The sequence below is a fragment of the Xanthomonas sp. WHRI 1810A genome (assembly GCF_040202885.1).
GTDB lineage: Bacteria > Pseudomonadota > Gammaproteobacteria > Pseudomonadales > Pseudomonadaceae > Aquipseudomonas.
The window spans coordinates 225,132-282,802 of the sequence record NZ_JBEGED010000005.1 but is presented as its reverse complement, the minus strand read 5'-3'; the positions used below and the strand labels follow the sequence as shown (position 1 = coordinate 282,802).

The 57,671-nt window shown below is 62.0% G+C and carries 51 protein-coding genes, 3 tRNA genes, 1 pseudogene and 1 riboswitch (1 of these 56 only partly in view); of the genes and pseudogenes, 36 read left to right on the top strand and 19 right to left on the bottom strand.

Annotation, left to right across the window (positions count from 1 at the left end):
- Positions 1-591 carry the start of a TolC family outer membrane protein gene (locus ABQX22_RS10615; protein WP_349799194.1) on the bottom strand. It extends 765 nt beyond the left edge of the window, so only the first 591 of its 1,356 coding nucleotides appear in the window; the start codon lies at positions 589-591; its stop codon lies off the left edge, out of view.
- A gap of 424 nt (positions 592-1,015) precedes the next feature.
- On the opposite strand from ABQX22_RS10615, the gene ABQX22_RS10610 reads away from it, so the two are divergent.
- Complete coding sequence (locus tag ABQX22_RS10610) at positions 1,016-6,109, top strand: retention module-containing protein (protein ID WP_349799193.1); 5,094 nt, start codon at positions 1,016-1,018, stop codon at positions 6,107-6,109.
- A gap of 221 nt (positions 6,110-6,330) precedes the next feature.
- On the opposite strand, the gene ABQX22_RS10605 is transcribed toward ABQX22_RS10610, so the two are convergent.
- Both ABQX22_RS10605 and ABQX22_RS10600 read right to left on the bottom strand, forming a co-directional pair.
- Entirely contained in the window at positions 6,331-6,693 is a 363-nt protein-coding gene (locus ABQX22_RS10605; RefSeq protein ID WP_349799192.1) for a YbaN family protein, read from the bottom strand.
- A 64-nt stretch (positions 6,694-6,757) separates the two neighbouring features.
- Positions 6,758-7,345: a YecA family protein gene (locus ABQX22_RS10600; protein ID WP_349799191.1), complete on the bottom strand. Its 588-nt coding sequence runs from the start codon at positions 7,343-7,345 to the stop codon at positions 6,758-6,760.
- A 212-nt stretch (positions 7,346-7,557) separates the two neighbouring features.
- Between ABQX22_RS10600 and recQ the strand changes: the two genes are divergently transcribed.
- The 5 genes from recQ (at position 7,558) to ABQX22_RS10575 (ending at position 14,058) form a co-directional block, all read left to right on the top strand.
- The gene (gene recQ / locus ABQX22_RS10595) at positions 7,558-9,687 is read left to right on the top strand and encodes a DNA helicase RecQ (RefSeq protein ID WP_349799190.1); all 2,130 of its coding nucleotides are present in this window, start codon (positions 7,558-7,560) and stop codon (positions 9,685-9,687) included.
- Between the two features lie 257 nt (positions 9,688-9,944).
- Positions 9,945-10,379: a MarR family transcriptional regulator gene (locus ABQX22_RS10590; RefSeq protein WP_349799189.1), complete on the top strand. Its 435-nt coding sequence runs from the start codon at positions 9,945-9,947 to the stop codon at positions 10,377-10,379.
- Between the two features lie 222 nt (positions 10,380-10,601).
- Positions 10,602-12,857 carry a FimV/HubP family polar landmark protein gene (locus ABQX22_RS10585; protein WP_349799188.1) on the top strand — a complete coding sequence of 752 codons (2,256 nt, stop codon included), beginning with the start codon at positions 10,602-10,604 and terminating at the stop codon, positions 12,855-12,857.
- Positions 12,857-13,153 carry a SelT/SelW/SelH family protein gene (locus ABQX22_RS10580; protein WP_441005264.1) on the top strand — a complete coding sequence of 99 codons (297 nt, stop codon included), beginning with the start codon at positions 12,857-12,859 and terminating at the stop codon, positions 13,151-13,153. Before ABQX22_RS10585 ends, ABQX22_RS10580 begins: the two co-directional genes overlap by 1 nt.
- A 92-nt stretch (positions 13,154-13,245) precedes the next feature.
- Positions 13,246-14,058, top strand: a complete 813-nt coding sequence (locus ABQX22_RS10575) for a UDP-2,3-diacylglucosamine diphosphatase (RefSeq protein WP_349799186.1) — start codon at positions 13,246-13,248, stop codon at positions 14,056-14,058.
- Between the two features lie 28 nt (positions 14,059-14,086).
- Here ABQX22_RS10575 and ABQX22_RS10570 read toward each other — a convergent pair whose 3' ends face one another.
- Together ABQX22_RS10570 and ABQX22_RS10565 are read right to left on the bottom strand one after the other, a co-directional pair.
- Positions 14,087-14,398, bottom strand: a complete 312-nt coding sequence (locus tag ABQX22_RS10570; protein ID WP_349799184.1) for a DUF962 domain-containing protein — start codon at positions 14,396-14,398, stop codon at positions 14,087-14,089.
- 271 nt (positions 14,399-14,669) lie between these two features.
- The gene (locus ABQX22_RS10565) at positions 14,670-16,124 is read right to left on the bottom strand and encodes a TrkH family potassium uptake protein (RefSeq protein ID WP_349799182.1); all 1,455 of its coding nucleotides are present in this window, start codon (positions 16,122-16,124) and stop codon (positions 14,670-14,672) included.
- A gap of 166 nt (positions 16,125-16,290) precedes the next feature.
- Between ABQX22_RS10565 and ABQX22_RS10560 the strand changes: the two genes are divergently transcribed.
- A complete protein-coding gene (locus ABQX22_RS10560; protein ID WP_349799180.1) occupies positions 16,291-16,851 on the top strand; it encodes a nitroreductase family protein in 561 nt (186 codons plus the stop codon).
- A gap of 112 nt (positions 16,852-16,963) precedes the next feature.
- Here ABQX22_RS10560 and ABQX22_RS10555 read toward each other — a convergent pair whose 3' ends face one another.
- The 6 genes from ABQX22_RS10555 to ABQX22_RS10530 form a co-directional block, all read right to left on the bottom strand.
- Complete coding sequence (locus ABQX22_RS10555) at positions 16,964-18,289, bottom strand: sensor histidine kinase (protein WP_349799178.1); 1,326 nt, start codon at positions 18,287-18,289, stop codon at positions 16,964-16,966.
- An 81-nt stretch (positions 18,290-18,370) separates the two neighbouring features.
- Positions 18,371-18,811: a Spy/CpxP family protein refolding chaperone gene (locus ABQX22_RS10550; protein WP_349799176.1), complete on the bottom strand. Its 441-nt coding sequence runs from the start codon at positions 18,809-18,811 to the stop codon at positions 18,371-18,373.
- Between the two features lie 228 nt (positions 18,812-19,039).
- On the bottom strand, positions 19,040-19,717 hold the full coding sequence (locus tag ABQX22_RS10545) for a response regulator transcription factor (RefSeq protein ID WP_349799175.1): 678 nt from the start codon (positions 19,715-19,717) through the stop codon (positions 19,040-19,042).
- 7 nt (positions 19,718-19,724) lie between these two features.
- A complete protein-coding gene (locus tag ABQX22_RS10540) occupies positions 19,725-20,144 on the bottom strand; it encodes a hypothetical protein (protein WP_349799173.1) in 420 nt (139 codons plus the stop codon).
- A 140-nt stretch (positions 20,145-20,284) separates the two neighbouring features.
- Complete coding sequence (locus ABQX22_RS10535; RefSeq protein WP_349799171.1) at positions 20,285-20,584, bottom strand: YciI family protein; 300 nt, start codon at positions 20,582-20,584, stop codon at positions 20,285-20,287.
- Position 20,585: 1 nt separating this feature from the next.
- Entirely contained in the window at positions 20,586-21,206 is a 621-nt protein-coding gene (locus ABQX22_RS10530; protein WP_349799169.1) for a septation protein A, read from the bottom strand.
- 65 nt (positions 21,207-21,271) lie between these two features.
- Between ABQX22_RS10530 and ABQX22_RS10525 the strand changes: the two genes are divergently transcribed.
- The 8 genes from ABQX22_RS10525 to arfB all read left to right on the top strand — a co-directional run bounded on the left by ABQX22_RS10525 (position 21,272) and on the right by arfB (position 28,471).
- Positions 21,272-22,132, top strand: coding sequence for a PHP domain-containing protein (locus ABQX22_RS10525; protein WP_349799168.1), 861 nt, complete (start codon positions 21,272-21,274; stop codon positions 22,130-22,132).
- A gap of 13 nt (positions 22,133-22,145) precedes the next feature.
- On the top strand, positions 22,146-22,778 hold the full coding sequence (locus ABQX22_RS10520) for an L-threonylcarbamoyladenylate synthase (protein WP_349799166.1): 633 nt from the start codon (positions 22,146-22,148) through the stop codon (positions 22,776-22,778).
- A gap of 83 nt (positions 22,779-22,861) precedes the next feature.
- A complete protein-coding gene (locus ABQX22_RS10515; protein ID WP_441005268.1) occupies positions 22,862-23,593 on the top strand; it encodes a segregation and condensation protein A in 732 nt (243 codons plus the stop codon).
- A 16-nt stretch (positions 23,594-23,609) separates the two neighbouring features.
- Positions 23,610-24,398: an SMC-Scp complex subunit ScpB gene (gene scpB, locus ABQX22_RS10510; protein WP_349799164.1), complete on the top strand. Its 789-nt coding sequence runs from the start codon at positions 23,610-23,612 to the stop codon at positions 24,396-24,398.
- A gap of 134 nt (positions 24,399-24,532) precedes the next feature.
- Positions 24,533-24,721 carry a DUF1289 domain-containing protein gene (locus tag ABQX22_RS10505; RefSeq protein ID WP_349799162.1) on the top strand — a complete coding sequence of 63 codons (189 nt, stop codon included), beginning with the start codon at positions 24,533-24,535 and terminating at the stop codon, positions 24,719-24,721.
- Between the two features lie 195 nt (positions 24,722-24,916).
- Positions 24,917-26,293 (top strand): 23S rRNA pseudouridine(2605) synthase RluB, encoded by a 1,377-nt coding sequence (rluB, locus tag ABQX22_RS10500; RefSeq protein ID WP_349799160.1) that lies wholly within the window; start codon positions 24,917-24,919, stop codon positions 26,291-26,293.
- A gap of 224 nt (positions 26,294-26,517) precedes the next feature.
- Entirely contained in the window at positions 26,518-27,912 is a 1,395-nt protein-coding gene (locus tag ABQX22_RS10495; protein WP_349799158.1) for an amino acid permease, read from the top strand.
- 145 nt (positions 27,913-28,057) lie between these two features.
- Positions 28,058-28,471, top strand: coding sequence for an alternative ribosome rescue aminoacyl-tRNA hydrolase ArfB (gene arfB, locus ABQX22_RS10490; RefSeq protein WP_349799156.1), 414 nt, complete (start codon positions 28,058-28,060; stop codon positions 28,469-28,471).
- 149 nt (positions 28,472-28,620) lie between these two features.
- On the opposite strand, the gene ABQX22_RS10485 is transcribed toward arfB, so the two are convergent.
- The 7 genes and pseudogenes from ABQX22_RS10485 to ABQX22_RS10455 all read right to left on the bottom strand — a co-directional run bounded on the left by ABQX22_RS10485 (position 28,621) and on the right by ABQX22_RS10455 (position 33,638).
- Complete coding sequence (locus ABQX22_RS10485; RefSeq protein WP_349799154.1) at positions 28,621-29,838, bottom strand: MFS transporter; 1,218 nt, start codon at positions 29,836-29,838, stop codon at positions 28,621-28,623.
- A 185-nt stretch (positions 29,839-30,023) separates the two neighbouring features.
- The gene (locus tag ABQX22_RS10480) at positions 30,024-30,203 is read right to left on the bottom strand and encodes a hypothetical protein (RefSeq protein WP_349799152.1); all 180 of its coding nucleotides are present in this window, start codon (positions 30,201-30,203) and stop codon (positions 30,024-30,026) included.
- Between the two features lie 99 nt (positions 30,204-30,302).
- Positions 30,303-30,440, bottom strand: a complete 138-nt coding sequence (locus ABQX22_RS10475; protein WP_349799150.1) for a hypothetical protein — start codon at positions 30,438-30,440, stop codon at positions 30,303-30,305.
- Positions 30,441-30,695: 255 nt separating this feature from the next.
- On the bottom strand, positions 30,696-31,886 hold the full coding sequence (locus ABQX22_RS10470; protein ID WP_349799148.1) for an amino acid aminotransferase: 1,191 nt from the start codon (positions 31,884-31,886) through the stop codon (positions 30,696-30,698).
- A complete protein-coding gene (locus ABQX22_RS10465; RefSeq protein ID WP_349799146.1) occupies positions 31,886-32,242 on the bottom strand; it encodes a 4a-hydroxytetrahydrobiopterin dehydratase in 357 nt (118 codons plus the stop codon). The genes ABQX22_RS10470 and ABQX22_RS10465 overlap by 1 nt, the downstream gene beginning before the upstream one ends.
- A 16-nt stretch (positions 32,243-32,258) precedes the next feature.
- Positions 32,259-33,071: pseudogene (phhA, locus tag ABQX22_RS10460) on the bottom strand (phenylalanine 4-monooxygenase); the annotation flags it as partial.
- A gap of 294 nt (positions 33,072-33,365) precedes the next feature.
- The gene (locus ABQX22_RS10455; RefSeq protein ID WP_349799143.1) at positions 33,366-33,638 is read right to left on the bottom strand and encodes a DUF2790 domain-containing protein; all 273 of its coding nucleotides are present in this window, start codon (positions 33,636-33,638) and stop codon (positions 33,366-33,368) included.
- Positions 33,639-34,100: 462 nt separating this feature from the next.
- Between ABQX22_RS10455 and acs the strand changes: the two genes are divergently transcribed.
- The 14 genes from acs to astE all read left to right on the top strand — a co-directional run bounded on the left by acs (position 34,101) and on the right by astE (position 50,568).
- Positions 34,101-36,056: an acetate--CoA ligase gene (gene acs, locus ABQX22_RS10450; RefSeq protein WP_349799141.1), complete on the top strand. Its 1,956-nt coding sequence runs from the start codon at positions 34,101-34,103 to the stop codon at positions 36,054-36,056.
- A 1,030-nt stretch (positions 36,057-37,086) separates the two neighbouring features.
- The gene (locus ABQX22_RS10445; RefSeq protein ID WP_349799139.1) at positions 37,087-37,863 is read left to right on the top strand and encodes an ABC transporter substrate-binding protein; all 777 of its coding nucleotides are present in this window, start codon (positions 37,087-37,089) and stop codon (positions 37,861-37,863) included.
- Between the two features lie 88 nt (positions 37,864-37,951).
- Positions 37,952-38,641: an ABC transporter permease gene (locus ABQX22_RS10440; protein WP_349799137.1), complete on the top strand. Its 690-nt coding sequence runs from the start codon at positions 37,952-37,954 to the stop codon at positions 38,639-38,641.
- Entirely contained in the window at positions 38,638-39,336 is a 699-nt protein-coding gene (locus tag ABQX22_RS10435) for an ABC transporter permease (protein WP_349799136.1), read from the top strand. Before ABQX22_RS10440 ends, ABQX22_RS10435 begins: the two co-directional genes overlap by 4 nt.
- Before the next feature lies 1 nt (position 39,337).
- Positions 39,338-40,450 (top strand): succinylglutamate desuccinylase/aspartoacylase family protein, encoded by a 1,113-nt coding sequence (locus ABQX22_RS10430; RefSeq protein ID WP_349799134.1) that lies wholly within the window; start codon positions 39,338-39,340, stop codon positions 40,448-40,450.
- Positions 40,451-40,501: 51 nt separating this feature from the next.
- Positions 40,502-41,266, top strand: coding sequence for an ABC transporter ATP-binding protein (locus ABQX22_RS10425; protein ID WP_349799132.1), 765 nt, complete (start codon positions 40,502-40,504; stop codon positions 41,264-41,266).
- 137 nt (positions 41,267-41,403) lie between these two features.
- Positions 41,404-42,387 (top strand): transcriptional regulator ArgR, encoded by a 984-nt coding sequence (gene argR / locus ABQX22_RS10420; RefSeq protein WP_349799130.1) that lies wholly within the window; start codon positions 41,404-41,406, stop codon positions 42,385-42,387.
- A gap of 294 nt (positions 42,388-42,681) precedes the next feature.
- Entirely contained in the window at positions 42,682-43,902 is a 1,221-nt protein-coding gene (locus tag ABQX22_RS10415) for an aspartate aminotransferase family protein (protein WP_349799129.1), read from the top strand.
- Between the two features lie 166 nt (positions 43,903-44,068).
- Positions 44,069-45,100: an arginine/ornithine succinyltransferase subunit alpha gene (gene aruF / locus ABQX22_RS10410; protein ID WP_349799127.1), complete on the top strand. Its 1,032-nt coding sequence runs from the start codon at positions 44,069-44,071 to the stop codon at positions 45,098-45,100.
- 102 nt (positions 45,101-45,202) lie between these two features.
- Positions 45,203-46,228, top strand: coding sequence for an arginine N-succinyltransferase (gene astA / locus ABQX22_RS10405; protein ID WP_349799125.1), 1,026 nt, complete (start codon positions 45,203-45,205; stop codon positions 46,226-46,228).
- On the top strand, positions 46,228-47,700 hold the full coding sequence (gene astD, locus ABQX22_RS10400) for a succinylglutamate-semialdehyde dehydrogenase (RefSeq protein WP_349799123.1): 1,473 nt from the start codon (positions 46,228-46,230) through the stop codon (positions 47,698-47,700). Before astA ends, astD begins: the two co-directional genes overlap by 1 nt.
- Positions 47,701-47,853: 153 nt before the next feature.
- Positions 47,854-49,200 (top strand): N-succinylarginine dihydrolase, encoded by a 1,347-nt coding sequence (astB, locus tag ABQX22_RS10395; protein WP_349799122.1) that lies wholly within the window; start codon positions 47,854-47,856, stop codon positions 49,198-49,200.
- 57 nt (positions 49,201-49,257) lie between these two features.
- Entirely contained in the window at positions 49,258-49,545 is a 288-nt protein-coding gene (locus ABQX22_RS10390) for a hypothetical protein (protein WP_349799120.1), read from the top strand.
- Positions 49,546-49,560: 15 nt separating this feature from the next.
- Positions 49,561-50,568, top strand: coding sequence for a succinylglutamate desuccinylase (astE, locus tag ABQX22_RS10385; RefSeq protein WP_349799118.1), 1,008 nt, complete (start codon positions 49,561-49,563; stop codon positions 50,566-50,568).
- 129 nt (positions 50,569-50,697) lie between these two features.
- Here the strand turns inward: astE and ABQX22_RS10380 are convergent, their stop codons facing one another.
- Positions 50,698-51,210: a 6,7-dimethyl-8-ribityllumazine synthase gene (locus ABQX22_RS10380; protein WP_349799116.1), complete on the bottom strand. Its 513-nt coding sequence runs from the start codon at positions 51,208-51,210 to the stop codon at positions 50,698-50,700.
- 127 nt (positions 51,211-51,337) lie between these two features.
- Positions 51,338-51,497, bottom strand: a riboswitch (FMN riboswitch).
- A 187-nt stretch (positions 51,498-51,684) separates the two neighbouring features.
- Between ABQX22_RS10380 and ltaE the strand changes: the two genes are divergently transcribed.
- The 7 genes from ltaE to ABQX22_RS10345 all read left to right on the top strand — a co-directional run bounded on the left by ltaE (position 51,685) and on the right by ABQX22_RS10345 (position 57,669).
- Positions 51,685-52,689 (top strand): low-specificity L-threonine aldolase, encoded by a 1,005-nt coding sequence (gene ltaE / locus ABQX22_RS10375; RefSeq protein WP_349799114.1) that lies wholly within the window; start codon positions 51,685-51,687, stop codon positions 52,687-52,689.
- Positions 52,690-52,832: 143 nt separating this feature from the next.
- Positions 52,833-55,451: an alanine--tRNA ligase gene (gene alaS, locus ABQX22_RS10370; protein WP_349799112.1), complete on the top strand. Its 2,619-nt coding sequence runs from the start codon at positions 52,833-52,835 to the stop codon at positions 55,449-55,451.
- Between the two features lie 94 nt (positions 55,452-55,545).
- Entirely contained in the window at positions 55,546-56,778 is a 1,233-nt protein-coding gene (locus ABQX22_RS10365) for an aspartate kinase (protein WP_268800244.1), read from the top strand.
- A gap of 176 nt (positions 56,779-56,954) precedes the next feature.
- Positions 56,955-57,143, top strand: a complete 189-nt coding sequence (gene csrA, locus ABQX22_RS10360) for a carbon storage regulator CsrA (protein ID WP_002554426.1) — start codon at positions 56,955-56,957, stop codon at positions 57,141-57,143.
- A gap of 62 nt (positions 57,144-57,205) precedes the next feature.
- Positions 57,206-57,296, top strand: a tRNA-Ser gene (locus ABQX22_RS10355).
- A 106-nt stretch (positions 57,297-57,402) separates the two neighbouring features.
- Positions 57,403-57,479, top strand: a tRNA-Arg gene (locus ABQX22_RS10350).
- A gap of 116 nt (positions 57,480-57,595) precedes the next feature.
- Positions 57,596-57,669, top strand: a tRNA-Arg gene (locus ABQX22_RS10345).
- Positions 57,670-57,671: the final 2 nt, after the last annotated feature.

Genomic DNA, 57,671 nt, shown 5'->3' with positions numbered 1-57,671 from the left:
GTTGTTTTCCGCCAGGGCGCGTCGGGCCCGGGATTGGTCGCGGTCAGCGTTACTGCCCATGCCCTGATTACTGCGCAGCCCGATCTGATCGCTGATCCGCAGGTGCGCTTGCAGGTTGTTCTTGGCCAGGGCCACCAACTCGCGGCGCTTGAGCACTTCCAGGTAAACCTCGATGGCGCGCAGGGCCAGGTCTTCGGCCGTCCCGCGCAGGTAATAGGCCCTTGAATTGACCACCGCCTGGGTACGACCCACTTCGTTCTGGGTGTTGAACCCGTCGAACAGCATTTGCCGCAGGCGCAGTTCGGACTGGGTGTAGGTCAGGGTTTCTTCGTTGTGGGTGCCGGTAAAACGAGTGGTGGGGCTGTCGGTGCGCTGCCGGCCGTAGGCAGCGTTCAGATCCACCACCGGGCGATAGCCACCTTTGGCGACGTTTACGTCCTCGTCGGCGGACAGCCGGTTATTCACGTTCGAGCGAATTTCCGGGTGGTAATCGATGGTGTTCTGGATCGCCTGAGTCAGCGACATGGCTTGCGCTTGAGCGCAGCCCACCGCCAACACGACTGCTATGTAGAGCGGGGTCAAATCGCGCATGAGTACTTCTCCCTGGAGTGATGTCTTGCTGCTATCGCCAAAAAACCGACGGGCTTTGCGAAGAAAACCGTATCAGGTTTGTAACATCACAGCTAAGAACAAATTTTGGAAAACCTCAGACGTTTTTCTCATAAGACTTATTCCAAAATAAACTTATGTAATTTTGCTAAATTCGAGCGATTGTTGCGCCAAGCATTGCTCTGTATTCAGCGGAATACGCGGGGTTCAGGTTTTTAGGTCGAAGTGTGTGTGAGAAAAGACAGCGGGTTTATCACACCGTTTTTTAATACGGAAACTTGAAAAGATTCAGCGACATAAATTTGTCGTTTGATGCTGGCTCTACGCCATTTTGTAAGTTTCTTTAAACACTTTTTGCGATTTTAGTCACAGTGGCGAAGCAGCAAATGGCTGCGAAGGAGCGGTTATGGCCAGGTTGATCGGTACGGTTCGGCAAGTGGTGGGTGATGTCTTCGCGGTTGCGAGCAACGGCACGAAGCGGTTGTTGATCGAGGGCGACAAGGTGTACGCCGGCGAGCAACTGCTGACCGGTTCCACGGGCGCCGTTGCGGTGCACCTGGCCTCGGGCCGTGAGCTGACCCTGGGGCGTGACAGCCGGATGCCGCTGACCCCGGAAATCCTGGCCAATCACGCAACCCCGATCGATACGCCCGATCCGACCGTGCCGGGTCAACTCACCGCTGCGCAGCAAGCCATCGCCGCCGGTGCCGACCCCACGCAGGTCACCGAGCCGCCAGCTGCCGGCAACGCCAACCCCGGTGGATCGCCCAGCGCCCTGGGCGGCGGACACAGCGCGGTGCTGCTCACGGAAACCGGTGGCTCGGTCACGCCGGTGGTAGGCTTTCCCACCGAGGGCCTGGCCAGCGTGCCGGAGTTCCCCATCGGTCGAATCTACGGGGATGATCGCGGTTCCGACTTCTCGCTGCCGCCGCTGGCCGAACCGCCTGTCAACGTGCAGCCGCCGACGGAACCGCCTGCGGTCGAAACACCGCCCGGGCAGCCGCCTGCGGTTGAACCGCCACCCGCCGAGCCGCCTGTCGAGACGCCGCCCCCTGTGGAGCCGCCGCCCGTCGAGCCCCCGCCGGTCGAACCGCCCCCCGCCAACAATGGCGTCACGCTGGGGGCCAGCGAACTCACCCTGAACGAAGCCAACCTGGCCGGTGGCAGCCGTCCTGACGACAGCGCGCTGACCCAGACCGGCGTGTTCAAGGTCAGTGCGCCGGACGGTTTGCGAAGCCTGAGCATCGGCGGCATCGACGTGATCGTCGACGGTGTGGCGCAGGATTCGCCGCAGTCGGTCCAGCTGCCGTCGGGCAACACCCTGACCTTCAACGGCTACGACCCGCTGACCGGGGAAGTCAGTTACAGCTACACCCTCAACGGTCCGCAGACCCACAACCAGGGCGATGGCACCCTCAACACCGAGCAGATCCCGGTGCACGCGGTGGACAGCGACGGCGATGTGGCCGACGGCACCCTCGGCATCGTCCTGCTCGACGACGTGCCCGATGCCGGGGCGGACATCGGCTGGGTGGCGGCAGGCGGCGACACCAGCGGCAACCTGCTGCTCAACGACGCGTCGGGTGCCGACGGCGCAGGGCCCGGGGGCCTGATTGTCGGCGTCAGGGCGGGCGGCGATACCTCCACGCCGGTGACCACCGGTCTGAACACGGTCATCGTCGGCCTGTATGGCGAGCTGATCGTGGATGCCCAGGGCAACGCCGTGTACACCGCCAGTCCTGGCGTGGTCCCGGATGGGACCCAGGACGTGTTCACGTACACCATCCGTGATGCCGACGGCGACACCAGCACCACCACGGTGACCGTCAATGTGGTGCCCGCGCAGCCCGATGGCGGCGTGGTCATCGAACCCGGCGATTGCACGGTCAACGAAGCCAACCTGCCGGGCGGTTCGCACCCCAACGACGGCGCGCTGACCCAGACCGGCACGGTGAAAATCAGCGCACCGGACGGGCTGCAGACCCTGACGGTGGGCGGCATCAGTCTTGTGGTGGCGGGCGAACTCGTCGCCAACCCGCAAACCACCACCTTGCCTTCCGGCAGCACCTTCACCGTCATCGGTTACGACCCGTCCACGGGCGTGGTCAGTTACAGCTACACCCTCAACACCCCGGAAACCCACGACCAGGGCAACGGCACCTCGATCATCGACCCGATTGCGGTGCATGCCTTGGACAGCGACGGCGACGTGGCCGACGGCAGCATCGACGTGCGGATCGTCGACGACTCACCCAAGGCCGAAGCCGACCTGGCCGGCGTGGCGTTTGGCGGCGCAGTCAGCGGCAATATCCTGCTCAACGACACGGCCGGGGCTGATGGCGCAGGGCCGGGCGGCCTGGTGGTGGGCGTAAAGGCGGGCGGTGACACGGCGCATCCGGTGACTACCGGGGTGAACACCGTGATCAGCGGCTTGTATGGCACGCTGACCGTTGATGCCCAAGGCAACGCGACCTACCAGAGCAATCCGGATCTGGTCGGCGGCCACGGCGGCAATGATGTGTTCACGTACACGATTCGGGACGCCGACGGCGACACCAGCACCACCACCCTCACGGTCAACGTCGAGCCGCCGTGCCCGCCGATTGCCTGCAACGATCACGACGTGACGGTTCAGGAAAGCGCGCTGGACCTGCACAAGGACGGCCAGGACCTGGCGCCCGGTAAAGTGACCGGCAGCCAGCCGGATTCAACCGCCGAAACCGGCAGCGGCACGCTGGCCGATTCCGTCAGCGGTGGCAACGGCGCACTGACGTTCAGCCTGGACAACGCGCACAACGGCACGGCCAACGGCGCGTTCGGCGTGCTGCACCTGAACGCCGACGGCAGCTACACCTACACGCTGACCAGCGCACCGCAGACCACGCCGGCGGCCAACAACGGGCCGAACATCACCCACGACACCTTCAGCTACACGGTCACCGACGCGCTGGGGCATTCGTCCACCGCGCAGATTGTGGTCAGCATCGTCGATGATCAGCCGGTCGCGACGTGCATCGACCAGACCGTGACCCGCGAGCCGGTCGACACCAACCTGATGCTGATCGTCGATAACTCGGCGAGCATGAACGAGGCGTCGGGCGTGAACGGGTTGTCCCGGCTGGACCTGGAGAAGCAGTCGATCATTGAGCTGCTGAGCAAGTACGACGCCCTGGGCGATGTGCGGGTGCAGGTGATCACGTTCAACAGCCAGGCGGAGGTGGTCAGCCAGGAATGGGTGGACGTCGCCACCGCCAAAAGCATGATCGCAGCCATTCAGGCGGGCAACGGCACCAACTACGACGCCGCGCTGGCCGCTGCGCAGCAAGCGTTCGGCGAGAAGGGCGCGCTGAGCGGGGCGCAGAACCTGGCGTACTTCTTTTCCGACGGCAACCCGACGGTGTCCCCGGAGCACGCCAATCCCGGCAGCCAGCCCAACCCCGGCCGGGGGGACGGGATCGATAGCAGCGAGGAGCAGGCCTGGACGCAGTTCCTCGATGCCCATCAGATCAATGCCCACGCCATTGGCGTCGGCACCGATGTCAGCAGCACGTATCTGAATCCGGTGGCCCATAACGGCGCTAACGGCAGCGACAGCCATGCAGTGATCGTCACCGATCCGGGCCAGCTGGACGTGGTGCTCAGCGGGACAGTGCAAAGCGGCGTGCACGGCAGCCTGTTGGAGGGCGGGACGTTTGGCGCCGATCAGGGGTTTATCAAATCCATCAGCGTCGACGGCACCACCTACAGCTACAACCCGCGGGCCTACAGCCATTCGGGCGGCATCATTGCCAGCGGCGGCGACGATCACGGCAGCTTCGATCCGCGCAGCAACACGCTGACCGTCAGCACCGATCACGGCGGCACGCTGGTGATGAACATGGACAGCGGCGCCTACACCTACACTCCGGCAGCGGGCGTGCAGCAGGCGCAGACCGAACACATTCATTTCGTGCTCAGCGACCGGGAAGGCGACCTGGCGTCGGCCGAGCTGACGATTCATGTCGTGGCGCCGCCGGTGTACGAAGCGCCGACGGCGGTGGCGGACCACATCATCACCAACGTCACGGCCGGCAGTGTCGAGGTTCCTGCTGCGGCGTTGCTGGTCAACGATATCGCCAGCAATGGCGGCGCTCTGGGCGCTTCGCCAACGGTGTTCAGCACGGGCTGGAGCGCCAGGAACGCGGACTTCACGGCAGCGTCACAAAAGACTGTTCAGTTCAGCGGGACCAAAGACAAAGACGTCAACCAGCTGAAGAATCTGGAGCGCAGTGAGTTCTTCAACACCAGCGCCACCGCGGCGTTGCTGGTGATCAGCGGGTATTTGGGCGCAGTCAATGCGTCGCCGTCCAACGCCCAGGATCTGTACAGCGTGCACCTCAAGGCCGGGGAAACCGTCACCGCTGACCATAACCTGACCCACAACGTGATGGGCATGGCCTGGCAGTTTGAAAACGGGGCGTTCCAGGGCCTGGCGGACGGCGGCAGTTTCACCGCCACCGAGGACGGTGTGTACCGCCTGGTGGTGGTCAATCAGGCCTCGGCCCCGGTCAACGAGCACTACACGTTGAACCTGTCCATCGACACCAGCGCAGTCGATACCACGCCGCAGGTTCACAGCACGTACACCACCACCGATGCCCACGGCGGCAGCAGCACGGCGGCGGTGACCCTAAGCCATCAGGACGGCCCGTTGCTGCTGGGGACCACGGGGGATGACATGTTGGTGGGCGCGGCGGACAGCCATCTGCACGGCGGCGACGGCAATGACGTGCTGGTGGCGGGTGCGGGCAACAACGAGCTGTTCGGCGATAACGGCGACGACGTACTGTTCAGCGGCGCCGGCAATGATCTGCTCGACGGCGGGGCCGGGCACAACACGGCCGATTACTCGCTGGCGACGGCGGGCGTCACCGTCAACACTGGCCTGGTCGGGCCGCAGGGCACCCTAGGCGCGGGCACCGACACGCTGGTCAATATCGATAACCTCACGGGCTCGAACTTCAACGACCACCTGACCGGCGACGCCGAGCATAACGTCCTCAACGGCGGGCTGGGCCATGACGTGCTCAACGGCATGGAAGGCGATGATTTGCTGATCGGCGGCCCGGGCAACAATACCCTGACCGGCGGCGCAGGCAACGACACCTTTCAGTGGCTGGCGGGCAACACCGGGCACGACACCGTCACCGACTTCACCTTTGGCGCCGACAAACTGGACCTGTCGCAGTTGCTGCAGGGGGCCCATGAGGACGCGAACTCGCTGGAAAACTTCCTGCACTTCAGCATCAGCGGCAGTGACTCGAACGTGGTCTCGACCCTTTCGGTCAGCGCGGTTGCAGGCGGAGCGACCACTCAAACCATCGACCTGGCCGGCGTCAACCTGGCCCAACACTACGGCGTCACCCCCGGGGCTGGCGGCGTGGTGGCGGGCGGGCCGGACACCGCCTCGATCATCACCGGGATGTTGGGTGACCATTCGATGAAAGTCGACACGGTTTGAAGGGCGGCTGGCGGTGTGCCGAAAACACCGCACCATTTTCATTGTGGCTGTTGAAGGAGCGTACTTGCCCGCGATTCATGATCGTTCCCACGCTCCGCGTGGGAATGCCGTGCCTGACGCTCCGCGTCACAGGGACGCGGAGCGTCCGGATCGCCGTTACCACGCAGAGCGTGGGAACGATCATTTGCCGCGTGGGCAGAAGCGGATCATTGATCGATCCCTCAGAATTTGGGCCGCGTCTTCTGTCGCGCGATGTACACCGTCACCAGCACCGCGCTGATCAGCATGAACACCCGCGCCCAGACCAGCGGCACCAGCCAGCAGGAAAATCCGATGCTGATCCACATCAAGCCAATGGCGTAGACCTTGCCCTTGAGCGGGATGCCGTTGCCTTCCAGGTAGTCGCGAATCCACGGGCCGAGCCGCTTGTTGTTGATCAGCCACTGGTAAAAACGCGGGGAACTGCGGGCGAAACACCCGGCGGCCAGGAGCAGGAAAGGCGTGGTCGGCAGCACCGGCAGGAAAATCCCGATGACCCCCAGCACCACGCTCAGCCAGCCAACGGCGATCAAAAAAAAGCGCACGAGCCGGTGACGGCTCGTGCGCTGTTTCGGTTGCCCTGAACTGGCCTGCGCCATAGGCGCCGACTCAGTGATGGCGGGGCTTGAGGATCGCCGGCTTTTCGTCCGGGGCCTGCAGCAGCAGGTACAGCGCGGTCAGCGCTTCCGGGATCTGCACGATCATGTCGTCCATCAGGTTGGCATCAGCGGCGATATCGGCGAACTCCGGTTGCTCATCGAACAGACCCGAACCGACCATGATCGGCAGCAGCATTTCGCTGACTTCCTCTTCATCGTTGGCGAACCAGGCCGACTCGCGCAGGAAGACGCCTTCCATGAAGCCGATGCACCAGCCGCGCAGTTCGGAATCGTCCGGGTCATCGCCCAGATCCAGATCGCACGGCAGCTCGAATTCCTCATCTGAGGCCAGTTGACGGGCGATGTGCGCCTGCAACTGAACGAGTGTGGCTTCGATCTCCATGTGTTGGGATTCGTCGGCGTAGACCGGTGGCTCGGCAAACAGAGCGTCGATCCATTCACGCTCCGGCACGGTTTCGGCGCAGATCGAGAGAGCGGTCATGTAGCCGTGAGCGGCCACGTAGTCCAACGCTTCGTCATGCAGCTCATCGGCGTCGAGGAACACTTGCAGGCGGGTTAGTTGCTCAGCGAAGGACATGGGACGGACTACCTTGGAAATAAACGATGCTGAATTCTAGGCCCTGAGCGCCGCGCGCGCCAGCGGCCAGGCCGATGCAATCGGTATTGCGCTTTATTTCGACCGCTCATGTCGCTGCTGTCCTATCGGTCCGAGCGCTCCGGTATACTGCGGCGCTTTGAAATTCCGACAGCGGGCGACGTGCCGCTGTAGCAGCACAATCCGGGGTAACTATGCTCGACCAGGCTCAGCGCGTACTTAAAGACATCTTCGGCTACGACAGCTTTCGCGGTCGCCAGGGTGCCATTATCGAGCGCGTGGCCAATGGCGGTGATGCACTGGTGCTGATGCCCACCGGGGGCGGCAAGTCCCTGTGTTTCCAGGTCCCGGGCCTGTTGCGCGACGGGTTGGCGGTGGTGGTGTCGCCGTTGATCGCCTTGATGGACGATCAGGTCGCCACCCTCGAAGAATTGGGTGTTTCCGCCGCCGCGCTGAACTCCACCCTGAGCGCCGAGGCGCAGCGCGATCTGGCCAACCGGATCAATCTGGGCGAGATCAAGATGCTCTACCTGGCCCCGGAACGCCTGGTTCAGCCGCGCATGCTGTCCTTTCTGCAAAACCTCAAGATCGCCCTGTTTGCCATCGACGAAGCGCACTGCGTGTCGCAATGGGGCCACGACTTCCGTCCGGAATACCTGAAGCTGGGGCAATTGGCCGAGCTGTTTCCCGACGTTCCGCGCATTGCGCTCACGGCCACCGCCGACAAGCGCACCCGCGAAGAGATCGTCCAGCGCCTGCACCTGCAGAACGCCGAGCGCTTCCTGTCCAGTTTCGACCGCCCCAATATTTTCTACCGCATCGTGCCCAAGGAGCAGCCGCGCAAACAGTTGCTGGCGTTCCTGTCGGAGCGGCGCAGCGATGCAGGCATCGTCTACTGCCTGTCGCGCAAGAAGGTCGATGAGATCGCCGTGTTCCTGAGCGACAACGGCTACCCGGCCTTGCCGTATCACGCCGGCCTGCCCATTGAAACCCGGTCCAGCAACCAACGGCGCTTCCTCAACGAGGAAGGGTTGATCATGGTCGCCACCATCGCCTTCGGCATGGGCATCGACAAACCCAACGTGCGCTTCGTCGCCCACATGGACCTGCCCAAGTCCCTGGAAGCGTACTACCAGGAAACCGGCCGGGCAGGGCGCGACGGTTTGCCGGCCGATGCCTGGATGGCGTACGGGCTGCAAGACGTGGTGATGCTCAAGCAGATGCTGCAGAACTCCGAAGGCGACGAGCGGCACAAGCGGGTCGAGCAGCACAAGCTCGATGCCATGCTCGCCCTGTGCGAAGAAACCCGTTGCCGCCGTCAGACCCTGCTGGCCTATTTCGACGAAGACATGCCCAACCCGTGCGGGCACTGTGACAACTGTGTCGACGGCGTGCAGACCTGGGACGCCACTGAACCCGCACGGCAGGCGCTGTCGGCCATCTACCGTACCGGCCAGCGCTATGGCGTCGGGCATCTGGTGGATGTGCTGCTGGGCAAGTCCAACGACAAGGTCCAGAGCTTTGGCCATCAACATCTGGCCGTGTTCGGCGTCGGAAAAAGCCGTAACGAAAGCGAATGGCGTTCCCTGTTCCGACAGTTGGTCGCCCGGGGTCTGGCCGACATCGACCTGGAAGGCTACGGCGGGCTGCGCCTGAGCGACACCTGCCGGCCGTTGTTGCGCGGGGAGGTCACGCTGGAGTTGCGTCGCGACCTGAAACCACAAACCACCGCCAAGGCCTCCGGCAGCAGCCCGGCCAGCCAGCTGGTGCGCGGCGAAGAGCGCGAGCAGTGGGAAGCGTTGCGTGCCTTGCGCCGCAAACTGGCCGAAGAGCACGGCGTGCCGCCGTATGTCATTTTCCCGGACTCCACGTTGCTGGAAATGCTGCGCAGCAAGCCGGACACCATGGCGGACATGGGCCGGGTCAGCGGGGTCGGCGCGCGCAAGCTGGAGCGTTACGGCGAAGCGTTCCTGGAAGTCCTGGGCGGTTCAGCGCCGGCGCCCAAGGTGATCGCCGATGTGCGGCATGAACTGATCAGCCTGGCCCGGGCCGGCATGACCCCGCAGCAGATCGCCGGGCAATTGCAGTGCACGGAGAAAAACGTCTACACGATGCTGGCCGAAGCGGTGGGCAAGCAGCAGTTATCCCTGGAACAGGCGCTGGACCTGCCCGAAGACCTGCTGGGCGAAATCCAGGACGCGTTTCTCGACGGCGAAGGGGAATTGCCCCCGGTGGCGGCCATCGCCGATCTGTTCGTCGGTCGCGTCCCCGAAGGTGTGTTGTATTGCGTACGTGCGGCGTTGCAGTCGGAGTTTGAGGTTTAACCTTGTTGGAGCGAGGCTTGCCCGCGAAGCTTTTTATCCGGGTTTGAAACATTCACTCGCTTGGCTGGCCCCTTCGCGGGCAAGCCTCGCTCCAACCAAACTGCAATCCTGCGCGTCCCCGACCCCCCGTCAAAAGCGCCGCACTCCGGACCCGGCGGCCCTCTGCGACGAATCACCACATCCGAATACTTGCCTGATTTCAAGCTCCATGGTTAGCTGCCTATCAATCAGTAATGCCTTTAACCATCGAGTCATCTATGCCCCTAACAGAAGAACATCGCTTCGGCATGCAACTGGCCCAAACCACCCGTGGCTGGCGCGCTGAGCTGGACCGACGTCTGGCGGATCTGGGGCTGTCTCAGGCACGGTGGCTGGTGTTGCTGCATCTGGCTCGTTTCACCGAGGCGCCGACCCAGCGCGAGCTGGCCCAGAGTGTCGGGGTCGAAGGCCCCACCCTGGCGCGTTTGCTCGACAGCCTGGAAAAACAGGGGTTGGTGCGTCGTCAGGCGGTACTGGAAGATCGCCGGGCGAAAAAGATCGTGCTCAGTGACACTGCCCGCCCTGTGATAGAGAAAATAGAAGCCATCGCCAACGCGCTGCGCCACGAATTGTTCGTCGGCATCGGTGAAGAGGAATTACGCGTCTGCATGCAGGTGCACTCAAAGATTCTGGCCAACCTCGAAAAATCCTGAGAACCGGCGCGCAGGGCCCTAAATACGTTGTGTGCGCTTAAGCATCCTGTTCTATTTGCACCCATACTTGTTTCGATCTGGACATGGCGTCCATTACGTCAATGATTAGCAGGGAAGCCTGCCTTGGTTTCCATAAGGGTTCGCATGCTGAAGAGTGTTCAGGCTGGTAGTAGGCAGGACGTGTCCTCGGGACGTCGTGTCAAAGCAGTTCTTCGATCAGGCTTGCTGACAGCGGCGATTGCCTCCGCGTCCCTGTTGCACAGCAGCCTCGCGGCAGCGCTTGGGCTGGGCGACATCACCCTGCATTCGGCCCTGGGCCAGCCCCTGAACGCCGACATCGACCTGGTCGAGACGGCCGGTCTGAACCCTGAAGACATCATCGTCGGGCTGGCGTCGACGGAAGCCTTCGGCAAAGCCGGCATCGAGCGCGTTTTCTTTCTCAGCGATTTGCGTTTCACCCCGGTCATTCGTGGCAATCGCGGGGTGGTGCACATCGAGTCGAGAAAGGCGGTAACCGAGCCATACCTGAACTTTCTGGTGAGACTGGTGCGGCCCAATGGCGACCAGTTGCATGAGTACACGGTTCTGCTCGACCCGCCGAATTCCCCGGCCGGACTGGCCGCAACCCGCAGCCGAACCACTTCACTGGCGGACGCCACGGCCAAGACCCCGGACTCGCGGATGCCGGTCGCGCCACCGGTGGCGGTGCAAGGCAAGCGGTACACGGTAGCCGCCGGCGACAGCCTGGGGGCCATTGCCAAACGCGTGCAAGGCCCGGGCAGCAAAATGTCCACCGCTCAGTTGGCCAGCGGTAGTCAGGCGCTCAATCCCCAGGCGTTCCCGGCCGGTGAGCGCAGCGGCCTCAAGCCAGGCCAGAGTCTGCTGCTCCCCGACGCGGCTACGGCGCCTGCTGCAGGCGCGGCGGTGGCTGCCCCCGTGTCGCCTGTTCCCCCGAGCCCGCCTGCGCCAGGAAGCACCACGCCGACCGCTGAACAGCTGACGGCCACCGCGCTGGAAAATCAGCAGCTGAGCAAAAGCCTGGATGATCTGAAAAGTCAGGTCCAGTTGGCGGAAGAGGAGGTGAGCGGCAAAAACAAGCAAATCACCGAGCTTCAGACCCAACTGGCTGAGCTGAAAACCGCCGCCAGCAAACCCGCACCCGTCGTCACCCCGCCCGCCGCACCTGCCGTGGTTGCCGCGCCGGCACCGGTCGCACCCGCCGAAGACGATCTGCCCTGGCCGTTGTTGCTGGGCGCGCTGCTGATTCTTCTGTTGCTGCTGGGCCTGGCGTACTCGGTGCGTCGCAACCGTATCAAAAACCAGCTGGAACTCACGCCGGAGCCGGTAGAGCCGATCCTCAAACCGGTGCAATCGCCCGTGACCCCGGTGTTCGAGGTGCCTGATGTCGCGCCGAGCCCGGCCCCTGCCGCCACGAGCACATCCTCGGCATCTTCCGGGCAACGGCTGGCGGGCGCGTCCAGCGACGCTCTGGACGGCGCAAGCATTTACATCGCCTACGGTCGTTTCACCGAAGCGCTCGCTATCTTGCGCGAAGCCCTGCAGAAACAGCCGCAACGCACGGATTTGCGCCTCCGAATCCTTGAGTTGTTGGGCGAGTTGGGCGATGGGGCCGGCTTCGACGAAGAAGAAAAGGTCCTGTTGAACCAAGGCATCGAGCCCAGCAGGCTTCAGGATATCCGTTCGCGCTACCCCAAATTGAAAGTGGCGCCGCAACCTGCTCCGGCCGGGCCCGTGCCGGCGCCGGCCAACGCGGCGTCGCCAGTCGCCCCCGTGGTGGTGGCGGCCGCTGGCACGACCATTCTGGCCGCTGCGGCCGCGTCCACCCGCTCCGACGCTCAGCTCGACGAGAGCACGGCGGCGTCGCTCAACCCCAAATCGGACGACGATTTCCAGTTGAACCTGGACGACTTGTCGATGGATTCCGATTGGGATCTGGTGGATCCGTTCGACACCACCCCGGCGCCGCGCAAAACTGTGGTCAGCGTGCCGGAGCCGGAGACGGTCGACCCGGCTTTTGCCTCGAACCTGACCCAGCTGCCCGAAGTGTTCGAAATGCCCGAAGAGCAATTCCTCAGCGATTTTGCCGAGCCGGAACCTGACCCCGAGCCTGTCCCCCATCAGGACAGCGCGCTCGATCTCGATCTGGACATGGATTTCGACATGGACCTGGATTCGGACCTCGACCTGTCGTCGGTGTCAGACCCGATGCCTGAGACGATGGTGCAGACCAACAACGACTCGCTGAACGATGCGTTTCTGGACGGCTTCATGGATGACGAATCAAACTTCGACCTGCTGGACCTGGACGAAGAGCCGCTGAGCAAGATCAATCAAGCCCAGGTGCTGATCGACGAAGGCCATCTGGATGAAGCGCGGCAGTTGCTCCAGGAGGTCATCGAAGGCAGCGACGACGGCCCTCAACAGACCGCGCGGGACTTGTTGGCCGGGATCGGCTGATGGCCGCCAAACCCGAAATCGTCATCACCTACTGCACCCAATGTCAGTGGCTGCTGCGCGCCGCCTGGCTGGCGCAGGAGTTGCTCAGCACGTTCTCTGACGATCTGGGCAAAGTGTCGCTGGTGCCCGGGACCGGCGGGGTGTTTCACATCACCTGCGATGGGGTGCAGATCTGGGAGCGCAAGGCTGACGGGGGCTTCCCGGAAGCCAAAGTGCTCAAGCAACGGGTGCGCGACCAGATCGACCCCCAGCGCGACCTGGGGCACAACGACCGACTTGCAACGCCCGACGCCTGAGTCGTTCTCCGCTGTCATCACATCGCAACGCACCTGTCATGTTCAGTTAACCGTCCCGGTTCAGTCTCATTGAAACCAGACGGAGTGTGTCCATGAGCATTGCTGAGAACGTCCGCCCCAGTCGTAAGCAACGTGTCAGAACCTTATGGATATCGGACGTCCACCTCGGCACACGCGATTGCCAGGCCGAGCACCTGTCGAGTTTTCTCAAGCAATATCACGCCGACAAGGTGTACCTGGTGGGCGACATCATCGACGGCTGGAAACTGCGCGGCGGCATGTACTGGCCCCAGGCGCACACCAACGTCATCCGCCGTCTGCTGACCATGAGCAAGCGCGGCACCGAAGTCATTTACGTTACCGGCAACCACGATGAGTTCCTGCGCCGCTACTCGAAACTGATCCTGGGCAATATCCATCTGGTGGACGAAGCCGTTCACACCACGGCCGACGGCCGACGGCTACTGGTGATCCACGGTGATCAGTTCGACGTCATCACCCGCTATCACCGTTGGCTGGCATTTCTCGGCGACTCTGCCTACGAATTCACCCTGACCCTCAACCGCTGGCTCAATCATTGGCGCGCCCGCTGCGGGTACGGCTACTGGTCGCTGTCGGCGTACCTCAAGCACAAGGTCAAGACCGCCGTCAGCTTCATTAGCGATTTCGAAGAAGCCATTGCGCATGAGTGCGCCAAGCGCGGGCTGGACGGGGTGGTCTGCGGGCACATCCACCACGCCGAGATCCGAAAGGTCGGCGAAGTGGAATACCTTAATTGCGGCGATTGGGTCGAGTCGTGCACAGCGCTGATCGAGCACTGGGATGGCCATATCGAACTGTTCAGACTGGCAGACGCGCACATCAGCGCCAAAGCCCATGTGGATGCAGAGCAGGCGACGGCCTGAACGCCGGAGCCGTCAGTGAATTGCGCGGCTAAAACGGCACTTTGCCGCGCAGCATGTCGCGGTACATCACAAAATCCCCGAGCAGGCTGTAGAACGGATGCTTGAAGGTGGCCGGCCGATTCTTCTCGAAAAAAAAGTGCCCCACCCATGCAAAGCTGTACCCCGCCAGCGGCACTGCCCACATCCACACGAAGTTCGCACTGATCAACGCCAGGAGCATGACCAGAATCACCAGGCTGGTGCCGATGAAATGCAAGCGGCGACAGGTGCTGTCGCGGTGTTCCTGCAGGTAATACGGATAGAAATCGGCGAAACGCGTGAAGGGTTTGACGGTGTCCACGAGCGGGCCTCGGTTTTTGTGATGTGTCCTCAGTCTAGCCGAGCCAGGCACACACCGATTCGCTTCTGCCGAAGGCGTGGGAGCTGGCTTGTCCTGCGATCTGGCGCGAAGCGGCAGCACATCCGGCTCATGCGGTATAGATATGGATCGTACCCACGCTCTGCGTGGGAACGCATTTGGACGCTCCGCGTCCCGATGACGCAGAGCGTCACAGGATGCATGCCCACGCAGAGCGTGGGAACGATCGTCGCGTGTTGGCGCCTTCCGGGGATCAATGCCGCCAAAACGCCGGGATGCACAGCACCAGCACGGTGATGATTTCCAGGCGGCCGAGGAGCATGCCGACCGACAGGATCCATTTCGCGGCGTCGGGCAGGGTGGAGAAGTTGCCGGCCGGGCCGATGGTTTCGCCCAGGCCGGGGCCCACGCCGGAGACGGTGCTGGCGGCGCCGGTGAGGGCGGTCATCCAGTCAAGGCCCAGCAGCGACAGCAACAGGGCGATCAGGCAGATGGTGATGGTGAAGAAGAACGAAAAGGTCAGGATCGAGCGCACGATGTCGTCGTCCAGCCGGTGGCCGTTGTAGTTCTGCCGGATCACGGCCCGGGGGTGGATCAACTGGTGAAGGTTGGCCCGGAGCAGAATGTAAGCCACCTGGAACCGGAAGACCTTCACGCCGCCTGCCGTTGAGCCGGAGCAGCCGCCGATGAACCCTAGGTAAAAGAAGATCATCAGCGAGAAGTTGCCCCACAGGCTGTAATCCCCGAGGGCGAAACCGGTGGTGGTCACCACCGAGGTCACGTTCAACGCAACGTGGCGCAGCGCGTCGTACCACGGCAAGTCGGTGGTCCACCAATACCAGATGCCCATCACCAGCCAGGTCAGCAACAGCAGGCTGATAAATCCCTGCACCTGCTGGTCGTCGAGCAGCGCCCGGCGATTCCCGCGCAAGGTCGCGACGAATAAGGTGAACGGCAGGCTGCCCAGGATCATCACCACGATTGCCACCCAGTGCACGGCCGGTTGCGTCCACTTGGCCAGGGACAGGTCGGAGGTGGAAAACCCGCCGGTAGAAATGGCCGACATGGCGTGGTTGATCGCATCGAAAAGGCTCATTCCCGCCAGCCAGAACGCAATGCTGCCCAGCGCCGTGATACCGACGTAAGTCAGCACGATGAACTTGGCCACCATGTGCGAGCGGGGCATGACTTTTTCCGAGCGGTCCGAGGATTCGGTCTGGAACAGGCGCATGCCGCCGATCCGCAGCAGCGGCAGAATGGCCACGGCCATGCCGATGAAGCCGATGCCGCCCAGCCAGTGCAGCAACGACCGCCAGATCAGGATGCCGGGGGACATGGTGTCCAGCCCGCTCAGCACCGTGGACCCGGTGGCGGTAATGCCGGACATGCTTTCGAAGAACGAGTCGGTGTAGCTGATGTGCTGCGTCAGCAGAAAGGGCAGCGCAGCGAAGATGCAGACGACGACCCAGCTGCTGACGGTCAGCAGGTACATGTCCCGGGGCCGCAGATGCACATGCTCCGGGCGTCCGGGAATGACCAGCGCCAAGCCCGCGACGAAGGTGATGGTGCTCGCCCACAGGAACGACGGCATGTCGCTGGTGCGCTCGAAGATCAGCAGGGTCGCCATGGGCACAACCATTGCCACGGCCAGCGTGATCAGAAAGATACCGATAATGAAACCGATGATTCGGAGGGTCGGCAACGCCATGCGGTCGCTCTGATGAGGAAATGAAGGGGCGCCATTCTACCCGTGGGCATCAGCATGTAAACCGACGCCTTTTCCGGATGTCTTGTAAGTAATTGCCACACTTATTCGTTATTGAAGTTCAACACGTCCTAGAATGCCCAATCATTTTTTATAAGGAAGCGATGTGATGGATGCGCTCGACCTACTGCTCAACCGCGTGTCGGTTCCACGATTGATCGAACCGGCACCGGATGCCGCGCAGCGAGAGATTCTGTTCAGCGCCGCCTTGCGTGCGCCCGATCATGGTCAGCTGCGGCCGTTTCGTTTTCTCACCGTAGAAGGTGACGCCCGCGTGCGCATGGGGTTGCTCCTGGCCGAGGCGTTGCAGCAGGGCAGTGGCGACGTCGAGGAGAGGGCGCTGGATAAAGCCCGGAACGGCCCGTTGCGCGCGCCGCTGGTGGTGGTGGTGATCGCCCGGTTGCAGGATCACCATAAAGTGCCCAAGAGCGAGCAGTTCATCACCGCCGGTTGCGCGGCCCATGGCGTGTTGTTGGCCGCATACGCGCTGGGCATCGGTGCGGTGTGGCGCACCGGTGAGCTGTCCTTTTCGCCGGTCGTCGCCAAGGGCCTTGGGCTGGCGGAGGACGAGCAGGTGATCGCGTTTCTGTACCTGGGCACGCCACAAAACCCGCCGCGGGTGGCGGGGAAGGTCGAGGTGGTAGATTTTGTGAGTGAGTGGCAGGGTTAAACCCCATTGCTGCTTTTGTAGGAGCGCGCTTGCCCGCGATGGCGTTGGGTCAGTCACACAGAACGTGACTGAAAGACCTTCATCGCGGGCAAGCGCGCTCCTACCGTTACGATTACGGCGGTGTGATGGGCAACTCAAGGCTCGCGACAAACCCGCCGTCCGGGTGGTTTTCCAGGATCAGATTGCCGCCGTGTTTTTCCGCCGCGCGCTTGGCAATCGCAAGCCCAAGGCCGTAACCCGGCGCGGTCTGCCCGGGCGCGCGATAGAAGGGTTCACCCAGTTGCGTCAGGTGCTCCGGCGCCACGCCCGGCCCGTGGTCGCGAACGAAAATGCGCATGTGCTCGCCGATCCGGGTCACACCCAGTTCAATCGGCATGCCGCTCGGGTTAAACCGCGAAGCGTTACGCAGCAGATTGTCCAGCGCTCGCTCCAGCACATCCGGCCAGCCCAACAGGCTGACGGTATGATCGACGTCCACCCTCACGGTCTGATCGGCGCTGCCTTGCTCGGCATCCGCCTTCAAATGCTCTAGCAAGCCCTTCAATTCAACGGGCACGGCGCTGCCCACATCGGCGTCCAGCCGCGCCAGAGCGAGGATTTCGCCGATCAGCACTTCCAGGCGGTCACATTCGCGGGTCAGGCGGGGCCACAGCTTTTCCCGTTGTTCCGGTTCCGCGCGCTCGGCCAGCGCCAGGGCGATGCGCAGGCGGGCCAGGGGTGAACGCAGTTCGTGAGAGACGTCCCGCAGCAGTTGCCGCTGGCTGCTGATCAGGCTCTGCAGACGGGCGCCCATGCGGTTGAAGTCGTTGGCCAGCACGCCGAATTCATCCCGGCGCCCGGCCAGTTGCGCCAGGCTGTTCTGTTGATAGGTGGTCTGGCCCAGATCGTGGACAGCGCCGCGCAACCGGCTCAAGGGCCGCGTGATCGACAAGGTCACAAACAGGCTGAACAGCGTCAGCACCACCAGCGCAATGCCCAGCGCACTGAGCGGCCACAACAGGCTTTCGCGGTGCCAGGCATCGAGTTCCGGGTGCGGGATGCGGTAAATCAGCAGGTAGGTTTCACTGGTCTTGGGGCTGGTGTATTCGGTGGTCAGGCGCCGCCACGGCAGTTGTTTCGGGTCATCGTGCTGACGCGCTTCGAAAGCGGCCGCACGGGGAGGGAAGGTCCCGGACACCACCGCTTCACCGCTGTCGTTGAGCACTTGCACATCGATGTGGTATTTGCGCTTGAGGTCCAGCAGATAATCCTGCGCCGCCTCCGCGCCCTGGTTGTCATAGAGCTGGGTCCACTTTTCCGGCAGTTTGTGCAAGCCGGGGTGACGGCTGAGAATCCACGCGTCCTGATTGAGCATATGCCCCAGCAGAATCGACAGGCCAGCGACCAGGGCAATGGCGAGCCAGAAGCTCGCCAGGATTCGCCAGAACAATGAGCGCACGGGTTTCCCTCAAATCAGAAAAACCCGGCACGCCGGAGCGTGTCGGGTTGGATGGGTAACGTACCCGCAATCAGCTGGCCGTTACTGGGTTTTTTGCGCTTTCTGCGCTTTCCAGGCTTCGAATTCGGCGCGATCGGCGCGACGTTGTTCCTGGTCTTTCTTCATTTGATCGAACTGCTTTTGCTGATCAGGCGTGAGCATGGCGCGGATGTCGCTGTCGGTCTTGGCGCGCTTGGCCGCGAACTCGTCGTGCATCGCCTTCTGGTCGGCTGGCGACAGCTTGGCCAGGTACTTGTCGGTGATCTCGTGGCGGCTGCGCATCTGGTCGCCCATCAATTTGCCGACTTGCTGGCGCTGCTCCGGGGTCAGGTTCAGTTTGTCGAACGGACCTTTGTGGTGCATGCCGGGGCCGCCGAAACCTGGGCCTTCATGCCCCATCGGGCCGCCATCAGCGGGAGGCATTGCCATCGCAACGGTAGGCAGAGCAGCAGCGAACATCAAAGCCATCAGAGTCTTACGCATGGTGTATCTCCTTGTCTCGAATCCGGCTCTGTGCCGGTTGATGCCAGTTTAGGGAGATCAAGGTCAAGCGAGGTCAGGCGTGCGTAAAGCTTGGGTAAAGAGGTGTGTAGCGTGATTTGACATTGTAGGAGCGCGCTTGCCCGCGATAAGGGCCTGGCCGCCGACATTGATGTATCTGGCAGTCTGCAATCGCGGGCAAGCGCGCTCCTACAGGTCGGGTGCGCCGGTTCAGACGGCGTAGTAATAACCCCGGCTGCGCAGCGCGACGATTCTTGGGCGGCCGTCGGCGTGTGGGCCGATTTTCTTGCGCAGGTTACTGACGTGCATATCCAGGCTGCGGTCGTACAAGGTCAGTTTGCGGCCCAAGGCCAGTTGCGCCAGTTCCTGCTTCTCCAGCGGCTCGCCCGGTTGACCGAGCAACGCTTCCAGAAGGCGGGCCTCGGAGACGGTCAGGACAAACTCCTGATCGTCGATGGTGACCACGCCACGGGCCGGGCTGAAGGTCAAATCCCCCAGCTCCAGCTGCGTCGACACCGCCGTAGGATGGCTGCGCCGCAGGACCGCACGCAGCCGTGCCGTCAATTCCCGGGGGTCGCAGGGCTTGGTGAGGTAATCGTCGGCGCCCAGTTCCAGGCCGAGGATCCGGTCCAGCGGCTCGCCCCGTGCCGACAGCATCAGCACCGGCAGATCGGGGTGTTCGGTGCGCAGTTGTTTGAGCAGTTCCAGACCACTGCCGTCGGGCAGCATCACGTCCAGCACCACGACGGCGGGCGAGGCCTCGGCCAACGCCTTTCGGGCGCTCTGCCCGTCATGGCAGGCACGCACCTGAAAGCCTTCCTGGGTCAGCCAACTGCTCAGGAGCTCGCACAGCTCCTGGTCATCATCAATCAGTAACAACTCGCTCATGACTTACTCAATTTAGCCATTGCCGACGACGTCTGCGCCAACCGCTGGCAAAGATACCGCACAGCAAGGCAATCAGTGCAACGCCGCCACCGGCGACAAACCATTGTTGTTGCTCCGTCAGCACGCGTTGCGGCATGACGGACTGCGCTTCTTTGAGCTGCATTTTAAGCCTTTGGTTCTCTTGACGCAGACGGCTGAGCGCAATTGTTTCCTGCGCGGCGCCAGCCGATTGCAGCTGGCGGGCCAATTCTTCGCGCTGACGCTCGCTCTGCGCCAGTTTCTGGCGCACATCGCTGAGCTGGCTGGCGGTGCTGGGCAATGACAGCGCATAGCCTTCCGTATCGTTGGATTCCACACCCTGGGCACTGAGGGTGATCGCGGAAATGGCCAACAGGGCTGAAAGCAGACACCAAGGACCTGGACGCATCTGAACTCCTGACATTTAGCAAGCATGTGTCAGGTTGTCGGCACGGGGAGGGGAAAACTGAGCGGGGCGGGGCGCCTGACGGGATCATCCGGTCATGGGCACCGGATGATCGTCAACACAGGCAAGGGACGCGAAGCGGTTTACGGCAGGACTTGCTTGAACGGCTTGACCACCACGTGGGCGTAGACACCGGCCTTGACGTAAGGATCAGCGTCGGCCCAGGTCTGCGCAGCGCCGAGGGAGTCGAACTCGGCCACGATCAGGCTGCCGGTAAAACCCGCAGCGCCCGGATCGTTGCTGTCGACGGCGGGCATGGGCCCCGCCAGCACGACCCGGCCTTCGCTTTTCAGCGCGGTCAGGCGCTCGAGGTGCGCAGGGCGCGCTTGCAGGCGTTTATCCAGGGAGTCGGCGACGTCTGTGGCAACGATGGCGTAGAGCATGTCAGTCCTCGGTTTTCTTGGTGGCAGGTGTGGTCGAAGGCGCGGCTTCCGGGTCCACGTCATGCATGTGGCGGGCGAGGAACACGCCCTGGCCCAACAGGAACAGCAGCGTCATGCCCAGGCTGCCGAAGACTTTGAAGTCGACCCAGAATTCCTGATAAGTGAACGCAACGTACAGGTTGGCGGCGCCGCAGAAGATAAAGAACACGATCCAGGCGATGTTCAGTTTGGTCCAGATGGCCTGAGGCAATGTCAGCGCGTGGCCCATGATGCGCTGGATCAGCAGGCGATTGCCGATGAAGTGGCTGCCCGCGAAGACCAGTGCAAACAGCCAGTTGACCACCGGCGCTTTCCACTTGAGGAAGGTTTCGCTGTGAAAGGCCAGTGTGAGGCTGCCGAACACCAGACAGGCAACCAATGTCAGCCACTGGCTTTTTTCCAGCCGGCCCTGCTTCACGAACAGAATGCCGTAGACCACGATGGAGCTGGCGATCAGCATGGCGGTGGCGCTGAAAATGCCGCCGACCATGACGCTGTGGCCCATGACGTCAACAGCGTGGGGGTCGATCTTGTAGACGATGAAAAACAGGATTAACGGGATGAAGTCGATGAATTGTTTCACAGTAAGAGCCAGAAGCTGGATGTGGCGGCATAATAACAAACATCAATGACTGCGAAAGCGCCCCTATGAATGTCGATCTGCACTGCCACAGCACCGCCTCCGACGGTGGCCTCGCGCCCGCCGTACTGGTTGCACGTGCCCACGAGAATGGCGTGCGGGTCCTGGCGCTGACCGATCACGACACCCTCGAAGGGCTTGAAGAGGCCCGCGCTGCGGCGCTTGCACTGGATATGCAGCTGATCAACGGGGTGGAGTTGTCCTGCACCTGGGGCGGCGCCACCATCCATGTTCTGGGCTATGGTTTCGACGTCAAGGCGCAGGTTCTAGTCGACGCCATCGAGCAATTGCACCATGGGCGGTGGTTGCGCGCCGAGGAAATCAGTCGCAAATTGGCGATGAAAGGTATGCCCGGAGCGCTCGAAGGGGCTCGCGCCATCCAACAGGCCCTGGGCGACAGCGGCAATGCGCCGGCCCGACCGCACTTTGCCGACTTCATGGTGGCGCAGGGTTACGTCAAGGATCGCGCCGAGGCGTTCCGCAAATGGCTGGGCGCCGGCAAGCTGGGCGACGTCAAGCAGCACTGGCCAACCCTGGAAGACACCGTTGCGACCCTGCGCGCCGCCAACGCCTGGGTCAGCCTCGCGCACCCCTGGCACTACGACTTCACCCGCAGCAAACGACGTAAACTGGTCGCCGATTTCCTTCAGGCCGGCGGCCATGCCATTGAAGTTGTCAACGGCCTGCAACCTGCCGATCAGGTGGGCAGTCTGGCGATATTGGCCCGTGAATTTGGTCTGCTGGTCAGTGCCGGCAGTGACTTTCATGCCCCCGGGGGCTGGTCCGAGATCGGCGTTTACCGCCCGTTACCCGAGGATCTGCCGCCACTTTGGTGTCGATTCAAAAATGAACAGCCTACTGCCGTCTGAACAGGAAGATACCGTGAGTCAATTTTTCCAGGTGCACCCGGAGAATCCCCAGGCGCGTCTGATCAAGCAAGCTGTGGAAATCATCAGGGCGGGCGGGTTGGTGGTGTACCCCACCGACTCCTCCTACGCCCTGGGCTGCCAGATGGGTGACAAAAATGCCGTCGAACGCATTCGCCGTCTGCGCCAACTGGACGACAAGCACAACTTCACGCTGATGTGCTGCGACCTCTCGCAACTGAGCATGTTCGCCAAGGTCGACACCACCGCGTTTCGGGTGCTCAAGGCCCACACGCCGGGGCCGTACACCTTTATTCTCAGCGCGACCCGCGACGTGCCGCGTCTGGTGCTGCACCCCAAGCGCCGGACCATCGGCCTGCGGGTGCCGCGTCACCCGATTGCCCAAGCGCTGCTGCAAGAGCTGGGCGAGCCGCTGATGAGCGTGAGCCTGATTCTGCCCGGCGAAACCGTGCCGATGAGCGATCCGTTCGACATGCGCGAGGTGCTGGAGCATCAGGTCGACCTGATCATCGACGCCGGCATCGGCGGGATCACGGCGTCCACCGTGGTCAATCTCAGCGACGGCGAACCGACGGTGATCCGTGTGGGTTGTGGCGATCCGACGCCGTTCAGGGCCGACGCCGAGTGACCGAGGTCCAGACGCTCGACAGCCAGGCAGGCGCGCAACAGGAGTTGCCGTTTGCCCTGGTCTACGGGCAGGCCGTCACTCAGATGCCGCTGGACCTGTACATCCCGCCGGACGCGCTGGAAGTGTTCCTCGAAGCCTTCGAAGGCCCGCTGGATTTGCTGCTGTACCTGATCCGCAAACAGAACATCAACATCCTCGACATTCCCGTGGCGGAAATCACCCGGCAGTACATGGGTTACGTAGAGCTGATGAAAACCGTGCGCCTGGAGCTGGCGGCGGAGTACCTGGTCATGGCGGCGATGCTGGCCGAGATCAAGTCGCGGATGCTGCTGCCGCGCTCTGAGGCCGCCGAACAGGAAGAAGACGACCCGCGCGCCGAACTGATCCGCCGGCTGCAGGAATACGAGCGCTTCAAGGCCGCCGCCGAAGGCATCGACCAGCTCTCGCGCATCGGTCGCGACGTGGTGGTGCCTCGGCTTGACGCGCCTGAGGCCCGTGCGCGCAAGCTGGTGCCGGACGTCAGCCTGGAAGAGCTGCTGATGTCCATGGCCGAAGTGCTGCACCGGGGCGATATGTTCGAGAGCCATCAGGTCAGCCGTGAGGCGTTGTCCACCCGCGAACGCATGAGTGATGTACTGGAGCGACTGAAGGGCGGTGGCTTCGTCCCGTTCGCCGAGCTGTTCACCGCCGAAGAAGGGCGTCTGGGCGTGGTCGTGACCTTCATGGCGGTCCTGGAGCTGGTCAAGGAATCCCTCGTCGAACTGGTGCAGAACGAACCGTTTGCCGTCATTCATGTGCGTGCGCGAGCCGAATAAGAGCTGGATCTGATCGATGAACCTCAACGAACCCCGCGAGCTGGCAACCCTGCTCGAAGCTTTTTTGCTGGCCTCCGGTAAACCGCAATCCCTTGAGCGGCTGTACGAGCTGTTCGAAGAGGGCGAGCGCCCGGAGCCGCCGGTGTTCAAGAAAGCGCTGGAGGTGCTGCGCAAGTCCTGCGACAACCGGGCGTTCGAACTCAAGGAAGTCGCCTCCGGCTATCGCCTGCAGATCCGCGAGAAATTTTCGCCGTGGGTCGGTCGCTTATGGGAGGAGCGGCCCCAGCGTTATTCCCGCGCCTTGCTGGAAACCATGGCGCTGATTGCCTACCGCCAGCCGATTACCCGGGGCGAGATCGAGGACGTGCGGGGCGTGGCGGTCAACACCAACATTGTCAAGACGCTCCTTGAGCGCGAGTGGGTGCGGATCGTGGGCTACCGCGACGTGCCGGGCAAACCGGCGATGTTCGCCACCACCAAGGCTTTTCTCGATCACTTCAACCTGAAAAACCTCGACGAACTGCCACCGCTGGCCGACTTGCGACAGCTGGAGCCGGACCCGATCCTGGACTTCGACGACGCGCCGGTGCCCGCGCATCTGCAGGCCTTGGCCGACGCCAGCCTGCCGCCCATCGACGGCGAACCTGAACCGGTGCGTGACGAAACCAGTTTCCGCAGCCTGTTGGTGGAGCTGGACTCCATGGAGAAAGGCCTGAAAATTGATTTCGACGATTTATTGGTCGATCCGCTCGACGCGGAGTCAGATTGGGAAGATGAGCCGCGAGATGATGAAGAATCGCGGTAGGTAAATTGGTTCCACCCCTGTAGGAGCGCGCTTGCCCGCGAATACGATCTGTCCGCAACGGATGTGTTGTTTGACACGACGCCATCGCGGGCAAGCGCGCTCCTACAAGGGTCGTCCACCATTCAGGTCAGCCCATGAGCACTAAATCCCCCTGCATCAGCCTCTGTAAATTCACCGACGACATCTGCATCGGCTGTGGCCGTAGCAAGCGTGAAATCAAGTCGTGGAAGAAGATGGAAAAGGACGAGAAGCGTTCGGTACTGGCCGAGTCCGCCATGCGTCTGATCAAGCTCAAGGCCGCCGGTCGTAAGAAAAAGAAGTGAGTCAGGGCTTTTCGACTAGTCTCTGGTGCGCAACGCTCGCCATGGGCGTATGATTCGCGACCTTTTGGCGATCCATACCCGCCACGAGGCTTTTTTAGTATTCCGCCAGCGCGCCTTCTTAGTAGAAGCAGGCGCCAGGCAACCGGGCCGTGCTTTGTCGAGCATGGCCTGATCGACACACCGGGAGGTGCCCAGATGAGTGACAAAGACAAGCAGGACAGCCAGGAAATCGGCCCAGCAGGCGAAAAGCTGCAAAAAGTACTGGCGCGCATCGGCGTCGGTTCTCGCCGAGACGTAGAAGCCTGGATCACCCAGGGCCGGGTCAAGGTCAACGGCAAGGACGCAAACCTCGGTCTGCGCGTCGACTTGCACGACGCCATCACCGTTGACGGTCGCGTTATCAAGCGTGAAGAAGCCGCTGAAACCGTCCGCCGCGTCATCATGTACAACAAACCAGACGGCGAAATCTGCACCCGTGACGACCCCGAAGGTCGCCCGACCGTATTCGATCGTCTGCCAAAGCCTAAAGAAGGTCGCTGGATCAACGTCGGTCGTCTGGACATCAACACCACCGGTTTGCTGATGTTCACCACCGATGGCGAGCTGGCCAACCGTTTGATGCACCCCTCGTTCGAAATGGACCGTGAATACGCCGTCCGGGTGCGTGGCGAAGTCGATGACGACATGCTGCTGCGCCTGAAGAATGGCGTGATCCTCGAAGACGGTCCTGCTCGCTTCACCGACATCCAGCAAGCGCCGGGCGGTGAAGGCTTCAACCACTGGTACCACTGCGTGGTCATGGAAGGGCGTAACCGTGAGGTTCGTCGTCTGTGGGAATCCCAAGGCTTGGTGGTCAGCCGCCTCAAACGCGTGCGTTATGGCCCGGTATTCCTGAACTCCGACCTGCCCATGGGCCGCTGGCGCGAAATGAGCCAGTACGAAGTCGACACCCTCAGCGCCGAAGTCGGCCTGACACCCGTCGCCATGCCGCAGATGAACGCCAAGACCAAGGACAAGATGGAGCGCTTGCAGCGCCAGTCATCGCGTCCGTTGGGCAAAGGCGAGCGCGTGCGTAACGTGCGTCCGGCCAAAGATGCCGCCGGTGCCGAGCGCCCCGTGCGCGAGCCGCGTCCTGCGATTGGCAGCGATCGCCCGGTGCGCGAGCCGCGTCCTGCGATTGGCAGTGATCGTCCAGCCCGCGACTCTCGTGGCGAAACGGGTGACCGTCCAGCCCGTGATCCGCGTTATGCGGTCGGTGAAAAGCGTCCGGCCCGTGAGCCGCGTGTGCCTGAAGGCGAGCGTGTGCGTCCGGCCGGCAAGCCGCAGGACGGGGGTCGCGGTCAGCGCACACCACGTCCACCGGTGGGCGGTCGCTCCGAAGGTCGCGGCGACAGCAGCCGTGGCACGCCGGTGGCCGAACGTCCAGGCGACATGAACAAACGTCCGGCCAAGCCAAAGCCTTCGCGCCCCGGCATCAAACTGGTGGACGACAAGACCCCATCGGGCAAGCGCCGCGGGCCTCCAGCAGGCTCCGGTCAGCGTCCGGGCTTCGGTCGTCGCAAGCCTGAGTGATGGTGGCTTGAAATAAAAAAACGCCAGTCGAGAGACTGGCGTTTTTTTTTGTCTTTTTATTGCAAGAGTGCGCTTGCCCGCGAAGGCAGTTTGTCTACAACGACGGTGTTGTTTGACATGACGCCATCGCGGGCAAGCGCGCTCCTACAACGGAATTCGATCCCGCGTTGCCAGGCACCGGTGTACAATGCGCGCCGTTTTTTGTGTCCTTAGTGAGCAAGCATATGGCCCCGTCGGGTGAGTTGAAACGTGGTCTCAAAAACCGTCATATCCAGCTGATCGCCCTGGGCGGTGCCATCGGCACGGGGTTGTTCCTGGGGTCGGCGGGCGTGCTCAAGTCGGCGGGTCCGTCGATGATTCTCGGCTATGCCCTGTGTGGCTTCATCGCCTTCCTGATCATGCGCCAGCTGGGTGAAATGATCGTCGAAGAGCCGGTGGCCGGGTCATTCAGCCATTTCGCGCACCAATACTGGGGCGGTTTCGCCGGCTTCCTGTCCGGCTGGAATTGCTGGGTCCTGTACATTCTGGTGGGCATGTCCGAGCTGACGGCGGTCGGCAAGTACGTGCACTACTGGTGGCCGGACGTCCCGACCTGGGCCTCGGCGGCGGTGTTCTTCGTGATGATCAACGCCATCAACCTGGCCAACGTGAAAGTCTTTGGCGAAGCGGAGTTCTGGTTCGCCATCATCAAGGTGGTCGCCATCGTCGGCATGATTGCCCTGGGCAGTTACCTGCTGGTCAGTGGCAACGGCGGCCCGCAGGCGTCGGTGAGCAATCTGTGGGACCACGGCGGGTTCTTCCCCCACGGCATCAGCGGCTTGGTGATGGCGCTGGCGTTCATCATGTTCTCCTTCGGTGGCCTGGAAATGCTCGGTTTTACCGCCGCCGAAGCCGATCAGCCGAAAGTCATCATTCCCAAGGCCATCAATCAGGTGATCTACCGCATCCTGATTTTCTACATCGGCTCGCTGGTGGTGCTGTTGTCGCTGACCCCGTGGGACGCGCTGTTGAACACACTTAATGCGTCCGGCGATGCCTACAGCGGCAGCCCGTTTGTGCAGGTGTTCTCGATGCTCGGCAGCAACACGGCCGCGCACATTCTCAACTTCGTGGTGCTGACCGCCGCGCTGTCGGTGTACAACAGCGGCACCTATTGCAACGCGCGCATGCTGTTCGGGATGGCTGAGCAGGGTGACGCGCCGCGGTCCCTGGCGCGGGTGGACCGTCGCGGTGTGCCGGTGCGGGCGATTCTGGTGTCGGCCGCAGTGACAGTGATCGCGGTGCTGCTCAACTACCTGATTCCGCAGAGTGCGCTGGAGCTGCTGATGTCGCTGGTGGTGGCCACGCTGGTGATCAACTGGGCGATGATCAGCTACTCGCACCTGAAGTTTCGCCAGCACATGAACCGCACCGGCCAGGTGCCGCTGTTCAAGGCGCTGTGGGCCCCGTACGGGAATTACGTCTGCCTGGCGTTCGTGGCGTTGATTCTGGTGATCATGCTGCTGATCCCGGGCATCCGCGTGTCGGTGTTCGCGATCCCGGTGTGGTTGCTGGCGATGTGGGGGTTTTATGGGGTCAAGAACAAACGGAGTTTGGCCGGTGAGGCGATGGTCAAGTGAGCCACCGACACGGTTGTAGGAGCGCGCTTGCCCGCGATGAGGTGGGTACATTCGACCTGTTTCTGTCGACTGAAAAGGCTTTTCGCGGGCAAGCGCGCTCCTACAATGGGATGCTGGTCGCGTCAGAAATCGCACAGGGTTCCCCATGCTGATCATCTCCAACAACGTGCACTTGCCCGACGCCGAGGTCGAGCTGACCGCTATCCGTGCACAGGGCGCGGGCGGGCAGAACGTCAACAAAGTGTCCAGCGCCATGCACCTGCGTTTCGACATCAACGCCTCATCTTTGCCGCCGTTCTACAAGGAACGTCTGCTGGCGTTGCGCGACAGCCGGATCACCGGCGATGGCGTGATCATCATCAAGGCCCAGTCGTACCGCACGCAGGAACAGAACCGCGCCGATGCGCTGGAGCGCTTGAGTGAGCTGATCGTCAATGCGGGGAAGGTCGAGAAGAAGCGGCGGCCGACCAAGCCGACCCTGGGCTCCAAGACCCGCCGCCTTGAGTCGAAGAACAAACGCGGGTCGATCAAGGCCGGGCGGGGCAAGGTGGATTTCTAAACCCATGGAGTGCTGCTTCTGCCGAAGGCATGAGAGCCTGGCTTGCCAGCGATCTGCCGGGGACCGGCAGTGAATCCTGGGCACGCGGTATAACTGACCTTCTGTGCGACGTTGTTCAGGACGACCAGGCCGTAACGGGCGCCGATGAATCAGGCGTCCACCACCACCTTCTCCCGCGTCACCTTGGCCTGCTTGTACAGATAAACGCTCAACCCCAACCCGCCCAGCGACGCCAGCGCCGCGAACAGGAAGATCGACGCAAAGCCAAAGCCCGCCGCCACGGCGCCCGCCACCGGTCCGGTGATCCCCAGCGACAGGTCGATGAACAGCGAGTAAGCCCCCACCGCCGCACCGCGACTGGACGCCGGCACCAGATTCACCGCCTCGACCCCCAGCGCCGGGAACACCAGCGAGAAGCCAAACCCGGTCAGCGCCGCGCCGGCCAGTGCCAGATTGGGATTAGGCGCCAGCCACAGCAACAACAAGCCCGCCGTCTCAACCGACAGACACGCAATCGCCACCTGGAAGCCGCCGATGCGGTTGATCATCCGGCCGAACAACAGACGCGCGCCAATAAAGCAGCCGCCGAACAGGCTCAGGCACAACACGGCGTTGGGCCATGCATGGCTGGCGTAATACAGCGTAATGAACGTGGCGATGGTGCCAAAACCAATGGAGCCCAGCGCCAGCCCCGTGCCATGGGGCAACACCAGCCCCAACACATGCATGAACGGCAGGCGCTCGCCGTGCACGATAGGCGCCGGGGTTTTCTTCCAGGCCAGCGCGATGCCGAGACCCGCCAGCAAGATGATGCTCACCCCCATGCTCCACAGGCCCAGGCCGTGGACCAGAAACACCCCCAGTGGCGCGCCGATCGCCAGCGCGCCGTAGCTGGCAATGCCGTTCCAGGAGATGACTTTGGCGGTGTTCTGCGAACCGACCCGGCCGATGCCCCAGCCAATCGAACCCGAACCCACCAGGCTTTCCGCGCTGCCCAGCACCAGGCGACCGATGAACAGGCTGATCAGGCTCATCATCGGCCAGCTTTCCAGCAGGTCCGCCAGGAGCATGAATACGCCGCTGAGGCCGCAGCCCGCCAGGCCGATCAGTACCGCCTTTTTGCTGCCGTGGGTATCGATATAGCGGCTGGAATAGGGGCGGCTGAGCAACGTGGCGAGGTACTGAATGCTGATCACCAGACCGGCGGCGATGGCGCCGAAACCGAGGTCGGTGTGCACGTAGCCGGGCAACACGGCCAGTGGAATGCCGATGTTCAGGTAGCCGATGAACGTGAACAGAACAATGGAAACGACCTGCAGCGTGACGGCCATAGGGCGTTGGGTTGCGGCGCGCGAAGCGTCTGGCATGACATCAATCCGGTTACGACAGGGAGGGTGAGGCGAGGGGTGATTCAGGATTCAGCGTAGACGCTCAACCTGAGCGACACCGCCATCATAACGAGGGTTGCCACGGGATGGCAGGTCAAGCATGAACAGAAGCCAAATGAATTGCAGATTATGTCGTCAGGTGCGCGGCGAACGTGTCCACCCGCTTACTTATCCACAGGTGCAACCAGTTGCGTGGTCACCAGCGCAGCCAGTGCATTTTCCTGAGTGCCGAAGCGCGCCAGCAGGGCGTTCTGTTTTTCGGGGCTCAGGCGGGTCCAGATGTCGATCATCTTTTCGGCGGTGCCGATCAGGGCCTGGGCTTGTGTTTCGGTGAAGTCGGACATGGTTTTCTCAACTCGAGCATTTCAGCCCTTATGGAAATACACCTTGAAGACGTTCTTCCGTAGGGGCTGAAAATCAGCCTGTTGCGTCGGCCTGAGCCGTTAGCGCGGGCGTTGTGCTTGCTTGACGGGATCACGCTTGGAGCTTGCCTTCATCTCGATCGGCTGACCGAGTTCCTGGCGGGCTGCCGCGCTTTGCTGCGGTGTGCTTGGGAAGGGGAAGTTGGGGATTTCATGCATCGTCGTCGCTCCTCACAAGTATTGCTGGCAGTGGAACAGCACGTTGGAAAACGCAGGCTGAGGATACAGCACAACAAATGACAAACAGACTTTTAATGTGACCCGTTTGTCATGTGCGGAAACTTTATGGCCGGTGATCGACCTAGAACGGTGTAGGAGCGCGCTTGCCCGCGATGACGTCGGCACCTCACCCTCCATGGCGCCTGATCCAGCGCCAATCGCGGGCAAGCGCGCTCCTACAGGTTATTCATGCCTTTAACACACCGCTGCAATCGCCGCTGCCAGCGCATCAAGCCGTGTCGCATCGATCCCGGCCACGTTGGCCCGTCCGGCATTGACCATGTACACGCTGTGCTCATGGCGCAGACGTGCGACCTGCTCGTCGTTCAGCCCGGTGTAGGAAAACATCCCACGCTGCACGCCGATGTGGGCGAAGCGTTCGCCCAGGCCCAGCGGGGTCAAGGCTTCCACCAGCCCCTGACGCAATTGCGCGATGCGGCTGCGCATTTCCTCGACTTCCTCCGCCCACAGGGCTTTGAGCTCCGGATCGCCCAGAATCTCGGCCACGACAGCAGCGCCATGGTCAGGCGGGTTGGACCAAAGGTTACGAGCGGTCGCCGATAACTGACTGCGCACATCGGCCAGCTTTTCAGTGCTGGCTGCGCAGACCAGCAATGCGCCGGTCCGCTCCCGGTACAGACCGAAGTTTTTCGAGCAGGAACTGGTAATCAGCAACTCAGGCAGCTCGGCGGCAAACAGCCTGACGGACCACGCGTCTTGCTCCAGGCCATCGCCGAAGCCCTGATAGGCGAAGTCGATCAGCGGCAGCAGGTTGCGCGCCTTGACGATCTCCAGCACCGCGCGCCAGTCGTCCTGGGACAGATCGAAGCCAGTGGGGTTGTGGCAGCAGGCGTGAAGCAGCACCACGTCGCCTTTGGGAATCCGGTTCAGGGTGTCGAGCATGGCCTCGACATTCAGCCGGTTGTCGCTGCCCACGTACGGGTAGTGACTGACCTTCAGGCCCGCAGCGGCGTAGATGGTTTCGTGAATCGGCCAGGTCGGGTCGCTGAGCCAGATGCCCTTGCCCGGCAGGCAATTGCGGATGAAGTCGGCGCTCAAGCGCAACGCGCCGGTGCCGCCCGGGGTCTGGGTGGCGCCGACCCGTCGATCACGAATCAGCGGGGATTCGGCGCCCAGAACCAGATCACAGATCAACGTGCCGAAACGCGGTTCGCCGTGGCCGCCGATGTAGGTCTTGGTCGGCTGCGAATCCACCAGCCGCTGTTCGGCCAGCTTCACCGCACGGGGAATGGTGGTCCGGCCCTGCGCATCCTTGTAGACACCGACGCCGAGGTCGAACTTGTTCGGGTTCGGGTCTTTGGCGTAGGCCTGAATCAGCCCCAGGATCGGATCATCGGGTACACGTTGAATCTCGGAGAAATGCATTACTTGCGGCCCTCGGCGCCGTTGGCCACCTCGTCGGTGCGGGCGGCCATGATGAAATCGTTGCGGTGCAGCCCTTTGATCGAGTGGCTCCACCAGGTGACGGTCACTTTGCCCCATTCGGTGAGCAGGGCGGGGTGGTGACCTTCAGCCTCGGCAATTTCGCCGACCGCGTTAGTAAACGCCAGCGCAAATTTGAAATTCTTGAATGCGAAGACTTTTTCCAGCTGCATTACGCCGTCGCGCACTTCGGTGTTCCAGTCGGGGATCTGCTGGAGCAGTGCCGGCAGTTCGGCGTCGCTGACGTGGGGCGCGTCGGCACGGCAGGCTTCGCAGTGGGCTTGGTTCAACGAGGTCATGATGGGGGTTTCCTGATCAGGCGGCATTGGGTTTGGAGGGCTGCTGTCTTGGGGCAAAGCGGGGGGCGTGCAAGCCCAGGTCCGTGGCCTGATTGACCAGGCCCATGATGTCTTCGTGGGCCAGTTCGAACAGCCGCGCAAGCGCCGGCAACACAAAATACACCGGCTGCAGGATATCGATGCGGTAGGGCGTGCGCATGGCTTCCACGGGATCGAACGCCTGATGCGCCGGCGCGGTGGACAGGCTGTACAGCGTTTCCCTGGGCGAGGACAGAATACCCCCGCCATAGATTTTCAGGCCGTTGGCGGTTTGCACCAGGCCGAACTCGATGGTCATCCAGTACAACCGCGCCAGGTACACGCGTTGTTCCTTGCTGGCGGCCAGGCCGAGCTTGCCGTAGGTGTGGGTGAATTCGGCAAACCCCGGATTGGTCAGCAGGGGGCAGTGTCCGAAGACTTCATGGAAGATATCCGGCTCTTGCAGGTAGTCCAGGTCCTCGCGACGGCGAATGAAGGTCGCCACCGGAAACTGCTTGTTCGCCAGCAATTCAAAAAACCGCTGGAAGGGGATCAGTGCCGGGACGCGGGTCACTTGCCAGCCGGTGGTGGCGTTCAGCACCCGGTTGATGTCCCCCAGCTGCGGAATGCGGTCATGGGGCAGGCCCAGTTGATCGATGCCCGCCAGGTACTCGTCGCACGCGCGGCCCTCGATCACGTCCAGTTGCCGCGCGACCAGGGTCTTCCACACCTCATGTTCGGCGTCGGGGTAGTCAATGAACCCGTGGGCATCCGGCTCGCGCGCTATGTATGCGCTGTGCTTCATGCTGCTCTCCCGTGTTTTTTGTTTTACAGAGCGTCGTTCTCAAGGAGCAGCGCTGAACGCGGCCCACAGTACTTATAGCGCGAATCAGCGATGGGAGGCGGGTTGTCTGGCGTATATACAGTCCGTGATTAACGGTGAATGACTGTTCTCAATGAGCGTGATCGGGAAGTTCAATCAGCCAAAGTAGTTATTCAAGGAACTTGGCGGATACTTGATGTGTCGAGCCGTTCATATCAGGGCGATATAAACAGACACGCCCCGCGGGACTGTCCCGCAGGGCGTTGAGTACGCTTTGATTAATCAACCGTTGCTGCAGCCGTTGCCCATCACTTGGTATTCCATGATATGGCGCTGACCCTTGGAGTCTTCGTACGTCATGTGCTGGGGAACGACCTGGCAGACATTTGGTACTGCGTCGAGTGAAATGACTTTGGCGATGTCCGGGTGGCTGGAGTAGGTGTACTGCTCGACGGCCACGCGTTGCTGCTGGGCGGCAACTTTGGCCTCTGATTCTTCCGCCATTGCCAATGTGCTGAAACCACAAAGAGCCAGTACAACCAGTGCAGCTTTCATTACAAGTTACCTCAAAGATATTTAATGTGTATCTGCGTCCCAGTATTTCTGGTCGGCAGGGTGCACAAAACCCGGGTGGGGGCTCTGCGTGGTACGGAGTTCGTACTTGATCAAGTTGCTGTATCAACACCCCGTTAGAGGGGCTCTTAGTTGATAACTGTTTGCCTTGTTGGCGAGAGCGATTCTATGCCCCTGGGCTGGATTCATATAGAAACGGTTTTGATAAACACTGTTGAGCGAATGGGTAACAATCGCCGAGTGCGTTGTGCTAGTGGTGGGCTGGCGATCGGGAATCTAGTGCGGTGATCGCAGTCCCATCAACAGGCGACCCCGAGCCAGAGCCGTTCAGCGCCTGGGCCGGGTATGCTGGCAAACGGTAAGACCATCGTCGAATGGCCTTTGTAGCCCTCGCCGGATACAACTGGGCCATAAAACAACAACATATCCACCGAGGTAAGAAAGATGAGTGCGGCTTCCCTTTACCCCGTCCGCCCCGAAGTTGCAGCGACCACGCTGACAGACGAGGCGACCTACAAGGCCATGTACCAGCAGTCGGTGGTCAACCCCGATGGATTCTGGCGTGAGCAGGCCCAGCGCCTGGACTGGATCAAGCCATTCACCACCGTCAAACAGACCTCGTTCGATGACCACCGCGTCGACATCAAGTGGTTTGCCGACGGGACACTGAACGTCTCCTACAACTGCCTCGACCGCCACCTGGCCGAGCGCGGGGATCAACTGGCAATCATCTGGGAAGGCGACGACCCTTCCGAAAGCCGCAACATCACCTACCGCGAACTGCACGAAGAAGTCTGCCAGTTCGCCAACGCCCTGCGCGGCCAGGATGTGCATCGCGGCGACGTCGTCACCCTTTACATGCCCATGATCCCGGAAGCGGTGGTCGCGATGCTGGCCTGCGCCCGCATCGGTGCGATTCACTCGGTGGTGTTTGGCGGCTTCTCGCCAGAAGCCCTGGCCGGCCGCATCATCGATTGTAAATCCAAAGTGGTGATCACCGCTGACGAAGGCCTGCGCGGCGGCAAGAAAACCGCCATGAAAGCCAACGTCGACCGCGCCCTGACCAACCCTGAAACCGCCAGCGTGCAGAAGGTCATCGTCTGCAAACGCACCGGCGGCGACATCGAGTGGAACCGCCATCGCGACATCTGGTACCACTCGCTGCTGGAAGTGGCCTCGACCACCTGCGCGCCGAAGGAAATGGGCGCTGAAGAGTCGCTGTTCATCCTTTATACCTCCGGCTCTACCGGCAAACCCAAAGGCGTGCTGCACACCACCGCCGGCTACCTGCTGTACGCGGCGCTGACCCACGAACGCGTGTTCGACTACAAACCGGGTGAAATCTACTGGTGCACTGCGGACGTCGGCTGGGTCACCGGCCACAGCTACATCGTCTACGGCCCGCTGGCCAATGGCGCGACCACGCTGCTGTTCGAAGGCGTGCCGAACTACCCGGACATCACGCGCCTGTCGAAGATCATCGACAAGCACAAGGTCAACATCCTCTACACGGCACCTACCGCCATCCGCGCGATGATGGCCGAAGGCACCAAATCCGTGGAAGGCGCCGACGGTTCGAGCCTGCGCCTGCTGGGTTCGGTGGGTGAGCCGATCAACCCGGAAGCCTGGAACTGGTACTACAACACCATCGGCAACAAGAACTGCCCGATCGTTGATACCTGGTGGCAGACCGAAACCGGCGGCATCCTGATCAGCCCGTTGCCCGGCGCCACGGCCTTGAAACCGGGCTCGGCGACGCGTCCGTTCTTCGGCGTGATCCCGGCGCTGGTGGACAATCTGGGCAACCTGATCGAAGGCGCGGCCGAAGGCAATCTGGTGATTCTGGATTCCTGGCCGGGCCAGTCGCGCACCTTGTATGGTGACCACGACCGGTTCGTCGACACCTACTTCAAGACCTTCCGCGGCATGTACTTCACCGGCGACGGCGCCCGTCGTGACGAAGACGGCTACTACTGGATCACCGGCCGTGTGGACGACGTGCTCAACGTGTCCGGCCACCGTATGGGCACGGCGGAGATCGAAAGCGCCATGGTCGCCCACCCGAAAGTCGCCGAAGCGGCAGTGGTCGGTGTGCCGCATGACCTGAAGGGGCAGGGCATCTACGTCTACGTCACCCTGAACGGCGGCGAAGTGCCGGACGAGGCGCTGCGCATCGAGCTGCGCAACTGGGTACGCAAGGAAATCGGCCCGATTGCCTCGCCGGACGTGATTCAGTGGGCCCCGGGCCTGCCCAAGACCCGCTCCGGCAAAATCATGCGCCGTATCCTGCGCAAGATCGCCACCGGCGAGTACGACGCCTTGGGCGACATTTCCACCCTGGCCGACCCCGGCGTCGTGGCCCACCTGATCGAAACGCACAAGACCATGAACGTCGCTTAAGCCGCAACGCAAAAACAACGCCCCGCCCGGTGAAAGCCGGGCGGGGCGTTTTTTTTTGGCTGGCGATTACCTTTGTTGGAGCGAGGCTTGCCCGCGAAGGCTGGACACAGGGTGGCCAGACCGACGCAAATCCCTGTAGGCGCATTTGGTTGATCGCTCCCACGCTCTGCGTGGGAACGAATCCCCGGACGCTCTGCGTCCCGATGACGCGGAGCGTCATGCACGGCATTCCCACGCGGAGCGTGGGAACGATCATCCCTATACGTCAATCGCGAGCAAGCTCCCTCCCACCAGGTATTGATCGTTCCCACGCTCTGCGTGGGAATGAATCCCCGGACGCTCCGCGTCCCTTTGACGCGGAGCGTCATGCGCAGCATTCCCACGCGGAGCGTGGGAACGATCAACTGTCTGGGGATGCCACTGTTTTTCGGCGGGATGAATTCCCGTGGGAGCGAACCTGTTCGCGAAGAGGTCAGTACAGGCACTGCATCCGTCGCCTGACCCATCGCCTTCGCGGGCAAGCCTCGCTCCAACAGGAAGGCATCTGATCGTCCCCACGCTCTGCGTGGGGATGAATCCCCGGACGCTCCGCGTCCCTTTGACGCGGAGCGTCATGCGAAGCATTCCCACGCGGAGCGTGGGGAACGATCAGCCATATGCTTCAATCGCGAGCAAGCTCCCTCCCACACGGGGATAGGTCGCCGACGGTTGGGCGTTCCCGGATTTGCCTCTTGCCCGGACTTTGCCAATAATGCGCGCGCTTTGCTGTGTAAAGGTGCGCCTCACCGCGGGCTCATGAATCAAATGAGCTGTCAATCAGGCTGATCGGCTTTCCCGGTGCTTGTGTAACTAGTTGTCGCCTGGGAGAAATATCGACTTCAGGCCTGCCGCTAAAATGCCGATCGCGCGCGTACGGCATGTCGAACCCGGTTCGAGTGCACCTGGCGTCGCCACCACAGATCTTCCTTCTGCACATTGAGCGTCTCGCTCACTCTGCCACTTGTCGTGCTGTACCGATGGAGTCTCACCCATGAAAAAGCTCATGCTTCTTGGCGCACTGGCGCTGACCGTGTTGGCCCAGCCAGTCTTCGCTGATGAAAAGCCTCTGAAGATCGGCATCGAAGCGGCGTACCCTCCGTTCGCTTCGAAAGCGCCGGACGGCACGATCGTCGGTTTCGACTACGACATCGGCAACGCGCTGTGCGATGAGATGAAAGTCAAATGCACCTGGGTCGAGCAAGAGTTCGACGGCCTGATCCCTGCACTCAAGGTGCGCAAGATCGACGCCATTCTGTCTTCGATGTCCATCACCGACGACCGCAAGAAATCCGTCGATTTCAGCAACAAGTACTACAACACCCCGGCACGCCTGGTGATGAAGCAGGGCACCGTGGTCAGCGACAGCCTGACCGAACTCAAGGGCAAGAACATCGGCGTGCAGCGTGGTTCGATCCACGAGCGTTTCGCCAGGGAAGTCCTCGCGCCGCTGGGCGCAGAAATCAAGCCGTACGGCTCGCAGAACGAAATCTACCTGGACATCGCCGCCGGTCGCCTGGATGGCACCGTGGCTGACGCAACCTTGCTGCAGGACGGCTTCCTCAACACCGATTCGGGCAAAGGCTACGCGTTCGCAGGTCCCGCCTTTACTGACGTGAACTACTTCGGTGATGGCGTCGGTATCGCTGTGCGCAAGGGCGATAAAGCCAACCTGGACCGTATCAACGCGGCCATCGTGGCGATTCGTGCCAATGGCAAGTACAAGGCCATTCAGGACAAGTACTTCAACTTCGACATCTACGGTCAGTAAGCCTGCTCAGGCAGGTCATGGCGCAGGCAGCAGGGCGACAGCCGGCTGACTGCGCCATTTTCATTTCCACGCGAAAGGGCCAAACATCATGTTGAAAGGCTACGGGGCCGTCATCCTCGACGGTGCATGGCTGACCTTGCAGCTCGCCCTGTCCTCCATGGCACTGGCCATCGTCCTCGGTCTGATCGGCGTGGCACTGCGCCTGTCGCCGGTGCGCTGGCTGGCGTGGCTGGGCGACCTGTATTCCACGGTCATTCGCGGCATTCCCGATCTGGTCCTGATCCTGCTGATCTTCTACGGCGGCCAGGACCTGCTCAATCGCGTCGCGCCGATGCTGGGCTACGACGACTACATTGATCTGAACCCCCTGGCCGCCGGTATCGGCACCCTGGGGTTCATCTTCGGCGCCTACTTGTCGGAAACCTTTCGCGGCGCCTTCATGGCCATTTCCAAGGGTCAGGCCGAAGCGGGCATGGCCTATGGCATGAGCGGGACTCGCGTGTTCTTCCGCATCCTCGTGCCGCAAATGATTCGCCTGGCCATCCCCGGGTTTACCAACAACTGGCTGGTGCTGACCAAGGCCACCGCGCTGATTTCAGTGGTCGGTCTGCAAGACATGATGTTCAAGGCCAAGCAGGCAGCGGACGCCACCCGCGAGCCGTTCACCTTCTTCCTCGCGGTCGCGGCGATGTACCTGATCATCACCAGCGTGTCGCTGCTGGCCCTGCGTTTCCTTGAAAAACGCTACTCCGTTGGCGTAAGGGCGGCAGACCTATGATCTTCGACTACAACATGGTCTGGGAAAACCTGCCGCTGTACTTCGGCGGCCTGCTGATCACCCTGAAACTGCTGGCGATCTCGCTGTTCTTCGGTTTGCTGGCGGCGCTGCCGCTGGGGCTGATGCGGGTCTCGAAAGTGCACTGGATCAACTTCAGCGCCTGGCTGTACACCTACGTGATTCGCGGCACGCCAATGCTGGTGCAGCTGTTTTTGATTTACTACGGGCTGGCGCAGTTTCAGGCTGTGCGCGACAGCTTCCTGTGGCCGTGGCTGTCCAGCGCCACGTTCTGCGCCTGCCTGGCCTTTGCCATCAACACCAGCGCCTACACCGCCGAAATCATCGCTGGCAGCCTGAAGGCCACGCCCGCCGGTGAAATCGAGGCGGCCAGGGCCATGGGCATGTCGCGCTCGAAGATGTACCGGCGGATTTTGTTGCCCTCGGCCTTGCGTCGCGCGCTGCCGCAGTACAGTAATGAAGTGATCATGATGCTGCAGACGACGAGTCTGGCGTCCATCGTGACCCTGATCGACATCACTGGGGCGGCCCGTACGGTCAATGCCCAGTTCTATCTGCCTTTCGAGGCGTATATCACCGCAGGGGTTTTCTACCTGTGCCTGACCTTCATTTTGGTGCGACTGTTCAAGCTGGCCGAACGCCGCTGGCTGAGCTATCTCGCGCCGAGGAAGCACTGATATGCAACGCATCGATCATGTTTTGCCGTGGAACACCCTCGGTACCGAACGCCAGCTGAGCGTTTTCCGCTTTGGCACGGGCGAGCGCAAGGCCTACATCCAGGCCAGCCTGCACGCCGATGAACTGCCCGGCATGCGCACCGCCTGGGAGCTGAAGAAACGCCTGATCCAGCTCGAAGAGGAAGGCCTGCTCAACGGCGTCATCGAATTGGTGCCGGTGGCCAATCCCATCGGTCTGGGCCAGTTGCTGCAAGGCGCCCATCAAGGGCGTTTTGAATTCGGCAGCGGCAAGAACTTCAACCGCGATTTCTCGGAGCTGAGCGAGCCGGTGGCCGAACGGCTCGAAGGCCAGCTGGGCGATGACCCCCACGCCAACATCCAGCTGATCCGGCAGACCATGGCCTCGGTGCTTGAGCAATTGCCGCCGGCCGCCAGCCAGCTGCAGGGCTTGCAGCGCTTGCTGTTGAGCCATGCCTGCACCGCCGACATCGTCCTCGACCTGCATTGCGACGCCGACGCCGCGCTGCACATGTATGCCTTGCCACAGCATTGGCCGCAGTGGCGTTCATTGGCGGCGCATCTGGATGTGCGGGTCGGTCTGCTGGCTGAGGATTCCGGCGGCAGCTCCTTCGACGAAGCCTGCTCGCTGCCGTGGCTGCGCCTGTCGCGTCGCTTCCCCGAGGCGCAGATTCCCCTGGCGTGCCTGGCGACCACCCTCGAACTGGGCGGGCAGGCCGACACCGGACAGCTCGAAGCCCAGGCCCACGCCGAAGGCATCCTGGCGTTCCTCGCCGAACAAGGGCTGATCAGCGGCGACTGGCCAAAACCCGAGAGCGAGGCCTGCGACGGCGTGCCGTTCGAAGGCACCGAGTTGCTCTACGCGCCGCACCCGGGTGTGGTGACCTTTCTGCGCCAGGCCGGCGATGTGGTTGAAGTCGGTGAGCCGCTGTTCGAGGTGATCGATCCCCTGTCCGACCGGGCCACTACGGTGTGTGCCGGGACGGCGGGCGTGTTGTTCGCCATCGAGCGCCTGCGTTACGCCCAGCCGGGTTTCTGGCTGGCCAAAGTGGCAGGGCGTACCGCGCTGCGTCAGGGTCGCTTGCTCAGTGACTGATTTGTTGTGAGACCCGAAGCTGTGAAAACCGAAAGCCTGAGAACCGAAAGCATGAACAAACTGGAAATCCAGGACCTGCATAAACGCTACGGCAGCCACGAGGTGCTCAAGGGCGTTTCGCTGACGGCCAAGGCAGGCGATGTGATCAGCATCATCGGCTCCAGCGGGTCAGGCAAAAGCACGTTCCTGCGCTGCATCAACCTGCTGGAGCAGCCCCATGCCGGCCGCATCCTGCTGAACAACGAAGAGCTCAAGCTGGTTGCCACCAAAGACGGCAGCCTGAAGGCGGCCGACCCCAAACAGCTGCAGCGCATGCGTTCGCGGTTGTCGATGGTGTTTCAGCATTTCAACCTGTGGTCGCACATGACCGCGCTGGAAAACATCATCGAGGCGCCGATGCACGTGCTCGGTCTGTCGAAGAAGGACGCCCTGGAAAAAGCAGAGCACTACCTGGCCAAGGTCGGCGTTTCCCACCGTAAAGCGGCGTATCCGGGGCACATGTCCGGTGGCGAGCAGCAGCGGGTGGCGATTGCCCGTGCGCTGGCGATGGAGCCGGAAGTCATGCTGTTCGACGAACCGACCTCGGCGCTGGACCCGGAGCTGGTGGGCGATGTGCTCAAAGTCATGCAGGCCCTGGCGCTGGAAGGCCGGACCATGGTCGTCGTGACCCATGAAATGGGCTTTGCCCGGGAAGTGTCGAATCAGCTGATCTTCCTGCACAAGGGCGTGGTCGAAGAGCGGGGCGACCCGCGCCAGGTGCTGGTCAATCCTCAGTCCGAGCGCTTGCAGGGCTTCCTGTCGGGCAGCCTCAAGTAGTGAGTGACGGTGCCTTTTGCGCGGGAACAGGTCATGCTGCGCATCGATTCTGCTGACGACATGACCTGGCTGGACCTGATTAGCTCAAGCGCGTCGGCGTTTGACCCACCTTTGCGACATGCTCCGGACTTCACGCCATGACTGCCCATCGAATAGGTTTTCTCATCTGGCCCAGCACCAAAGCCCTGACGTTGGCGCTGGCCGAGGAAGCCTTGCGTGTTGCCCAACGGGTCCATCCGGAAGTGGTGTACGAGCTGTCGTTTCTGCAGGCCGAGCCTCCGGTGGAAGGCGCCGCCTGGCAATTGCCGGGCGAACCCTGGACCGGGCGGCTTGAGGGCTGTCAGAAGATTTTCCTGCTGGCCGACGAGCCGCCGGCACCGATGTCTTCGGCGCTGAGCAGCGCGCTCAAGCAAGTGGTGCGGGCCGGTTGCGTCATCGGTGGTTTGTCCGCCGGCGTCTACCCGCTGGCGCAGCTGGGTTTGCTCGACGGTTATCGCGCGGCGGTGCACTGGCGCTGGCAGGACGATTTCGCCGAGCGTTTCCCCAAGGTCATCGCCACCAGCCATTTGTTCGATTGGGACCGCGATCGTCTGACGGCCTGTGGCGGGATGTCGGTGCTGGACCTGTTGCTGGCGGTGCTGGCCCGTGATCACGGCGCCGAACTGGCGGGCGCGGTCTCGGAAGAACTGGTGGTGGAGCGGATTCGCGAAGGCGGCGAGCGCCAGCGGATTCCGTTGCAGAACCGCTTGGGGTCCAGCCACCCGAAGCTGACCCAGGCGGTGCTGTTGATGGAAGCGAACATCGAAGAACCGCTGACCACCGATGAAATCGCCCAGCACGTGTGCGTCTCCCGTCGTCAGCTGGAGCGCATCTTCAAGCAATACCTCAATCGCGTGCCGAGCCAGTACTACCTTGAGCTGCGCCTGAACAAGGCCCGGCAAATGCTGATGCAGACCAGTAAATCGATTATCCAGATCGGCCTGTCGTGCGGTTTCTCGTCGGGGCCACACTTCTCCAGCGCCTACCGCAATTTCTTCGGCGCCACCCCGCGTGAAGACCGCAACCAGCGGCGCAGCAGCAGCCCGTTCGAATTGTCCCCGGTGTCGGCCGAGCGGGGGTGAATCCGGTTTGCGGCCTTCATCTGTAGGAGCGCGCTTGCCCGCGAAGGCGTTAGGTCACCCAATGCATCTTTATCGCCTGATCAATCTTTCGCGGGCAAGCGCGCTCCTACAGGCCTGCAACGTTTAAACTGCGCCATTGCGACCCTATTTGTCGCATTGCTGAAAGCCACGGAAAAAGCCGGGTAGGCGCTGTAAGAAGTTGTCGCCTGGCGACAAGGCCCGGTCGAAAACTGACCCTACAATCCTTTCCATCGCTCGCCCGTTCAGGCGGGTGTTACTCTTCAGGAGACTCCGATGTCCGTTGAGCAAGCTCCGGTGCAACGCGCCGATTTCGACCAGGTGATGGTCCCCAACTACGCCCCGGCCGCTTTCATTCCTGTGCGCGGTGCCGGTTCCCGGGTCTGGGATCAGTCGGGTCGTGAACTGGTCGATTTCTCCGGTGGCATCGCCGTCAACGTGCTGGGTCACTGCCACCCGGCACTGGTCAACGCCCTGACCGAACAAGGCAACACCCTGTGGCACGTGTCCAACGTCTTCACCAACGAGCCGGCCCTGCAACTGGCGCGCAAGCTGGTGGATTCGACGTTCGCCGAACGCGTGTTTTTCTGTAACTCCGGCGCCGAAGCCAACGAAGCCGCGTTCAAGCTGGCCCGCCGTGTGTCCCACGACCTGTACGGCACCGAGAAGTATGAAATCGTCGCGGCCATCAACAGTTTCCACGGCCGCACCCTGTTCACCGTCAGTGTCGGTGGCCAGCCGAAATATTCCGATGGTTTCGGCCCGAAAATCACCGGCATTTCCCACGTTCCGTACAACGACCTCGAGGCCCTGAAGGCCGCCGTCACCGACAAGACCTGCGCGGTGGTGCTCGAGCCGATTCAAGGCGAAGGCGGTGTGTTGCCCGCTGACCTGTCTTACCTGCAAGGCGCCCGCGAGCTGTGCGATCAGCACAACGCGCTGCTGGTGTTCGACGAAGTGCAGAGTGGCATGGGCCGCAGCGGCCATCTGTTCGCCTACATGCACTACGGCGTAATCCCCGACATTCTTTCCAGCGCCAAGAGCATCGGCGGCGGCTTCCCGATGGCGGCGATGCTGACCACGGAAAAACTGGCCAAGCACCTGTCTGTCGGCGTCCACGGCACCACGTATGGCGGCAATCCGCTGGCGTGCGCGGTGGGTAACGCGGTGATGGACGTGGTCAACACCCCTGAAGTGCTGGCCGGTGTGAACAGCAAGCACCAGCAGTTCCGTACCCGTCTGGAAAAAATCGGCCAGCAGTACGGCGTATTCACTCAAGTGCGTGGCCTGGGTCTGCTCATCGGTTGTGTGCTGACCGAGGCCTGGAAAGGCCGCGCCAAAGACATCTTCAATGCTGCCGAACACGAAGGCGTGATGGTGCTTCAGGCCGGTCCCGACGTCATTCGTTTCGCGCCGAGCCTGGTGGTGGAAGACGCCGACATCGAAGAAGGCCTGAACCGCTTCGAGCGTGCGGTGGCGAAGTTGACTGCTGCCTGATCGGCGACACCGAACTGTAGGAGCGCGCTTGCCCGCGATGGCGTTGTGTCAGGCGTTCAATGTGTCACAGGCAGATCGCAATCGCGGGCAAGCGCGCTCCTACAGATGCTGTCTTAAATTTTTTTGCCGGTCATCCAGACCGGGTTTTTTCTCTAGGAGTGACACCATGCTGGTGATGCGCCCCGCGCAAATGGCTGATCTGCCCGAGGTTCAACGCCTCGCTGCCGACAGCCCGATTGGTGTCACGTCCTTGCCCGATGACGCTGGCCGATTGAGCGACAAGATTGCCGCGTCGGAAGCCTCGTTTGCCGCCGAAGTCAGTTTCAATGGTGAAGAAACCTACTTCTTCGTTCTGGAAGACCTCGACACGGGCCTGCTGGTGGGGTGCTCGGGCATCGTCGCCTCCGCGGGCTATTCCGAGCCCTTCTACAGCTTTCGCAACGAAACCTTCGTTCACGCCTCCCGCGAGCTGAAGATCCACAACAAGATTCACGTCCTGTCCCAGTGCCACGACCTCACCGGCAACAGCCTGCTGACCAGCTTTTACGTGGTCCGGGAACTGGTCGGCACCACGTGGTCGGAACTCAACTCCCGGGGTCGCCTGCTGTTCGTCGCCGGCCATCCCGAGCGCTTCGCCGATTCAGTGGTGACCGAGATCGTCGGCTACAGCGATGAGAACGGCGACTCACCGTTCTGGGACGCCATCGGCCGTAACTTCTTCGACCTGAACTACGCCGAAGCCGAGCGCATTTGCGGCCTGAAAAGCCGGACCTTCCTCGCCGAACTGATGCCGCATTACCCGATCTACGTGCCGCTGTTGCCGGACACCGCTCAGGAAGCCATGGGCCAGGTGCACCCGCGGGCGCAGATCACCTTCGACATCCTCATGCGCGAAGGCTTCGAGACCGATCATTACATCGACATCTTCGACGGCGGCCCGACGCTGCATGCGCGGGTGTCGGGTATCCGTTCCATTGCCCAGAGCCGGGTGGTGCCGGTCAAGGTCGACGCTGTCAACAACGGTGATGCGGTCAAGGGCGGGCGTCCATATCTGGTGGCCAACGGTCAGTTGCAGGACTACCGCGCGGTGTTGCTGGAACTGGACTGGGTGCCCGGCAAGCCGGTCACGCTGAGTGTCGCGGCGGCCGAAGCCTTGGGCGTGGGTGAAGGCGCCAGTGTGCGCATCGTCGCGGTTTGACAGGTTGATTACCGCTGTCCGGTGGCTGAAGACCAGCACGGAAAGCGGATCGCAAGTTAGCGAGTTTCGCCGGTCCCCAAGCGGGCCGGTTGAGGAGAAAGCATGATCGTTCGTCCCGTACGCAGCAGTGACCTGCCGGCCCTGATCGAGCTGGCGCGCAGCACCGGCCCCGGCCTGACCACGTTGCCCGCCAACGAAGAGCGGCTGGCGCACCGGGTCGGCTGGGCCGAAAAGACCTTCCGGGGTGAAGCCGGTCGCGGCGACGCCGATTACCTGTTTGTCCTGGAAGACGACGATGAGCGGGTGGTGGGCATCTCCGCCATTGCGGGCGCCGTCGGCCTGCGCGAGCCCTGGTATAACTACCGCGTGGGCCTGACGGTCAGCGCCTCGCAAGAACTGAACATCTACCGCGAGATTCCGACGCTGTTTCTGGCCAACGACCTGACCGGCAACTCCGAGTTGTGCTCGCTGTTTCTGCGGGATGACGCCCGCACCGGCATGAACGGCCGTCTGCTGTCCAAGGCGCGGATGCTGTTCATCGCTGAATTCCCTGAGCTGTTCGGCGCCAAGATCATCGCCGAAATGCGCGGCATGTCCGACGAGCACGGCCATTCGCCGTTCTGGGAAAGCCTGGGCCGGCACTTCTTCAAGATGGAATTCAGCCAGGCCGATTACCTGACCGGGGTCGGCAACAAGGCGTTCATCGCCGAGTTGATGCCCAAATTCCCGCTGTACACCTGCTTCCTGTCGGAGGCGGCGCGCAACATCATCGGTCGCGTGCACCCCAGCACTGAACCGGCGCTGACCATGCTCAAGGGCGAAGGCTTCAGCTATCAGGGCTACGTCGACATCTTCGACGCCGGCCCGGCCATTGAATGCGAAACCAGCAAGATTCGCGCGGTCCGTGACAGCCAGCCGCTGGTGTTGGCGGTGGGCACGCCGGGCGACGACGCGACGCCGTTCCTTATCCACAACCGCAAGCGCGAAGACTGCCGCGTGACTGCGGCGCCTGCCCGGTTCGCCGCCGGTACGCTGGTGGTAGCGCCGCAGACCGCCAAGCGCCTGCGCCTCAGTGCCGGCGATCACGTGCGGGCGGTGCCATTGTCCCCGGCCCGGGAGGGTATCTGATGAACACGCTGTATATCGCCGGCGCCTGGCAGGCCGGCCAGGGTGAAGGTTTTGACTCGCTCAATCCGGTCACGCAACAGGTGGTCTGGTCCGGCCAGGGCGCCAGCGCCGGGCAAGTGGACGCGGCTGTGGTTGCCGCGCGTCAGGCGTTTCCTGCCTGGGCCAGTCTGTCGCTGGAAGCGCGGATCGGCGTGCTGGAAACCTTCGCCGTCAGCCTCAAAGATCATGCCGCTGAACTGGCCCGTTGCATCGGTGAGGAAACCGGCAAGCCGCTGTGGGAATCGGCCACTGAAGTGACCAGCATGGTCAACAAGGTGGCGATTTCGATCCAGAGCTATCGCGAGCGCACCGGTGAGAAGAGCGGCCCGCTGGGCGACGCCAACGCGGTGTTGCGGCACAAACCCCATGGCGTGGTGGCGGTGTTCGGTCCGTACAACTTTCCGGGGCATCTGCCCAACGGGCACATCGTCCCGGCGCTGCTGGCGGGTAACGCCGTGGTGTTCAAACCCAGCGAACTGACGCCCAAGGTCGCCGAGCTGACGGTCAAGTGCTGGATCGAAGCCGGGCTGCCTGCGGGCGTGCTCAACCTGCTGCAAGGCGGGCGTGAAACCGGCATCGCATTGGCGGCCAATCCGGGCATCGACGGGCTGTTTTTCACAGGATCGAGCCGCACCGGCAATGCGCTGCATCAGCAATTCGCGGGTCGTCCGGACAAGATCCTGGCACTGGAGATGGGCGGTAATAACCCGCTGATCGTCGACCAGGTGCAGGACGTCGAGGCGGCGGTGTACACGGTGATTCAGTCAGCGTTCATCTCGGCCGGTCAGCGCTGCACCTGCGCCCGTCGTCTGCTGGTGCCGGAAGGCGCGTGGGGTGATGCGTTTCTGACGCGCCTGGTGGAGGTGACGGCCACGATTCAGGTCGGCGCCTTCGATCAGCAGCCGGCGCCGTTTATGGGCTCGGTGATTTCCCTGGGCGCTGCCCGAGCATTGCTCGACGCCCAGGAATTGTTGCTGGCCACCGGCGCTATCCCGCTGCTGGAAATGACCCAGCCCGCTTCGGATTCAGCGTTGCTGACGCCGGGCATTCTGGACGTGAGTGACGTCAGTGATCGCCCGGACGAAGAGCTGTTCGGGCCGCTGTTGCAGGTTATCCGCTACGCTGACTTCGAGGCGGCGATCACCGAGGCCAACGCCACGCAATACGGCTTGGCGGCGGGTTTGCTGTCCGACTCACAGGCGCGTTATCAGCAGTTCTGGCTGCACAGCCGGGCCGGTATCGTGAACTGGAACAAACAACTGACCGGCGCGGCCAGCAGTGCGCCGTTTGGCGGGGTAGGTGCTTCGGGCAATCATCGGGCCAGCGCGTATTACGCGGCGGATTATTGCGCGTACCCGGTGGCGTCGCTGGAGGCCGAAAAGCTGACCCTGCCGGCGAGCCTGACGCCTGGGATCACGATGGCGCGTGACTAACACCTGTAGGAGCGCGCTTGCCCGCGAAAACGGATGTACATCCGCCACAGATCTGTTGGCAGATACGACGACATCGCGGGCAAGCGCGCTCCTACAACGCCTGATTGCACATGAAACAGATGTTTATAAAAACAGATCCACGGAGCCTCACCGATGAAATCCTGTGAAGTCAATTTTGACGGTCTAGTGGGGCCTACCCATAACTACGGCGGACTGTCGTACGGCAACGTCGCTTCCCAGAGTAACTGCCAGCAAGCGTCCAACCCGCGCGAGGCCGCCCTGCAGGGGCTGGCCAAAATGAAAGCGCTGATGGACATGGGCTTTACCCAGGGCGTGCTGGCACCACAGGAGCGCCCCGACGTCGCCGGCCTGCGCCGACTGGGCTTTAGCGGCACCGACGCGCAGGTCATCGAGCGCGCAGCCCGGCATGACATGCCGCTGCTGGTTGCCAGCTGCTCGGCGTCGAGCATGTGGGTGGCCAATGCCGCCACCGTCAGCCCCAGCGCCGACACCGCCGACGGTCGCGTGCATTTCACCGCCGCCAACCTCAACTGCAAATACCACCGCAGCATCGAGCACCCGACCACCAGCCGCGTGCTGGGCGCGATGTTCGCCGATCAGCAGCACTTCGCCCATCACGCCGCCTTGCCTGCCGTCGCTCAGTTCGGTGACGAAGGCGCCGCCAACCACACGCGGTTTTGCCGTAACTACGGCGAAGCCGGCGTCGAGTTCTTCGTCTTCGGTCGCAGCGCGTTCGACACCCGTTACCCCGCGCCGCAGAAGTACCCGGCGCGCCAGACCCTGGAAGCCTCACAAGCCGTGGCGCGTCTGCACGGCCTGAGCGAGGACGGCGTAATCTACGCGCAGCAGAACCCGGCAGTGATCGATCAAGGCGTGTTCCATAACGACGTGATCGCGGTGGGCAACGGCGAGGTGCTGTTCTATCACGAGGATGCGTTTCTTCACACCGAGCAGATGCTGGCCGAACTGAGTGAGAAACTCGGCCGGCGGGGCGGGCGCTTTCAGGCGATCTGCGTGCCGCGCAGCGAAGTGGCGGTGGAAGACGCCGTGCGCTCCTACCTGTTCAACAGCCAGCTGTTGCTGCGCCAGGACGGGTCGATGCTGCTGATCGTGCCCGAAGAATGCCGTGGCAATGAGCGGGTGTGGCACTACTTGCAGCGCCTGACCTCAGGCCAGGGCCCGATCCGCGAGGTCAAGGTCTTCGACCTCAAGCAAAGCATGCAGAACGGCGGTGGTCCGGCATGCCTGCGACTGCGCGTCGCACTCAACGAAACTGAACTGGCGGCGGTCAATCCCGGCGTTATTATGACCGCCCCGTTGTACGACACCCTCACGCAGTGGGTGGACAAGCACTATCGCGACCGCATGAGCGAGACCGATCTGGCCGATCCGCAACTGCTGCTCGAATGCCGCACGGCGCTGGATGAACTGACCCGGCACCTCAAGCTGGGCGCGGTCTATCCTTTCCAAATCAATTGACGTACTCCGGGCTACGCGCAGCGCGCTGCCGCCCGGCCTTAAAGAGAGAGTAATGCTATGACCGACGCCCTGCGTTTGATCCTTGAAGACACCGATGGCACCCAGCTGGAAACCTCCTGCACCCGCGTTGCCGTCCTCTGGCAGGGCAAGGAAGTGTGGATTCAGCAAGACGGCCGTGGGCAGCTGCTGATCGGCGTCGACGTGGAAGAAGGCGACGCTGAATACGCCAACTTGCTGTTGCGCCCGTTGGCCACCAATCTGGTCAGCCTGCAACTGGAAATGGAGCCGGCTGACATGGGCGACGACGAAGAGCACGTTCACGGCGCCGATTGCGACCACGATTAAGCAGGAATCCAGCCCATGCTCGCCCTCGGTAAATTGCTTGAACTGACCCTGGCAGGTGACGAACCCGCTGAAAAGATCCAGCTGACCGGCGACGGCGTGCGCCTGCACTGGTTGACCGAGGGCGCCCTTGAGGTCACACCGGCCGAGGGGCGGGACAACGGCAGCGACCTGCTGTTTTCCGCCGGGATCCACGGTAATGAGACCGCCCCCATCGAGCTGCTGGATGAATTGATCCAATGTATCGCCCGCGGCGACCTCAAGCCGCGCGCACGCATTCTGTTCCTGTTCGGCAACCCCGAGGCCATGCGTCGTGGGGAGCGCTACATCGAGCAGGACGTCAACCGGCTGTTCAATGGCCGCCACTCCCACAGCCGCGGCGCTGAAGCCCTGCGCGCCGCCGAGCTTGAGCAACTGGCGTCGACCTTCTTCAGCGTGGCGGATCGCTCGCGCCTGCACTACGACCTGCACACCGCCATTCGTGGGTCGAAGATCGAGCAGTTCGCGTTGTACCCCTGGAAAGAAGGTCGTCAGCATTCGCGCCGCGAGCTGGTGCGTTTGCACGGGGCTGGCATGGAGGCGGTGCTGTTGCAGAACAAGCCGTCCATCGTGTTCAGCGCCTACACCTACGATGCGCTGGGGGCGGAGTCCTTCACTCTGGAGCTGGGCAAGGCGCGGCCGTTCGGGCAAAACCAGCAGGTCAATCTGACGCCGTTGAAGGCGTTGCTCAGCCACCTGATTCAAGGCACCGAGCCGCTGGTGGGCGATCAGATCGATGGCCTGAAGCTGTTCAGCGTCGCACGGGAGATCATCAAGCGCAGCGATGCCTTCACGCTCAACCTGCCGAACGATGTCGAGAATTTCACGCCGATGGAGAAGGGGTTCGTGCTGGCCGAAGACGCGTCCAGCTCACGCTGGATCGTCGAGGAGGAGGGCGCGCGCATCATCTTCCCCAATCCCAACGTCAAGAACGGGCTGCGGGCGGGGATCGTGATCGTGCCGACGACGGATGAGCAGTTGGGGTAGGTTTTCTTACTGGCAGATTGATCGTTCCCACGCTCCGCTTGGTAACGCCGGCCGTGGACGCTCCGCGTCCTTTGACGCAGAGCGTCAGGCAGTTCACTCCCACGCAGAGCGTGGGAGCGATCATGCCAATCAGCCCGCCACTTTGCGCTGCGCTTCTGCACGACGAATCGTGCGCAGCTTGCTCAAGGTATCCGCGCAGGTTTTTGCTGCTTCCTGGCCCTTGTGCACGAAGTGGTCGAAGAAGAATTTCTGGTGCTCTTCGCCCGCGTGGAAGTGGTGCGGGGTCAGGACCACCGAGAACACCGGGACTTCGGTTTCCAGCTGCACTTGCATCAGCGCGCTGATCACCGACTGCGCCACGAACTCGTGACGGTAGATGCCGCCGTCCACCACCAGGCCTGCGGCGACGATGCCGGCGTAATGGCCGGTATTGGCCAGCAGCTTGGCGTGCAGCGGGATTTCAAACGCGCCGCCGACTTCAAAGAAGTCGATGTCGCTTTCGGCGTAACCATGATTGGCCATTTCAGCGACGAACCCTTTACGGGCCTGATCGACAATATCCTTGTGCCAGCAGGCCTGGATAAACGCGACGCGCTCGTGGGTGTGGCTTTTGCTTTTGCTGTCGATTGCGGTGGGTTGCATCTGTTCTGACTCCTGTTTAATTAAAAAACAGGGCGCTTTGGATCGAAAGGGAGGCCAGTTTCGGTCGGCGGCCGAGCGAGCGTACTACGCCCGTTGCAGCGCTTTCGACACGATCCTGCAGTACTCATCCCGTTCTCTCTTCATCCGGACTATGACCGTCGGCCTCGGAATCACACCGAGTCTGCTGACCTTGCCTGAGCCATGAAGCCCAACCAAGCGCTCGCGGGCTAGACGCGTTGCGCGTCATTACCGCCGGTGGGGAATCGCACCCCGCCCTGAGAACGTTGCCGACAGTAATCGTTGCCGGCGGGCAGTTTTTATCACAGATTTCCAGATCATGCATGGACGCTTTCTGACAGTGAACCGGACTTTTTCTTATAACGAACCCTTGGCATTAAAGCCCGCTGCCTTGAATATCACCCCTTAAGGCCTCAACACAGAGGTAAGAAACTTTTCCTTCCCGGGAGCATCTTCGTGACGGCAATCGATCTGCGCAGCGACACAGTGACCCAACCCACCGCCGCCATGCGCGCAGCGATGGCCCTCGCCCCGCTGGGCGATGACGTGTACGGCGAAGACCCGACGGTCAACCGTCTGGAGTCCTGGCTGGCGGAGCGGCTGGGTTTTGCCGCGGCGTTGTTTGTCCCCAGTGGCACCATGAGCAATCTGTTGGGGCTGATGGCCCATTGCGAGCGCGGTGACGAATATATCGTCGGCCAGCAAGCGCACACCTATAAATACGAAGGCGGTGGTGCGGCGGTGCTGGGTTCTATTCAGCCACAGCCGCTGGACAATCAAGCCGATGGCTCACTGGACCTGAATCAGGTGTCGGCGGCGATCAAGGCCGATGACTTCCATTTCGCCCGCACCCGGCTGCTGGCACTGGAAAACACCATGCAGGGCCAGGTGCTGTCCCTGGAATACCTCGCCGCCGCGCGCAAACTCACCAGCGCCAAGGGCCTGCAATTGCACCTGGACGGCGCCCGTCTGTACAACGCGGCCGTCAAGCTGGGGGTGGACGCCCGTGACATCACCCGGCATTTCGATTCGGTGTCGGTGTGCCTGTCCAAGGGCCTCGGCGCGCCCATCGGTTCGGTGCTGTGTGGCACTCGGGAATTGATCGGCAAGGCGCGCCGCCTGCGCAAGATGGTGGGCGGCGGCATGCGTCAGGCTGGATTGCTGGCGGCGGCCGGGCAGTATGCGCTGGAGCATCAGGTCGAGCGTCTGGCCGAGGATCACGACAACGCGGCGTTCCTGGGCGACCGGTTGCGCGAGTTGGGGTTTGACGTCGAGCCGGTGCATACCAACATGGTCTACGTGCACATGGGCGAGCGGGCCGACGCGCTCAAGGCGTTCTGCGCCGAGCGCGGCATTACCTTGAGCGCTGCGCCGCGCTTGCGCATGGTCACCCATCTGAACGTCGATCGCGCGCAGCTGGAACAGGTGATCGCCGCCTTTGCCGCCTTCGGCGAGGCCTGAACGACCGATAATCCAATTGCTGATCTCTATCGAATAAACACGCTGTACCGAGCGTGCAACGCCTATATAATGCGGCCCTTTGCCGTCGCTACGTCGATGACGTTATGCATCTGCCTCTGGCCGCAGTTCCCGTGGAAGAACCTATGAAAAGCGCAGAAATCCGTGAAGCCTTCCTTCGCTTCTTCGAAGAGCAAGGCCACACCCGTGTAGCCTCCAGCTCTTTGATTCCGGGCAATGACCCCACCCTGCTGTTCACCAACGCAGGCATGAACCAGTTCAAGGACTGCTTCTTGGGTCAGGAAAAACGGGCCTACACCCGTGCCGTCAGCAGCCAGAAGTGTGTGCGCGCCGGTGGCAAGCACAACGACCTGGAAAACGTCGGCTACACCGCGCGTCACCACACCTTCTTTGAAATGCTGGGCAACTTCAGCTTTGGTGACTACTTCAAGCGCGACGCCATCACCTACGCCTGGACTTTCCTCACCGGCGTGCTGAACCTGCCCAAGGAAAAGCTCTGGGTCACGGTCTACGCGTCGGACGATGAAGCCTACGATATCTGGACCAAAGAGATCGGTGTCCCGGCCGAGCGCATGGTGCGCATCGGCGACAACAAAGGCGCGCCGTACGCCTCCGACAACTTCTGGACCATGGGCGATACCGGGCCGTGCGGTCCGTGCACCGAGATTTTCTACGACCACGGCGCCGACATCTGGGGCGGCCCGCCGGGTTCGCCGGAAGAAGACGGCGACCGCTACATCGAAATCTGGAACAACGTGTTCATGCAGTTCAACCGCACCGCTGACGGCGTGCTGCACCCGCTGCCAGCGCCGTCGGTCGACACCGGCATGGGCCTGGAACGCGTCAGTGCTGTCCTGCAGCATGTGAACTCCAACTACGAAATCGACCTGTTCCAGAGCCTGCTCAGCGCTGCCGCCAAAGCCATCGGTTGCAGCAACGACAATCAGGCGTCCCTGAAAGTCGTGGCCGACCACATTCGTTCGTGCGGTTTCCTGATTGCCGACGGCGTGTTGCCGTCCAACGAAGGCCGCGGCTACGTGCTGCGCCGGATCATTCGTCGCGCCTGCCGTCACGGCAACAAACTGGGCGCGACCGGCAGTTTCTTCTATCAGATCGTTGCAGCGCTGGTTGCCGAAATGGGCGACGCGTTCCCTGAACTGAAAACCCAGCAATCGCACATCGAGCGCGTGCTCAAGGGCGAAGAAGAGCAATTCGCCAAGACCCTGGAGCAGGGCCTGAAAATCCTCGAACAGGACCTGGCCGAGCTCAAAGGCACCGTGGTGCCGGGCGATGTGGTGTTCAAACTCTACGACACCTTCGGTTTCCCGATGGACCTGACCGGCGACATCGCCCGCGAACGCAACCTGACCCTCGACGAGGAAGGCTTCGAACGCGAAATGGACGCCCAACGGGTTCGCGCCCGTTCCGCCAGTTCGTTCGGCATGGACTACAACAGCCTGGTCAAGGTCGATGTCGCCACCGAGTTCACCGGTTACAAGGCCACTGCGGGCGATGCCAAAGTCGTCGCGCTCTATAAAGAAGGCATCGCGGTCGAGCAACTGAACGAAGGCGAGGACGGCGTCGTCATTCTTGACCAGACCCCGTTCTATGCCGAGTCCGGTGGCCAGATTGGCGACAGCGGCTATCTCACCGCAGGCGATGTGCGCTTTGATGTCAGCGATACCACCAAGACCGGCGGCGCGTTCCTGCACCACGGGGTTCAGGTGACGGGCAGCCTCAAGATCGGCGCTCAGGTCAGCACGCAGGTGGCGGCGGAAGTGCGTCAGGCCACGTCGCTGAACCACTCGGCGACCCACTTGCTGCACGCCGCGTTGCGCCAGGTGCTGGGCGACCACGTCCAGCAGAAGGGCTCGCTGGTCGACAGTCAGCGCCTGCGTTTCGACTTCAGCCACTTCGAGTCGATCAAGCCGGAGCAGATCAAGGCCCTGGAAGAGATCGTCAACGCCGAAGTGCGCAAGAACACACTGGTCGAAACCGAAGAAACCGACATCGAAACCGCCAAGAAGAAAGGCGCCATGGCGCTGTTTGGCGAGAAGTACGGCGACAACGTTCGCGTGCTGAGCATGGGCGGGGATTTCTCCGTCGAGCTGTGCGGCGGAATTCACGCCAATCGCACCGGCGACATCGCCCTGTTCAAGATCGTCAGCGAAGGCGGCGTGGCCGCCGGCGTGCGCCGTATTGAAGCGGTGACCGGCGCTGCGGCCCTGGCGTACCTCAACGGCGCCGAAGAACAACTCAAGGAAGCCGCGCTGCTGGTCAAAGGCAATCGCGACAACCTGCTGGACAAACTGGCGGCGGTCGTCGAGCGCAATCGTCTGCTGGAAAAACAACTGGAACAACTGCAGGCCAAGGCCGCCAGTGCGGCGGGCGACGATCTGTCGTCCTCTGCGGTGGACGTCAAGGGCGTCAAGGTTCTCGCTGCCCGTCTCGACGGTCAGGATGGCAAGGCGCTGTTGGCGCTGGTCGATCAGTTGAAGAACAAGCTCGGCCGCGCAGTGATCCTGCTCGGCAGTGTGCATGAAGACAAGGTCGTCCTCGTTGCCGGGGTAACCAAAGACCTGACTGGCCAACTCAAAGCCGGTGATTTGATGAAACAAGCGGCCGCCGCCGTGGGTGGCAAGGGTGGCGGTCGTCCTGACATGGCGCAAGGCGGTGGCGTTGATGCCACTGCACTGGACGCAGCGCTGGCGCTGGCGGTCCCGTTTGCCGAACAGGGTATTTAAGTCGACCGCCGGAACCCGCTGCAGGCCAGCGGGTTTCGACGTTTTAGGTCGAACACGTTTAATGGGCGCCCACACGGGCTGAGGCGGCTTTGAGATGGCTTTAATCGTACAGAAATTTGGCGGCACCTCGGTTGGCTCGGTCGAGCGCATCGAGCAGGTGGCCGACAAAGTCAAAAAATTCCGCGAAGCCGGTGATGACCTGGTGATTGTGCTTTCCGCCATGAGCGGCGAGACCAATCGCCTGATCGAGCTGGCGAAACAGATCAGTGATCAACCGGTTCCCCGCGAGCTGGATGTCATTGTGTCTACGGGCGAGCAGGTCACCATCGCGTTGTTGGCGATGGCGTTGATCAAGCGCGGTGTGCCGGCGGTTTCATACACCGGCAACCAGGTTCGTATCCTGACTGACAGCGCCCATAACAAGGCGCGAATCCTGCAGATCGACGATCAGAAAATTCGCGCCGATCTGAAGGCTGGCCGAGTGGTCGTGGTCGCCGGTTTCCAGGGTGTCGATGAAAACGGCAACATCACGACCCTGGGTCGCGGTGGTTCGGACACCACCGGCGTGGCACTGGCTGCCGCGCTCAAGGCTGACGAATGCCAGATCTACACCGACGTCGACGGGGTCTACACCACTGACCCCCGCGTGGTGTCGCAGGCTCAGCGCCTGGACAAGATCACCTTCGAAGAGATGCTGGAAATGGCCAGCCTCGGTTCCAAGGTGCTGCAGATCCGGGCGGTCGAGTTCGCCGGCAAATACAACGTCCCGCTGCGCGTACTGCACAGCTTCAAGGAGGGTCCGGGCACCCTCATTACCATCGATGAAGAGGAATCCATGGAACAGCCGATCATTTCTGGCATCGCGTTCAACCGCGACGAAGCCAAGCTGACGATCCGTGGCGTGCCAGACACCCCGGGCGTTGCGTTCAAAATTCTCGGGCCGATCAGCGGCGCGAACATCGAAGTGGACATGATCGTGCAGAATGTTGCGCACGATAACACCACTGACTTCACCTTCACCGTGCACCGCAACGACTACCAGGCTGCGCTGCAGGTGCTGGAAAACACCGCGTCCGAAATCGGCGCGCGTGAAGTCAAGGGCGATGCCAAGATTGCCAAGGTGTCCATCGTCGGTGTGGGCATGCGCTCGCATGCCGGTGTCGCCAGCCGCATGTTTGAATCCCTGGCCAAGGAAAGTATCAACATCCAGATGATTTCGACGTCAGAGATCAAGGTGTCGGTGGTCATCGAAGAGAAGTATCTGGAACTGGCCGTGCGTGCGTTGCACACCGCCTTTGAGCTGGACGCGCCTCGCCAGGGTGAGTAAAGCCTTCAAGAGGGGCGCGGTGTCTGTCTGCGCCCCTCGCAGTTTGATGTGCGCATGAAATTCGTTTCCCCGGCGCTCGTCAGTTTTCAGGCGTGACCTCTGCTGATTCTGGCTCGGGCCGCTGCCTGTCGTTATGCAGACTGTTGTCCCTGAATGTTAGTCATGAGGAGAAAGGCATGCTGATTCTGACTCGTCGCTGCGCAGAGAGCTTGATCATTGGTGATGGTGAAATCACTGTGACCGTGCTGGGCGTAAAAGGTAATCAAGTACGAATCGGTGTCAACGCGCCCAAGGAAGTGGCAGTCCATCGTGAAGAGATTTACCTGCGCATCAAGAAAGAGAAGGACGAGGAACCAAGCCATTAATTTTTATTGAATTTTCGGTTTGCAAACAGGGAAAAGGGTGGTTATTATACGCCCCGTGTTGCGGAGAGCTGGCCGAGTGGCCGAAGGCGCTCCCCTGCTAAGGGAGTACACCTCAAAAGGGTGTCGGGGGTTCGAATCCCCCGTTCTCCGCCATTATTTGCGTAGTACGTTGTTTCTGGCTTGATCCGTAAGTGCTTGAATTTACTGGAAAAAGCGCTTGACCAAAAGAATCGACGGCCTATAATGCGCGGCAACAAATGCACTCGTAGCTCAGCTGGATAGAGTACTCGGCTACGAACCGAGCGGTCACAGGTTCGAATCCTGTCGAGTGCACCATTTAAGAGTTGTTTATAGCGATATAAGCAACTACTTTGAAAGAGCCTGGCTTCAACAGGTATTAGCTTAACCGCTAATGTTTTACCCAGTGGCGATCTGGTTTAAAAGCACCATCTGCACTCGTAGCTCAGCTGGATAGAGTACTCGGCTACGAACCGAGCGGTCACAGGTTCGAATCCTGTCGAGTGCACC

Coding starts and splice junctions, on each gene's coding strand:
- ABQX22_RS10610 (WP_349799193.1), top strand. CDS start 1,016: ATGGCCAGGTTGATCGGTACGGTTCGGCAAGTGGTGGGTGATGTCTTC.
- ABQX22_RS10600 (WP_349799191.1), bottom strand. CDS start 7,345: ATGTCCTTCGCTGAGCAACTAACCCGCCTGCAAGTGTTCCTCGACGCC.
- recQ (WP_349799190.1), top strand. CDS start 7,558: ATGCTCGACCAGGCTCAGCGCGTACTTAAAGACATCTTCGGCTACGAC.
- ABQX22_RS10590 (WP_349799189.1), top strand. CDS start 9,945: ATGCCCCTAACAGAAGAACATCGCTTCGGCATGCAACTGGCCCAAACC.
- ABQX22_RS10580 (WP_441005264.1), top strand. CDS start 12,857: ATGGCCGCCAAACCCGAAATCGTCATCACCTACTGCACCCAATGTCAG.
- ABQX22_RS10575 (WP_349799186.1), top strand. CDS start 13,246: ATGAGCATTGCTGAGAACGTCCGCCCCAGTCGTAAGCAACGTGTCAGA.
- ABQX22_RS10565 (WP_349799182.1), bottom strand. CDS start 16,124: ATGGCGTTGCCGACCCTCCGAATCATCGGTTTCATTATCGGTATCTTT.
- ABQX22_RS10560 (WP_349799180.1), top strand. CDS start 16,291: ATGGATGCGCTCGACCTACTGCTCAACCGCGTGTCGGTTCCACGATTG.
- ABQX22_RS10550 (WP_349799176.1), bottom strand. CDS start 18,811: ATGCGTAAGACTCTGATGGCTTTGATGTTCGCTGCTGCTCTGCCTACC.
- ABQX22_RS10545 (WP_349799175.1), bottom strand. CDS start 19,717: ATGAGCGAGTTGTTACTGATTGATGATGACCAGGAGCTGTGCGAGCTC.
- ABQX22_RS10540 (WP_349799173.1), bottom strand. CDS start 20,144: ATGCGTCCAGGTCCTTGGTGTCTGCTTTCAGCCCTGTTGGCCATTTCC.
- ABQX22_RS10535 (WP_349799171.1), bottom strand. CDS start 20,584: ATGCTCTACGCCATCGTTGCCACAGACGTCGCCGACTCCCTGGATAAA.
- ABQX22_RS10525 (WP_349799168.1), top strand. CDS start 21,272: ATGAATGTCGATCTGCACTGCCACAGCACCGCCTCCGACGGTGGCCTC.
- ABQX22_RS10515 (WP_441005268.1), top strand. CDS start 22,862: ATGCCGCTGGACCTGTACATCCCGCCGGACGCGCTGGAAGTGTTCCTC.
- scpB (WP_349799164.1), top strand. CDS start 23,610: ATGAACCTCAACGAACCCCGCGAGCTGGCAACCCTGCTCGAAGCTTTT.
- ABQX22_RS10505 (WP_349799162.1), top strand. CDS start 24,533: ATGAGCACTAAATCCCCCTGCATCAGCCTCTGTAAATTCACCGACGAC.
- rluB (WP_349799160.1), top strand. CDS start 24,917: ATGAGTGACAAAGACAAGCAGGACAGCCAGGAAATCGGCCCAGCAGGC.
- ABQX22_RS10495 (WP_349799158.1), top strand. CDS start 26,518: ATGGCCCCGTCGGGTGAGTTGAAACGTGGTCTCAAAAACCGTCATATC.
- arfB (WP_349799156.1), top strand. CDS start 28,058: ATGCTGATCATCTCCAACAACGTGCACTTGCCCGACGCCGAGGTCGAG.
- ABQX22_RS10485 (WP_349799154.1), bottom strand. CDS start 29,838: ATGCCAGACGCTTCGCGCGCCGCAACCCAACGCCCTATGGCCGTCACG.
- ABQX22_RS10480 (WP_349799152.1), bottom strand. CDS start 30,203: ATGTCCGACTTCACCGAAACACAAGCCCAGGCCCTGATCGGCACCGCC.
- ABQX22_RS10475 (WP_349799150.1), bottom strand. CDS start 30,440: ATGCATGAAATCCCCAACTTCCCCTTCCCAAGCACACCGCAGCAAAGC.
- ABQX22_RS10470 (WP_349799148.1), bottom strand. CDS start 31,886: ATGCATTTCTCCGAGATTCAACGTGTACCCGATGATCCGATCCTGGGG.
- ABQX22_RS10465 (WP_349799146.1), bottom strand. CDS start 32,242: ATGACCTCGTTGAACCAAGCCCACTGCGAAGCCTGCCGTGCCGACGCG.
- ABQX22_RS10455 (WP_349799143.1), bottom strand. CDS start 33,638: ATGAAAGCTGCACTGGTTGTACTGGCTCTTTGTGGTTTCAGCACATTG.
- acs (WP_349799141.1), top strand. CDS start 34,101: ATGAGTGCGGCTTCCCTTTACCCCGTCCGCCCCGAAGTTGCAGCGACC.
- ABQX22_RS10445 (WP_349799139.1), top strand. CDS start 37,087: ATGAAAAAGCTCATGCTTCTTGGCGCACTGGCGCTGACCGTGTTGGCC.
- ABQX22_RS10440 (WP_349799137.1), top strand. CDS start 37,952: ATGTTGAAAGGCTACGGGGCCGTCATCCTCGACGGTGCATGGCTGACC.
- ABQX22_RS10435 (WP_349799136.1), top strand. CDS start 38,638: ATGATCTTCGACTACAACATGGTCTGGGAAAACCTGCCGCTGTACTTC.
- ABQX22_RS10430 (WP_349799134.1), top strand. CDS start 39,338: ATGCAACGCATCGATCATGTTTTGCCGTGGAACACCCTCGGTACCGAA.
- ABQX22_RS10425 (WP_349799132.1), top strand. CDS start 40,502: ATGAACAAACTGGAAATCCAGGACCTGCATAAACGCTACGGCAGCCAC.
- argR (WP_349799130.1), top strand. CDS start 41,404: ATGACTGCCCATCGAATAGGTTTTCTCATCTGGCCCAGCACCAAAGCC.
- ABQX22_RS10415 (WP_349799129.1), top strand. CDS start 42,682: ATGTCCGTTGAGCAAGCTCCGGTGCAACGCGCCGATTTCGACCAGGTG.
- aruF (WP_349799127.1), top strand. CDS start 44,069: ATGCTGGTGATGCGCCCCGCGCAAATGGCTGATCTGCCCGAGGTTCAA.
- astA (WP_349799125.1), top strand. CDS start 45,203: ATGATCGTTCGTCCCGTACGCAGCAGTGACCTGCCGGCCCTGATCGAG.
- astD (WP_349799123.1), top strand. CDS start 46,228: ATGAACACGCTGTATATCGCCGGCGCCTGGCAGGCCGGCCAGGGTGAA.
- astB (WP_349799122.1), top strand. CDS start 47,854: ATGAAATCCTGTGAAGTCAATTTTGACGGTCTAGTGGGGCCTACCCAT.
- ABQX22_RS10390 (WP_349799120.1), top strand. CDS start 49,258: ATGACCGACGCCCTGCGTTTGATCCTTGAAGACACCGATGGCACCCAG.
- astE (WP_349799118.1), top strand. CDS start 49,561: ATGCTCGCCCTCGGTAAATTGCTTGAACTGACCCTGGCAGGTGACGAA.
- ABQX22_RS10380 (WP_349799116.1), bottom strand. CDS start 51,210: ATGCAACCCACCGCAATCGACAGCAAAAGCAAAAGCCACACCCACGAG.
- alaS (WP_349799112.1), top strand. CDS start 52,833: ATGAAAAGCGCAGAAATCCGTGAAGCCTTCCTTCGCTTCTTCGAAGAG.
- ABQX22_RS10365 (WP_268800244.1), top strand. CDS start 55,546: ATGGCTTTAATCGTACAGAAATTTGGCGGCACCTCGGTTGGCTCGGTC.
- csrA (WP_002554426.1), top strand. CDS start 56,955: ATGCTGATTCTGACTCGTCGCTGCGCAGAGAGCTTGATCATTGGTGAT.